Annotated in this window: 55 protein-coding genes, 1 tRNA gene and 1 riboswitch (1 of these 57 cut by a window edge); of the genes, 38 read left to right on the top strand and 18 right to left on the bottom strand. The window is 72.3% G+C overall.

Translation table 11 applies throughout. The annotated features are described in order from the left end of the window. The 5 genes from AC1DZA_RS17910 to AC1DZA_RS17890 all read left to right on the top strand — a co-directional run. A protein-coding gene (locus AC1DZA_RS17910) for an RBBP9/YdeN family alpha/beta hydrolase (RefSeq protein WP_476773765.1) crosses the window boundary here: on the top strand, window positions 1-67 show its final stretch. It extends 518 nt beyond the left edge of the window; 67 of the gene's 585 nt are visible here — the last part of the coding sequence; the start codon falls outside the window, past its left edge; its stop codon occupies window positions 65-67. Between the two features lie 44 nt (window positions 68-111). After that, window positions 112-1788 carry a DUF7059 domain-containing protein gene (locus AC1DZA_RS17905; protein ID WP_476773764.1) on the top strand — a complete coding sequence of 559 codons (1677 nt, stop codon included), beginning with the start codon at window positions 112-114 and terminating at the stop codon, window positions 1786-1788. Between the two features lie 86 nt (window positions 1789-1874). Continuing rightward, a complete protein-coding gene (locus AC1DZA_RS17900) occupies window positions 1875-2807 on the top strand; it encodes a nuclease-related domain-containing protein (protein ID WP_476773763.1) in 933 nt (310 codons plus the stop codon). Window positions 2808-2850: 43 nt separating this feature from the next. Further along, entirely contained in the window at window positions 2851-4131 is a 1281-nt protein-coding gene (locus tag AC1DZA_RS17895; protein WP_476773772.1) for a M18 family aminopeptidase, read from the top strand. 85 nt (window positions 4132-4216) lie between these two features. Beyond that, the gene (locus tag AC1DZA_RS17890; RefSeq protein ID WP_476773762.1) at window positions 4217-4726 is read left to right on the top strand and encodes a rhodanese-like domain-containing protein; all 510 of its coding nucleotides are present in this window, start codon (window positions 4217-4219) and stop codon (window positions 4724-4726) included. Between the two features lie 39 nt (window positions 4727-4765). Here the strand turns inward: AC1DZA_RS17890 and AC1DZA_RS17885 are convergent, their stop codons facing one another. The 3 genes from AC1DZA_RS17885 to AC1DZA_RS17875 all read right to left on the bottom strand — a co-directional run bounded on the left by AC1DZA_RS17885 (window position 4766) and on the right by AC1DZA_RS17875 (window position 7375). Next, entirely contained in the window at window positions 4766-5647 is an 882-nt protein-coding gene (locus AC1DZA_RS17885; protein WP_476773761.1) for a sulfurtransferase, read from the bottom strand. Between the two features lie 70 nt (window positions 5648-5717). Further along, window positions 5718-5915: a hypothetical protein gene (locus AC1DZA_RS17880; protein WP_476773760.1), complete on the bottom strand. Its 198-nt coding sequence runs from the start codon at window positions 5913-5915 to the stop codon at window positions 5718-5720. 83 nt (window positions 5916-5998) lie between these two features. Further along, window positions 5999-7375 (bottom strand): L-serine ammonia-lyase, encoded by a 1377-nt coding sequence (locus tag AC1DZA_RS17875; protein ID WP_476773759.1) that lies wholly within the window; start codon window positions 7373-7375, stop codon window positions 5999-6001. A 127-nt stretch (window positions 7376-7502) separates the two neighbouring features. Between AC1DZA_RS17875 and AC1DZA_RS17870 the strand changes: the two genes are divergently transcribed. The 3 genes from AC1DZA_RS17870 to AC1DZA_RS17860 all read left to right on the top strand — a co-directional run bounded on the left by AC1DZA_RS17870 (window position 7503) and on the right by AC1DZA_RS17860 (window position 10478). Further along, window positions 7503-8549, top strand: a complete 1047-nt coding sequence (locus AC1DZA_RS17870; protein ID WP_476773758.1) for a GNAT family N-acetyltransferase — start codon at window positions 7503-7505, stop codon at window positions 8547-8549. Window positions 8550-8640: 91 nt separating this feature from the next. Then, on the top strand, window positions 8641-9657 hold the full coding sequence (locus tag AC1DZA_RS17865; RefSeq protein WP_476763400.1) for an ATP-binding cassette domain-containing protein: 1017 nt from the start codon (window positions 8641-8643) through the stop codon (window positions 9655-9657). Then, entirely contained in the window at window positions 9654-10478 is an 825-nt protein-coding gene (locus tag AC1DZA_RS17860) for an ABC transporter permease (RefSeq protein ID WP_476763401.1), read from the top strand. The genes AC1DZA_RS17865 and AC1DZA_RS17860 overlap by 4 nt, the downstream gene beginning before the upstream one ends. A 13-nt stretch (window positions 10479-10491) precedes the next feature. Here AC1DZA_RS17860 and AC1DZA_RS17855 read toward each other — a convergent pair whose 3' ends face one another. Continuing rightward, window positions 10492-13803 (bottom strand): ATP-binding protein, encoded by a 3312-nt coding sequence (locus AC1DZA_RS17855; protein ID WP_476773757.1) that lies wholly within the window; start codon window positions 13801-13803, stop codon window positions 10492-10494. A 38-nt stretch (window positions 13804-13841) separates the two neighbouring features. On the opposite strand from AC1DZA_RS17855, the gene AC1DZA_RS17850 reads away from it, so the two are divergent. Together AC1DZA_RS17850 and AC1DZA_RS17845 are read left to right on the top strand one after the other, a co-directional pair. Then, window positions 13842-14078: a helix-turn-helix domain-containing protein gene (locus AC1DZA_RS17850; protein WP_309980098.1), complete on the top strand. Its 237-nt coding sequence runs from the start codon at window positions 13842-13844 to the stop codon at window positions 14076-14078. Then, complete coding sequence (locus AC1DZA_RS17845) at window positions 14071-14574, top strand: hypothetical protein (RefSeq protein ID WP_476773756.1); 504 nt, start codon at window positions 14071-14073, stop codon at window positions 14572-14574. Before AC1DZA_RS17850 ends, AC1DZA_RS17845 begins: the two co-directional genes overlap by 8 nt. Window positions 14575-14581: 7 nt before the next feature. Here AC1DZA_RS17845 and AC1DZA_RS17840 read toward each other — a convergent pair whose 3' ends face one another. From AC1DZA_RS17840 to AC1DZA_RS17825, 4 genes are all read right to left on the bottom strand, one after another. Further along, window positions 14582-15010 carry a GNAT family N-acetyltransferase gene (locus tag AC1DZA_RS17840; protein ID WP_476773755.1) on the bottom strand — a complete coding sequence of 143 codons (429 nt, stop codon included), beginning with the start codon at window positions 15008-15010 and terminating at the stop codon, window positions 14582-14584. A gap of 72 nt (window positions 15011-15082) precedes the next feature. Beyond that, a complete protein-coding gene (locus tag AC1DZA_RS17835; protein WP_476762940.1) occupies window positions 15083-15709 on the bottom strand; it encodes a CoA-binding protein in 627 nt (208 codons plus the stop codon). Beyond that, window positions 15706-17001 (bottom strand): O-acetylhomoserine aminocarboxypropyltransferase/cysteine synthase family protein, encoded by a 1296-nt coding sequence (locus tag AC1DZA_RS17830; RefSeq protein WP_476773754.1) that lies wholly within the window; start codon window positions 16999-17001, stop codon window positions 15706-15708. The genes AC1DZA_RS17835 and AC1DZA_RS17830 overlap by 4 nt, the downstream gene beginning before the upstream one ends. 98 nt (window positions 17002-17099) lie before the next feature. Beyond that, window positions 17100-17657, bottom strand: a complete 558-nt coding sequence (locus AC1DZA_RS17825) for a cysteine hydrolase family protein (protein WP_476773753.1) — start codon at window positions 17655-17657, stop codon at window positions 17100-17102. Between the two features lie 111 nt (window positions 17658-17768). On the opposite strand from AC1DZA_RS17825, the gene AC1DZA_RS17820 reads away from it, so the two are divergent. From AC1DZA_RS17820 to AC1DZA_RS17795, 6 genes are all read left to right on the top strand, one after another. Further along, the gene (locus tag AC1DZA_RS17820) at window positions 17769-18068 is read left to right on the top strand and encodes an antibiotic biosynthesis monooxygenase family protein (protein ID WP_476773752.1); all 300 of its coding nucleotides are present in this window, start codon (window positions 17769-17771) and stop codon (window positions 18066-18068) included. An 89-nt stretch (window positions 18069-18157) separates the two neighbouring features. After that, window positions 18158-18224: riboswitch (guanidine-III (ykkC-III) riboswitch) on the top strand. Between the two features lie 13 nt (window positions 18225-18237). Next, window positions 18238-18561, top strand: a complete 324-nt coding sequence (locus AC1DZA_RS17815; RefSeq protein ID WP_476773751.1) for a DMT family transporter — start codon at window positions 18238-18240, stop codon at window positions 18559-18561. Between the two features lie 180 nt (window positions 18562-18741). Next, window positions 18742-19209, top strand: coding sequence for a hypothetical protein (locus AC1DZA_RS17810; protein ID WP_476773750.1), 468 nt, complete (start codon window positions 18742-18744; stop codon window positions 19207-19209). After that, window positions 19203-19436, top strand: a complete 234-nt coding sequence (locus AC1DZA_RS17805; RefSeq protein WP_309980084.1) for a helix-turn-helix transcriptional regulator — start codon at window positions 19203-19205, stop codon at window positions 19434-19436. Before AC1DZA_RS17810 ends, AC1DZA_RS17805 begins: the two co-directional genes overlap by 7 nt. Next, window positions 19433-20428 (top strand): NAD(P)-dependent alcohol dehydrogenase, encoded by a 996-nt coding sequence (locus AC1DZA_RS17800; protein WP_476773749.1) that lies wholly within the window; start codon window positions 19433-19435, stop codon window positions 20426-20428. The genes AC1DZA_RS17805 and AC1DZA_RS17800 overlap by 4 nt, the downstream gene beginning before the upstream one ends. After that, window positions 20425-21390, top strand: a complete 966-nt coding sequence (locus AC1DZA_RS17795) for an NAD(P)-dependent alcohol dehydrogenase (RefSeq protein ID WP_476773748.1) — start codon at window positions 20425-20427, stop codon at window positions 21388-21390. Before AC1DZA_RS17800 ends, AC1DZA_RS17795 begins: the two co-directional genes overlap by 4 nt. A gap of 22 nt (window positions 21391-21412) precedes the next feature. Here AC1DZA_RS17795 and AC1DZA_RS17790 read toward each other — a convergent pair whose 3' ends face one another. Next, the gene (locus tag AC1DZA_RS17790) at window positions 21413-22393 is read right to left on the bottom strand and encodes a YeiH family protein (protein WP_476773771.1); all 981 of its coding nucleotides are present in this window, start codon (window positions 22391-22393) and stop codon (window positions 21413-21415) included. A 29-nt stretch (window positions 22394-22422) separates the two neighbouring features. Then, window positions 22423-24114 (bottom strand): dolichyl-phosphate-mannose--protein mannosyltransferase, encoded by a 1692-nt coding sequence (locus AC1DZA_RS17785; RefSeq protein ID WP_476773747.1) that lies wholly within the window; start codon window positions 24112-24114, stop codon window positions 22423-22425. Between the two features lie 90 nt (window positions 24115-24204). Between AC1DZA_RS17785 and AC1DZA_RS17780 the strand changes: the two genes are divergently transcribed. The 13 genes from AC1DZA_RS17780 to AC1DZA_RS17720 all read left to right on the top strand — a co-directional run bounded on the left by AC1DZA_RS17780 (window position 24205) and on the right by AC1DZA_RS17720 (window position 37813). Further along, entirely contained in the window at window positions 24205-24534 is a 330-nt protein-coding gene (locus AC1DZA_RS17780; RefSeq protein ID WP_476773746.1) for a hypothetical protein, read from the top strand. 46 nt (window positions 24535-24580) lie between these two features. Next, window positions 24581-25405, top strand: a complete 825-nt coding sequence (gene rsmI / locus AC1DZA_RS17775) for a 16S rRNA (cytidine(1402)-2'-O)-methyltransferase (protein ID WP_476763318.1) — start codon at window positions 24581-24583, stop codon at window positions 25403-25405. Between the two features lie 88 nt (window positions 25406-25493). Further along, window positions 25494-26573, top strand: a complete 1080-nt coding sequence (locus AC1DZA_RS17770) for an NADP-dependent oxidoreductase (protein ID WP_476773745.1) — start codon at window positions 25494-25496, stop codon at window positions 26571-26573. 75 nt (window positions 26574-26648) lie between these two features. Further along, entirely contained in the window at window positions 26649-28208 is a 1560-nt protein-coding gene (gene metG / locus AC1DZA_RS17765) for a methionine--tRNA ligase (protein ID WP_476773744.1), read from the top strand. Window positions 28209-28281: 73 nt separating this feature from the next. Continuing rightward, window positions 28282-29166: a TatD family hydrolase gene (locus AC1DZA_RS17760; RefSeq protein WP_476773770.1), complete on the top strand. Its 885-nt coding sequence runs from the start codon at window positions 28282-28284 to the stop codon at window positions 29164-29166. Further along, window positions 29163-30056, top strand: a complete 894-nt coding sequence (gene rsmA, locus AC1DZA_RS17755) for a 16S rRNA (adenine(1518)-N(6)/adenine(1519)-N(6))-dimethyltransferase RsmA (RefSeq protein ID WP_476773743.1) — start codon at window positions 29163-29165, stop codon at window positions 30054-30056. The genes AC1DZA_RS17760 and rsmA overlap by 4 nt, the downstream gene beginning before the upstream one ends. Before the next feature lie 105 nt (window positions 30057-30161). After that, entirely contained in the window at window positions 30162-30701 is a 540-nt protein-coding gene (locus AC1DZA_RS17750) for a hypothetical protein (RefSeq protein WP_476773742.1), read from the top strand. Between the two features lie 37 nt (window positions 30702-30738). Further along, window positions 30739-31671 carry a 4-(cytidine 5'-diphospho)-2-C-methyl-D-erythritol kinase gene (locus tag AC1DZA_RS17745; protein WP_309980062.1) on the top strand — a complete coding sequence of 311 codons (933 nt, stop codon included), beginning with the start codon at window positions 30739-30741 and terminating at the stop codon, window positions 31669-31671. 390 nt (window positions 31672-32061) lie between these two features. Further along, a complete protein-coding gene (locus tag AC1DZA_RS17740) occupies window positions 32062-32814 on the top strand; it encodes an endonuclease domain-containing protein (RefSeq protein ID WP_476773741.1) in 753 nt (250 codons plus the stop codon). A 213-nt stretch (window positions 32815-33027) separates the two neighbouring features. Next, entirely contained in the window at window positions 33028-34917 is a 1890-nt protein-coding gene (locus AC1DZA_RS17735; RefSeq protein ID WP_476773740.1) for an ABC-F family ATP-binding cassette domain-containing protein, read from the top strand. Window positions 34918-35137: 220 nt separating this feature from the next. Next, a complete protein-coding gene (locus tag AC1DZA_RS17730; RefSeq protein WP_476761010.1) occupies window positions 35138-36031 on the top strand; it encodes a MetQ/NlpA family ABC transporter substrate-binding protein in 894 nt (297 codons plus the stop codon). 94 nt (window positions 36032-36125) lie between these two features. Continuing rightward, on the top strand, window positions 36126-37154 hold the full coding sequence (locus AC1DZA_RS17725; protein WP_476761009.1) for a methionine ABC transporter ATP-binding protein: 1029 nt from the start codon (window positions 36126-36128) through the stop codon (window positions 37152-37154). Further along, on the top strand, window positions 37154-37813 hold the full coding sequence (locus AC1DZA_RS17720; RefSeq protein WP_476761008.1) for a methionine ABC transporter permease: 660 nt from the start codon (window positions 37154-37156) through the stop codon (window positions 37811-37813). The genes AC1DZA_RS17725 and AC1DZA_RS17720 overlap by 1 nt, the downstream gene beginning before the upstream one ends. A gap of 54 nt (window positions 37814-37867) precedes the next feature. Here the strand turns inward: AC1DZA_RS17720 and AC1DZA_RS17715 are convergent, their stop codons facing one another. The 3 genes from AC1DZA_RS17715 to AC1DZA_RS17705 form a co-directional block, all read right to left on the bottom strand. After that, window positions 37868-38359, bottom strand: coding sequence for a MarR family winged helix-turn-helix transcriptional regulator (locus tag AC1DZA_RS17715; RefSeq protein ID WP_309980052.1), 492 nt, complete (start codon window positions 38357-38359; stop codon window positions 37868-37870). A 71-nt stretch (window positions 38360-38430) separates the two neighbouring features. Beyond that, window positions 38431-38868: an SRPBCC domain-containing protein gene (locus tag AC1DZA_RS17710; RefSeq protein ID WP_476761007.1), complete on the bottom strand. Its 438-nt coding sequence runs from the start codon at window positions 38866-38868 to the stop codon at window positions 38431-38433. Continuing rightward, window positions 38865-39185, bottom strand: coding sequence for an ArsR/SmtB family transcription factor (locus AC1DZA_RS17705; RefSeq protein ID WP_476761006.1), 321 nt, complete (start codon window positions 39183-39185; stop codon window positions 38865-38867). The genes AC1DZA_RS17710 and AC1DZA_RS17705 overlap by 4 nt, the downstream gene beginning before the upstream one ends. 109 nt (window positions 39186-39294) lie before the next feature. Here AC1DZA_RS17705 and AC1DZA_RS17700 point away from each other — a divergent pair. From AC1DZA_RS17700 to AC1DZA_RS17680, 5 genes are all read left to right on the top strand, one after another. After that, a tRNA-Gln gene (locus AC1DZA_RS17700) sits at window positions 39295-39366 on the top strand. Between the two features lies 1 nt (window position 39367). After that, window positions 39368-40810, top strand: coding sequence for a bifunctional UDP-N-acetylglucosamine diphosphorylase/glucosamine-1-phosphate N-acetyltransferase GlmU (gene glmU, locus AC1DZA_RS17695; RefSeq protein ID WP_476761005.1), 1443 nt, complete (start codon window positions 39368-39370; stop codon window positions 40808-40810). Between the two features lie 37 nt (window positions 40811-40847). Continuing rightward, window positions 40848-41825, top strand: coding sequence for a ribose-phosphate diphosphokinase (locus AC1DZA_RS17690; RefSeq protein WP_476761004.1), 978 nt, complete (start codon window positions 40848-40850; stop codon window positions 41823-41825). Between the two features lie 9 nt (window positions 41826-41834). After that, complete coding sequence (locus AC1DZA_RS17685; RefSeq protein ID WP_476761003.1) at window positions 41835-43535, top strand: long-chain-fatty-acid--CoA ligase; 1701 nt, start codon at window positions 41835-41837, stop codon at window positions 43533-43535. A gap of 7 nt (window positions 43536-43542) precedes the next feature. Further along, entirely contained in the window at window positions 43543-44070 is a 528-nt protein-coding gene (locus AC1DZA_RS17680) for a hypothetical protein (RefSeq protein WP_476761002.1), read from the top strand. Between the two features lie 11 nt (window positions 44071-44081). On the opposite strand, the gene AC1DZA_RS17675 is transcribed toward AC1DZA_RS17680, so the two are convergent. From AC1DZA_RS17675 to gndA, 4 genes are read right to left on the bottom strand one after another with little or no spacing between them, the layout of a single operon-like run. Further along, a complete protein-coding gene (locus AC1DZA_RS17675; protein ID WP_476773739.1) occupies window positions 44082-44459 on the bottom strand; it encodes a hypothetical protein in 378 nt (125 codons plus the stop codon). After that, entirely contained in the window at window positions 44456-44794 is a 339-nt protein-coding gene (locus tag AC1DZA_RS17670; protein WP_476761000.1) for a DUF202 domain-containing protein, read from the bottom strand. The genes AC1DZA_RS17675 and AC1DZA_RS17670 overlap by 4 nt, the downstream gene beginning before the upstream one ends. A 34-nt stretch (window positions 44795-44828) precedes the next feature. After that, the gene (locus AC1DZA_RS17665; RefSeq protein ID WP_476760999.1) at window positions 44829-45182 is read right to left on the bottom strand and encodes a YidH family protein; all 354 of its coding nucleotides are present in this window, start codon (window positions 45180-45182) and stop codon (window positions 44829-44831) included. A gap of 37 nt (window positions 45183-45219) precedes the next feature. Next, window positions 45220-46635, bottom strand: a complete 1416-nt coding sequence (gene gndA / locus AC1DZA_RS17660; protein ID WP_476773769.1) for an NADP-dependent phosphogluconate dehydrogenase — start codon at window positions 46633-46635, stop codon at window positions 45220-45222. 183 nt (window positions 46636-46818) lie between these two features. Between gndA and AC1DZA_RS17655 the strand changes: the two genes are divergently transcribed. The 3 genes from AC1DZA_RS17655 (at window position 46819) to pth (ending at window position 48953) form a co-directional block, all read left to right on the top strand. Continuing rightward, the gene (locus AC1DZA_RS17655; protein ID WP_476760998.1) at window positions 46819-47346 is read left to right on the top strand and encodes a gluconokinase; all 528 of its coding nucleotides are present in this window, start codon (window positions 46819-46821) and stop codon (window positions 47344-47346) included. Window positions 47347-47569: 223 nt separating this feature from the next. Continuing rightward, window positions 47570-48205 carry a 50S ribosomal protein L25/general stress protein Ctc gene (locus AC1DZA_RS17650; RefSeq protein ID WP_476760997.1) on the top strand — a complete coding sequence of 212 codons (636 nt, stop codon included), beginning with the start codon at window positions 47570-47572 and terminating at the stop codon, window positions 48203-48205. A 118-nt stretch (window positions 48206-48323) separates the two neighbouring features. Continuing rightward, entirely contained in the window at window positions 48324-48953 is a 630-nt protein-coding gene (pth, locus tag AC1DZA_RS17645) for an aminoacyl-tRNA hydrolase (protein ID WP_476760996.1), read from the top strand. A 43-nt stretch (window positions 48954-48996) separates the two neighbouring features. On the opposite strand, the gene AC1DZA_RS17640 is transcribed toward pth, so the two are convergent. After that, entirely contained in the window at window positions 48997-49728 is a 732-nt protein-coding gene (locus tag AC1DZA_RS17640) for an RNase H family protein (protein WP_476760995.1), read from the bottom strand. Between the two features lie 150 nt (window positions 49729-49878). On the opposite strand from AC1DZA_RS17640, the gene mfd reads away from it, so the two are divergent. Beyond that, window positions 49879-53577: a transcription-repair coupling factor gene (gene mfd, locus AC1DZA_RS17635; protein WP_476773738.1), complete on the top strand. Its 3699-nt coding sequence runs from the start codon at window positions 49879-49881 to the stop codon at window positions 53575-53577. Window positions 53578-53704: the final 127 nt, after the last annotated feature.

Here is a 53704-nt window from a genome sequence, read left to right as displayed (position 1 = left end):
CGGCCACCTCACGATGGACGACGGCTACGGCCCGTTCCCGCTCGTGCTCGAGCTCCTCACCCGCTGACTGTCCCCGCGCTGCCGCGCGGGGCCGTGCGGTTGAATGGTGCGGTGAGTACTGACAGCGACCCGGCGCGGGTGGACGCCCTCCGGCGCGAGGCGGTCGGGCGGCTGCGCGACGACCTCGTTGCGGCTCGGTTCACGGTCGGCGCCCTGGAGGCGCTCTGGGGACCGGATGCCGCGGCCGCCCAGCACCGCGGCGAACGCGTTCCGGCGCGCCGGGTGCTCGAGGCGAAGCGCGCCGCGCACGGGGCATCCGCAGATCTCGCGACGCTCGCGGAGCTCTTCGTGCTCGGCGACGGCGTGCCGGAGTCGGATGCCGTCCATGCGCTGCCGACGCTCGGGGTCGAGGGGGCCGTAGAACTCGGGCTGCTCGCCCGGATGCCCGGTGCGGGCGGCGGGGGGCTCGGTGCGCGCGGCGGGGACGGCGGGCGCGGGGCATCCGTCCGCCCGCTGCTCGACCTGCGGCCGTACGCGTTCGCCGACGCGTTGGGCGAGGGGCACTGGTGGATCGTCTCCGACCTCGGCGAGATGGCGCTCGGGCATGCCCTCGGCGAGCAGCACGTGCTCGGCGTCGGCGGTGCGTCGATGACCCTCTCGGGGCTCATGATCCCGCGGCAGGCGCGAACCGTGCTCGACCTCGGAACGGGGTGCGGCATCCAGGCCATGCACGCGTCGCGGTTCGCCGACCGGGTCGTCGCCACCGACATCTCGGAGCGTGCGCTGGCCCTCGCACGGCTCAACGTCGCGCTCAACGGCATCGAGGGCGTCGAGTTCCGACTCGGCAGCCTCTACGAGCCGGTCGCCGGGGAGCGGTTCGACCGGATCGTGTCGAACCCGCCCTTCGTGATCACCCCGAGGGTGGTCGGCGTGCCCGAGTACGAGTACCGCGACGGCGGCATGGTCGGCGACGGCATCGTCGAGGCGGTGCTGCGTGGCGCGGCCGACCACCTCGAGCCGGGCGGGATCGCGCAGCTGCTCGGCAACTGGGAGTACCGGGAGGGCGCCGGTGGCGACGGCGACGGCGAGGGCGGCAGGGCCGACGGGCTGGAGCGCGTGCGCGGCTGGGCCGGCCCGCTCGACCACTGGATCGTCGAGCGCGAGCTGCAGCAGGTGACCGAGTACGCGGAGACGTGGATCCGCGACGGCGGCACCCGCCCCGGCACGCCGGAGTTCGACCGGCTCTACGACGCCTGGCTCGACGACTTCGAGCGGAGGGGCGTGCGGGAGATCGGGTTCGGGTACGTGCTGCTGCGGCATCCGGGATCGTCGGCGGATGCTGCCGCCGAGGCTGCGCCTGCTGCCCCGCGACTCGCGCGGTTCGAGCGCCGCTACGGGCCGCTCGGCAGCGATCACGGCGGACTCAGCACGCACCTCGCGGACTGCCTCGACGCGCACGACCGCCAGGCGGTCCTCGATGACACCGCACTCGCCGCCCTGCGGCTGACGGTCGCCGGCGACGTGACCGAGGAGCGGCACTACTGGCCGGGCGACGACGACCCCACGGCGATGCTGCTGCGCCAGGGCGGCGGCTTCGGACGCACGATCACCCTCGACACCGGCCTCGCCGCGCTCGTGGGCGCGTGCGACGGCGAGCTCTCCGTCGGCGCGATCGTCGCGGCACTGGCGCAGCTCCTCGACGTGGAGGGAACGGCGCTCGCGACCGACCTGCTGCCCGCCGTACGCGCCCTGATCGACGACGGGATCCTGCTGCTGCCGGCGGAGTGACCGGCTCGCCGACGCGCGACCCGGGCACTCGGCGAACACCGGGTGCTGCGGGGGTATTCTCATGGACGCATACCGAAAGCGAGCCCATGGCCGACAGTCCGCTCTCCGACTCCCCGTACGAGGTGCTCGGCGTCTCCGCCGACGCGGATGCCGCAGCCCTGCGCCTCGCCTACCGTCGCGCCCTGCGCCGCGCCCATCCCGACACGGGCGGCGACACGGCGCGGTTCGACGCGGTGCAGCGGGCGTGGGTCCTCGTCGGCACGCCCGAGGCCAGGGCCGCCTTCGACCGCGGGATGCCGGGAGCGAACGCCGCACCGACCCGCGAGGCGTGGGCGCCGACCGCGCCGCGCCGGCCCCGCGACTCGCGTCCACTGGCCCGGTCGTACGGCCACCCCGGCGGGCTCACCCGGGAGCGCTACCTCGACCGCATCCGGGAGTGGGTGGGTCGCGGCGTCGAGGTGCCCGACCCGTACGACCCGGCGCTCGTGCGGGGTGCGCCACGCGACATCCGGCACATCCTCGCCGACGCCCTCGTCGAGGAGGCGACGGCACGGGCCCTGTCGACGCTCGGCATCGCGTACACGATCTGGCATGACGTGGCGACGGATGCCGCGGGGCCGGGCCTGCCGCCGAAGCTCGACCACCTCGTGCTCGGGCCGACCGGGCTCTTCGCCATCCAGTCCGAGGACTGGGGCGGCCCGGTCGCGATAAAGCGCGGCGAGCTCATCGGCGAGGCGCTCGCCGGGGAACGGCCAATTCGCGCCCTCGCGGCACGGGCGAAGGCGATCGGTCGCGCCGCCCGGGTCAAGCCCACGGCGCTCGTCATCGTGGTGCCCGACGAGTACGCCGCCGAGCCACTGCAGCTCGGCGGGTCGGTGCGCGGGGCCGTCGTCGCACTCGTCCGCAGCTCCCGGCTGGCCAGCGCGGTGCGCGAAGGCGTCCCGGGGTCGGCGCACCTCGGCGGCACCGAGGTGATGGAGGTGCGGTCGAGGCTGCAGGCCGTGGTGCGCTTCGCGTAACGCGCTCGACTCGACCGCGACCGCTCCCGCGGTGTTGGATGGGATGGTGCCCGAGCTCGATACCGACGCCCACCTGTCCGACTTCGCCGACTTCATCCGCGACTCGCCCTCGTCGTACCACGCCGCCGTGTCGGTCGCCGATCGGCTGGAGGCGGCGGGGTTCGAGCGACTCGATGAGCGCGACGAGTGGCCGACCGGCCCCGGACGCCGCGTCGTCGTGCGCGACGGAGCGGTCATCGCGTGGGTGCAGCCTCGTGGGGCGACGCCGACGACGCCGTTCCGCGTCCTCGGAGCGCACACCGACTCGCCGTCGTTCAAGCTGAAGCCCGGCGCGTCGACCAGCTCGGAGGGGCTGCTGCAGGCCGGGGTGGAGGTGTACGGCGGGCCGCTCCTGAACTCCTGGCTCGACCGCGAGCTCGAGTTCGCCGGGCGGCTCGTGACGACCGACGGCACCCAGCACCTGGTGCGCACCGGACCGATGCTGCGCATCCCGCAGCTCGCCATCCACCTCGACCGTGACGTGAACAAGGGCCTGACCCTCGACCGCCAGCGGCATCTGCAGCCGATCTGGGGATCGGTGCCCGGTCCCGACCTGCTCGTGCACCTCGCGGGCGTCGCCGGCGTCGAGGCCGACGATGTCGCCGGACACGACGTGCTCATGGCCGACACGGCCGCGCCCGCCCGCTTCGGCCGCGAGGGCGAGCTCTTCGCCGCTGGCCGCATGGACAACCTCAGTTCCGTCCACGCCGGCCTCGTGGCGCTGCTCGCGGCGCCCGACGACACGGCGCACGTCAGCGTGCTCGCGGCCTTCGATCACGAGGAGCTCGGGTCCGAGTCGCGATCGGGCGCGAGCGGGCCCTTCCTCGAGGACGTGCTCGCCCGCGTGGCAGCCGGGCTCGGCGCCACCGACGGCGACCGGCGTCGCGCCTTCGCGGACTCGTGGCTGCTCTCCTCCGACGCGGGCCACGCCGTGCACCCGAACTACCCCGAGAAGCACGACCCGAACAACCGTCCGGTGCTCGGCGGCGGCCCCCTGCTGAAGCTCAACGCCAACCAGCGCTACGCGACCGACGGTGTCGGCGCCGCCATGTGGGCACGCGCCTGCCGGCAGGCCGGCGTGACGGCGCAACCGTTCGTGTCGAACAACACCATCCCGTGCGGCAGCACCATCGGCCCGCTCAGCGCGACCCGGCTCGGCATCCGCACGGTCGACGTGGGCACGCCGCTGCTCTCGATGCACTCCGCCCGTGAGCTCGCGCACGTCGACGACCTCGTGGCACTCGCCGCGGGGATCACCGCGTTCTTCGCGCCCGCCGGCGACTGACGCGCCGCCGACGCTGGCCGGATGTCGCGGCACGACGGCGCGATTTCACGCGCCGGCGTGCGGGCGGCGGTGCGAGGGTGAAGGCATGACCGACACCACCATCACCGCATCAGCACTCTTCGAGCACGTCGCCCCGCAGGCCGACGCGATCGCGCACTTCCGGGGTCGGCTGGGCTTCGAGTCCGATGTGTCGGATGTCGCGGCGGCACTCCGTGCGGGCGACCCCGGGTTCGTGCTGGTCGACACCCGGAGCGACGAGTCGTGGGCCCAGGGTCACGTGCCCGGCGCGATCCACCTGCCGGGGCGCCGGATCGCGGCGGAGGCCGCCGACCGCATCCCCGCCGGCACCCCGGTCGTCGTCTACTGCTGGGGTCCCGGGTGCAACGGCGCGACGCGTGCGGCGCTCGAGTTCGCGCTGCTCGGGCATCCCGTCAAGGAGATGCTCGGCGGGTTCGAGTACTGGGTGCGTGAGGGCTTCGCCTTCGACACCGCCGACGGCCTCGCGCAGCGGCAGGCCGACGCCCTCACGAACGTCGCCGCCACCGGCCTCCCGGCCGGTGCGGTGATCGACCACGGCATCACCTGCGCCTGCTGACCGTCTGCAGACCGCCTGGCGCCGGTGCCGGCAGGCGGCTCAGACCAGGCTGACGAGCGGCGCCTCGGGGTCGGCGGCCCATTCGTCGAGCGAGCCGTCGTAGACGGCGACATCCGCCTCGCCCGCCTGGCGGAGCGCGAACGCCGTGGCCGCCGCCGCGATGCCGGCACCGCAGTAGACGACGATGCGGCCGCCGTCGCCCGAGGGCGGGACGACACGGGCCCGAGCCGTGAAGTGGGCACCGCGTCGCAGCGTGCCGCGATCGCGGTCGACGATCGCGGCGAGGGGCACGCTCACGCTGCCGGGGATGTGCCCACGTCGCGGACGGCGTCCGGTCTCACCTCGGAAGTCGCTCTCGGGCGACGCGCAGACGAGGGCCGCCGGGGTTCGGCCCTCGACCACGTCCTGCACCTCCGCACGGTCGGCCCAGAACGTCGCGTCCGGCGACAGCGTCAGCGGCCCGGCCGAGCGCGGTGGTTCGTATCCCGTCTCGAGGTCGCGTTCCTCGGCCCTCCACCGCCGCAGCCCGCCGTCGAGCAGGGCGACCCGCGTGACCCCGGCCGAGCGGAGCAGCCACCACAGCCGGGCCGCCCACTGGCCGAGCGAGGTGTCGTAGACCACGACGGCGACCTCGTCGTCGATGCCGAGCTCGTGTGCGACACGCTCCAGCCGCGTGGCATCCGGCCTGGTGAACGAGAAGGGCCCGTCGGGGTCGGAGAACTCCTCGAGCAGGTCGGCGAAGACCGCCCCTGGCACATGCCCGTCGATGAGGTACTCGTCGAGGCCGCTGAGCCAGTGGAAGCCGGCCGCGGACTCGACGCCGAGCACGCTCGCGTCGACGACCACGAGACGGGGATCGCCGAGGTGATCGGCGAGCCAGTCGGTGGTGACGAGTTCGGCTGGGAGGTCGAGGACCGGCATGCCGACACGCTAGTCGCGGGGGGCTGCGCAGCGAGCGGATGCCGCAACAGGCCGTAACCGTCGAAGCGCGTCAGCGCAGCGGACCCCTGCGGCTCTCGAGCCACAGCGTGTGCTCCCGGAGCCCGTTGCGCACGGCCGCCTTGATGATGAGGTAGCCGATCCACAGCATGAGCGCGAGGACGGCGAGGTAGACGACGAGGCCGATGATGAGTCCGATGAGGCCGAGGCCCGCGAACAGTTCGGGTGTGACGGGGCTGGGGGTGTCCATCACGTCAGATTGTCAGAGCAGCGCGCGTCGCGCGAGAGTCCCGATCGGGGGCCATGGCCGCGCCCCGGCGAACGGTCGTGAGTTCAGCACTCGATGACGTTCACCGCGAGGCCGCCCTCGCTGGTCTCCTTGTACTTCGTCATCATGTCGAGGCCGGTCTGGCGCATGGTCTCGATCACCGTGTCGAGGGACACGAGGTGCGTGCCGTCGCCGTGCAGCGCGAGCCGCGCCGCGGAGACGGCGGTCGACGACGCGATGGCGTTCCGCTCGATGCACGGCACCTGCACGAGTCCGGCGACCGGGTCGCAGGTGAGGCCGAGGTGGTGCTCCATCGCGATCTCGGCGGCGTTCTCGATCTGGCGGGGAGTGCCGCCGAGCACCGCGCAGAGCGCTCCGGCGGCCATCGCGCAGGCCGAGCCGACTTCGGCCTGGCAGCCGCCCTCGGCGCCCGAGATGGAGGCGTTCTTCTTCACGAGGCTCGCGATCGCCGCCGCGGTGAGCAGGTAGCGGCGGATGCCCGCGGCATCCGCACCTGGAACGAAGCGCAGGTAGTAGTGGCCGACCGCGGGGATGATGCCCGCGGCGCCGTTCGTCGGCGCGGTCACGACGCGCCCGCCCGAGGCGTTCTCCTCGTTGACCGCGAGCGCGAAGGCGTGCAGCCACTCGGTGGACGTGTCGCGCAGGTGCTCGTCGCGGTCGTACTCCTCGAGGCGGCGGCGCACCTCGGGTGCGCGACGCTTCACGCCGAGCCCGCCCGGCAGCGTGCCCTCCGCGGCGAGCCCGTGCTCGACGCACTCGGCCATCGCCGCCCAGATCGCGTCGAGCCCGGCGTCGATGCCCTGCTCGCCGTGCACCGAGACCTCGTTGTACCGGGCGACATCGCAGAACGAGACGCCGTGCTCCTCGCAGAGCGCGAGCAGCTGGTCGGCGTTGTCGTAGGGCAGCGGATGCCGCAGCGCCTCGGACTCCTCGGGCGCGTCGCCGTCGCGCCGGATGAAGCCGCCGCCGACGGAGTAGTACGTCTCCTCGAGGAGCGGGAGCGGCTCGTCCTCGTCCCAGGCCTGCAGCGTCATCGCGTTCGGATGGCCGGGAAGCCGGGTGCGCGGCTCGAGGCTCACGTCGCCGCGCGTCATCGTGATCGGCTGCCGCCCGGCGAGCAGCACGTCGCCGCCTTCGTCGCCGAGGCGGGTCCACGCGCCGCGGACGTCGTCGGGGTCGCAGTCGTCGGGCTTCCGGCCCGCGAGGCCCGCCACCACCGCGTCGGGCGTGCCGTGGCCGAGGCCGGTGGCGCCGAGCGAGCCGTAGAGCGAGCAGGTGACGCGACTGACGCGGTCGAGGATGCCCTCGTCGGCGAGTCGCTCGGCGAACGCACGAGCCGCCCGCATCGGGCCGACGGTGTGCGAACTCGAGGGGCCGATCCCGATCGAGAAGAGATCGAGGGCTGAGACGAACGCTGTCACGGTTCAAGGCTACGCCGCCGATCGCGCACGCATCCGGCGTGCGGTCGCAGGATCCTGCGTCGGACGCCCGCGGGACGCACGCGCGGCGCAGGGCGTGCGACCGCCGCGTAGGCTGGATCGGATCCCCATGACTGATAACACCGCCACCATGCTGTCCGCGCTCGGGCCAGTCCTCCCGCAGGAGTTCGCCGCGGAGGCCGACGTCATCGAACGCGCGTTCGCCGCCGGGCCGTACGGCCACCTGCCCAAGCACCCCGAGCGGCGCGCGTTCGAACGCGACACCGCGGGGCGCGCGGCATCCGGTGCCGTGCTCGTCGCGCGTCGCGACGGGGGCATCGTGGGCAGCGCGAGCGTGCTGCGGGCCGCGACGCCGTACTCGCGGGTCGCGGTGCCGGGCGAGGCCGAGATCCGGTTGCTCGCCGTCGACCCCGACGCGCAGGGCGGCCGGCTCGGCGAGGCGCTCATGCGCGCGAGCCTCGAGACCGCCCTCGAGTGGGGTGCCGACGCCCTCGTGCTCGACACGGGAGCGCTGAACGTGCGCGCGCAGGCGCTGTACGAACGCCTCGGTTTCGACCGCGTGCCCGAGCGCGACGCGGCCGTCTCGACCGGTGAGGTCGGGGCCCTCGTCTTCCGGTATGCGCTGCAGCAGCGCGACGACGTGCGCGTGCGGCTCATGCGCCCCGACGAGGCCGACGAGGTCTCGGCGCTCACCGAAGCGGCCTACGCGGTCGACTTCGCATTGAGCGACGCCTACCGCGCCGACATCGCCGCGGTGGCCGGACGAAGCCGTGAGCACCAGGTCTGGGTGGCGACGGATGCCGCGAGCGGCATGCTGCTCGGCACCGCCTCGACGCCGCGCGCCGGCCGGGCCATCTCACCGCTGGCCCGCGAGGGGGAGCTCGACTTCCGATTCCTCGGCGTCTCGGCCACTGCGCGCCGCCGGGGGATCGGCGCGCTGCTCGTGCGGCACGTGCTGCAGCTCGCGCGCATCCGGGCGACGCCGCGCGTGGTGCTGAACACTGGCCCCGAGATGGTGGCGGCGCAGCGCCTCTACGACGGGCTCGGCTTCGAGCGGCTGCACGAACGCGAGTTCGTGTTCGAGCGGCCCGACGGGTCGAGCTTCCTCATGCTGGCCTACGGGCGGGACGTCGACGCGGAGGCCGCTGCGGCCTGATCGCCGCGCGCTCACAGCGCTCGTACGACACCCCGCGGCGGTGTGAGCGGCACGTGAGCCGCGTGTGAGCGCCGGTGGGGAGCATGGCCACATGCACACCACCACACAGAACGGCGACTGGGCCGTGGAGGCCGACGGCCTCGTCAAGGTGTTCGGTTCCAACCGCGCGGTCGACGGCGTCGACCTTCGCGTGGCGACCGGCACCGTCTACGGCGTCCTCGGACCGAACGGCGCCGGCAAGACCACCACCATCTCGATGCTCGCCACCCTCCTCCGGCCCGACGCCGGACGAGCGCGCATCTTCGGCCACGACGTGCAGCGCGAGTCGCAGGTCGTGCGCCAGCTCATCGGCGTCACCGGACAGTACGCGTCGGTCGACGAGAACCTCTCCGCCACCGAGAACCTCGTGATCTTCTCGCGGCTGCTCGGCCACTCGCACGCCGCCTCGAAGGCCAAGGCCGCCGAGCTCCTCGACGAGTTCGGGCTGACGGATGCCGCGAAGCGACCGTTGAAGAGCTTCTCGGGCGGCATGCGCCGCCGGCTCGACCTCGCGGCCAGCCTCATCGCGCAGCCGCCGCTGATCTTCCTCGACGAGCCGACCACCGGTCTCGACCCGCGGACGCGCGCCCAGATGTGGGGCACCATCCGCCGCCTGGTCGCCACCGGGTCGACCGTGCTGCTCACCACGCAGTACCTCGACGAGGCGGACCAGCTCGCCGACCGCATCGCGGTCATCGACCGCGGCCGCGTCGTCGCCGAGGGCACGGCCGACGAGCTCAAGGCATCGGTCGGCGAATCGAGCCTCGAGCTGCGCCTCGCCGACTCCCGCGACGTCGACGACGTGCGCGTCGCCATCGAGCGGGTGCTCGGCGTCTCGCCGACGATCTCGCCCGAGGCCGGACGCATCACCGCCCCCATGAACAACCCCGACCGCGTCACGGAACTGCTCGTCACCCTCCGCGACGAGGGCATCCACCTCGCCGAGCTCAGCGTGGCCAAGCCCACCCTCGACGAGGTGTTCCTGACACTGACGGGCCACGGCGTCGAGGACGAGGCATCCGCCGACGTCGCGGCATCCGGCACCGAGCTCGAAGGGAGCCGCGCATGAGCGCGATCGCCACCACCACCATCACCCCCGGCCACGAGCGCAAGCTCAAGAACCGCGTCAGCCTGCAGGAGTCGCTCTCGCACACCCTCACGATGGCGTACCGCGGGATCCTCAAGATCAAGCGCACGCCCGAGCAGCTCTTCGACGTCACCCTGCAGCCGATCATCTTCACGGTGATGTTCACGTACATCTTCGGCGGCGCGATCGCGGGCGACGTGCAGAACTACCTGCCGATCATCATCCCGGGAATCCTCGTGCAGACCGTCATCTCGACGTCGATCGTCACCGGCGTGCAGCTGCGCGAGGACATGGACAAGGGCGTGTTCGACCGGTTCCGGTCGCTGCCGATCGCCCGCATCGCGCCGCTCTCGGGGGCGCTGCTGGCCGACACCGTGCGGTACCTCATCGCCACGACCCTCACGTTCGCCATGGGCTACCTCATGGGCCTGCGCCCCGGCGGCGGACTGGCCGGCGTCATCGCCGCGTCGGTGCTCGTGATCGTGTGCGCCTGGTCGCTGTCGTGGATCTTCGCGTTCTTCGGCGTCGTCGCGCGCAGCGCCTCGAGCGTGCAGGGCATCTCGATGATGATCCTCTTCCCGCTCACGTTCCTGTCGAACGCGTTCGTGCCGGTCGACACCATGCCCGAGTGGCTGCAGTGGTTCGTGAACATCAATCCGGTCTCGCACATCGTGACCGCCGTGCGCGACCTCGTGAACGAGGGCATGGTCGGGCCCGAGGTCGGTTGGGCGCTGCTCGGTTCGGCCGTGGTCGTCGCGGTGTTCGCGCCGATGACCGTGAAGGCCTACATGCGGAAGGCGTGAGGACCGACGGTCCTCAGGATGACGGAACGGGCGCTGCGATGAGTTCGCGCGCCCGTTCCGCGCATTCGTCGGTCGTGCGTGACGCCGCCGCGGCGCGGGCGGCAGCGAGGCGCTCGGGGGCGACGCGGGCCTCGACGGCGCCGATGACGCGGGTGCGGCTCGGACCGGGGGCGTCCTGGCGGCCCGACAGGCGCTCGCCGAGGGCGATGAGCTCGACTCCCCGCTCCTCCCCGCCCGGCTGATGGAGCATCCAGGTTCCGAGGCCGACGGCGATCGTGCCCAGCACCGGCTTGTCGGTGTAGCCGCCGCGCGCGCGGTACGACGCGATCGTGCGGAAGCGCAGCCGGTCGGCCCAGCCCCGCACCTCGTCGGCCGGCCAGCCGTCGAGGGCGCCGCGCGCCGCGAAGCCGGCGAGCACGATGAAGTACCACGGCGAGCCACGGCGTCGCCCGTCGTGGAACGCGTCGATCGCGCGGCGGGCGAGCCGCAGCGACTCGGCCTCGCGCCCCTCGAGGTGGGCGATCTCCGAGAGCCCCACGTCGGCAATGGTGGACACCGCCATGCCGTCGGCCATCACCCGGTCGTCGTCGGCCATCGCCTCGAAGAGCGGACGCGCCTCGTCGATCCGTCCGGCGGCGAGCAGGGCACCCGCGATCATCCAGTCCAGCTGGATCAGGTCCTGCTCAGCGCCCAGCGACTCGAGCCCGGTGCGGGCGCGACGCGCACGCCGGAGGGTCTCGAGCGGCCGGTTCGACTGGCTCGCGAGCTCCGCGAGCATCATCGACGAGATCGCCTCGATCCAGACGTCGCCCGTGCGGCGTGCGAGTTCGGACGCTCGCAGCGCGTGGCGTTCCGCCGCCACCGGATCGCCCTCGTTCTCGGTGAGCTGGCTCAGCATGATGGAGCCGAGCGCCGCGCTGTCGGGGTCGTCCGACGCGGCCATCGCCTCGAGCCGCGCGAGGGACTCGGCCTGGTCGGGCATCCCGAGCAGGAAGCCGCCGGCAGCCTCCAGCCACGGCGGCATCGGATGCCGCTCCTCAGCGAGTCGCTTCATGCGCGCCGCGCCACGCGCGCCGGTCATGCTGCCCGTGGCGAGGTGCGTGGCGGTGATCAGGGAGAGGGCGAGCATGGTCGCCGGGGCGAGTTCGGGAGCCGGGTGCCCGTCGCTCGTGCTGTCGAGCACGGCTGCGCCGAAGGCGAGGATCTCGGAGTGCGCGCTGCGGACCGTCCACCGGTACGCGAGCGCCGCGAACACGGGGAGGACGACCTCGCCACGACGTGCCGCGATCGCCCGGCGCAGCACCCCCACGAGGTTGTCCTGCTCGAGGTCGAGCTCGCGGAACGCCGTGATCTGGTCGGGTCCTCGCACCTCGTCGAGTGCGCGGAGCGAGAGGCGCACCGCCCAGGTGTCCATCGCCGCGAGGGCATCGGCCTCAGCGCCGGCCTCGGCGAGCTTCAGCTGTCCGAACTCGCGCACCGTCTCGAGCATCCGGTAGCGCGGCGCGGCCGCGCCCGGGGCGTGCGAGACGGCGAGCAGCGACTGGGTGATGAGCCCGTCCAGGAGCCAGACGGCGTCGGCAGCACCGGTGAGCGCGCCCGCGGCATCGAGCCCGAACCCGTCGGGGAACCAGGAGAGCCGGCACATCGCCCGGCGTTCGTCGGCGCTCAGCAGCGCCCAGCTCCAGTCGATCACGGCCCGGAGCGTGCGCTGGCGCTCGGGCGACGTGCGGTCGCCTCCGGCGAGCAATGCGAAGCGGTTCTCGAGGCGCGACTCGATCTGCTCGACGGTCATCGACCGCACGCGGGCTGCCGCGAGCTCGATGGCGAGCGGCAGCCCGTCGAGGCGCGTGCACAGTCGGGCGATGACCTCGAGGGGGAGGTCGACGCCGGGGCGCGCGGCCGTGGCCCGCTCGACGAAGAGCTCGACGGCCGGGCCGGCGGCATCCGACGCGAGGGGCTCGAGCGGATAGACCTGTTCCGCGCCGATCGTGAGCGGGCTGCGACTCGTCGCGATGATCCGAAGGCTCGGGAGCGACGCGAGCAGGTCGGCGGCCCACCGCGCCGCGCCGTCGATGACGTGCTCGCAGTTGTCGAGCACGAGGAGTGCCGGGCCCTCCTCGAGGCGGGCGAGGATGCGATCGCGCACGTCGAGCGCGCCCTCGGCGATGCGGCGATTGCTGGACGCCTCGCGGACGCCGAGCGTCGACGCCAGGGCGAGCACCACGTCGTCGTCGGTGCGCACGCTCGCGAGTTCGACGACCACGACGAGCGGCACCCTCGCCCGGCCGGCGACCTCCTGTGCGAGTCGGGTCTTGCCGAGTCCTCCGGCGCCGAGCACGGTCACCAGCCGGTGTCGTTGCAGGAGTCGCTCGATCGCCGCGACGTCGTCGTCTCGCCCGAGGAGGGGGTTCGACCCGGCCCGGACGCCGATGCGGGTCGTCGATCGCCGAGGCGCGTCGCCGTCGTCACGCAGCAGGAGCGCGTTGAGCTCGACGAGCTCGGCCGATGGCGAGACGCCGAGCTCGTCGGCGAGCCGCTCGCGGAACGCGCCGTACTCCGCGATCGCGTCGACGCGGTGACCGGATGCCGCGAGCGCGCGGAGCCGGGCCGCGACGAGGGTCTCGTCGGCCGGCGATGCGGCGACGAGCACCGCCAGGTCGTCGGCCGAGCCCGCGAGGTCGCCGGCGGCCGCGCGCGCCGCGGCGCGCGATCCCAACAGTCGGAGGCGAAGGGCGGAGGCGCGCTCGGCGAGCGTCTCGGCGATGGGGGAGTCGCCGAGGTCGAGGGCGGGTTCGCCGCGCCAGAGGGCGAGCGCCTCGTCGAGGCGAGCGGTGGCAGCAGTCGGATCCTCGTTCGCGTCGGAGACGCCTCCTGCCGGACTGGTCGGGTCGGATGCGGATGCGGATGCCGCGCCGAGGTCGAGCTCGTCGGCATCGACGCCGAGCGCGTATCCGCCCGGGTGCGAGAGGACGAGTCCCTCGGCGGCGACGGCACGCAGCCGGCTCACGAGGGTCTGCAGTGCGGCCTTGGCGTTGCGGGGCGGGGACTCGCCCCACAACTCGTCGACGATCGTGTCGACCCCGACGATGCCGCCGATCTCACGCGGCGCCACGGCGAGGGCGGCGACGAGCGCCTTCGCCAGCGTGCCGGGAGGTTCGACGAGTGCCCCGGAGCGGTCCTCGACCACGACCGGACCGAGCACGCCGACGCGCGGTCGGCGGGATCGGTCAGGCTGCACGCGCACGAGCCTACCCGCGCCCAGGTGGCCGATGCGCGGTTCGGGACCGTCGGAGGTGCCGTCGACCACGGAGGAGATACGCAACATGGGTTGACAATACCAGCTGAGCAACCTAGGTTGCTCATATGACCCCTCGAACTCCGGAACCGATCGGCGCCGAAGCCGACGACCTCGCCGCCGTCGTGGCGCTGCGCGAGCTCGCCGACCGGCTCGAGGACGCCGCCGTCGAGCGGGCCATGCGCTCGGGCTGGAGCTGGACGCAGGTCGCCGAGGCGCTCGGCGTCACCCGGCAGGCCGTGCACAAGAAGCATCACCGGCGACTCGATGCCGCCGGCATCGAACTGAGGAGACGCAATGCGTGACGTACCCGGCCCGGTCGACGGCGCGATGGACGTGGGCCTCAAGCAGGTGGTCCTGCGCACGATCGACGAAGCCGCCCGGCGCGGCGCGGCGAACGTCGAGGCGGAGCACCTGCTGCTCGTGATCTCGGCCGGCGACGACGTCGCGGCCAGGACGCTCGCCGAGTTCGGCCTCGATCATGCCGCCGTGGAGGCTGCACTCGACGCCGAGCGTTCCCGCGCCCTCGAGGTCGCGGGCGTCGCCCCCATCGCCGAGGATCGACTGCGCTCCACGCGGCGGACCCGACCGGGCTGGGGTGCTTCCCTGCGCGATGCCCTGCGTCGTGCCGACTTCCGCACGAATCGCGCACGCGGCCGCACGCGCGAGGAGCGCGAGCAGCTCGCGATCGCCGCGGCCCTGCGGGGCGTGCTCCTGGCCGATCTCGGGACCGTGCCGCGGGCGCTCGCCTACGCCGGCGTCGACCGGCGCGCGCTCATCGCACGCCTCGAGCGCGGATGAGCGTCGGTCATCGCATCGCCGCGCCCATGCGAGCCATCCACTGGTCGGGATTGGGCACCGGCCCGAAGCCGTACCGCTCGTAGAGGCCGTGCGCGTCCGCCGTCGTGAGGGCGATGCGCTTCAGGTCGAGCGGTGCGAGTTCCGCCATGACGCCGTCGATGAGCGCGATCCCGATCCCGCGCCCACGAGCCTCCACGGCGACGAACACGTCGCAGAGCCAGGCGAACGTCACGCCGTCGGTGATCACGCGCGCGTACGCGAGCTGCGACCCGGTGCGGGTGTCGTAGATGCCGTAGTTCCGGGAGGCCGCCATCGCGGCGTCGTGCGCCTCGCGGCTGCGTCCGGCGGCCCAGTACGACTCCTCCGCGAGCCACGCGTGCACCCGATCGCGGTCGAGGCGAGCGGGATCCGACGAGAATTCGATGTCCAGCGGCATCCCTCGATCGAATCGCCGTGACCGAAGCCGGTCAAGAGGCCGATCCGGCATCGGTGGACTGGTCGGTCGGGGTCAGCGCACCGTCTTGCGGGCCGTGATCTGCCCGGTGTCGAAGCCGAGCAGGTGCAGGCCGCCGTGGAAGCGGGCGTGCTCCACCTTGATGCAGCGGTCCATGACGACGGTGAGCCCCTGCTCCTCGCCGTAGTACGCCGCATCCTGGTTCCAGATGCCGAGCTGCACCCAGATCGTCTTCGCGCCGGCGGCGACGACCTCGTCGACGACCTGCGGGATGTCGCTGCCACGGCGGAACACCACGACGATGTCGGGCACCTCGGGCAGGTCGGTCAGGCTCGCGTACGCAGGCTCGCCGAGGATCTCGGTGGCGTTCGGGTTCACGAAGTACAGGCGGAAGTCGCTCGACTGCTGCAGGTAGGTGCCGACGAAGTAGCTCGATCGCGCCGGGTTCGGCGACGCGCCCACGATCGCGACCGACTTGGCCGCGTTGAGGATCTTCAGGCGCTGCTTCGCGTCGGGCCCGATCCACGTGCGCTGCGACTTGAGCAGCTTCGCGAGCGGCGAGCCGGCCGGCAGGTCGCATGAGAGGCCGTTGACGAGGCGCACGGTCTCGAGGTCGGCGGATGCCGCGGCATCCGCGTCGGACGGAAGGGTCGTGGTCGTGGCATCCGTCGCCGTGCTCATCGTGCTCCTCCTGTCGCGGCCGTCAGGGCCTGGTCGAGATCGTCGATGATGTCTTCAACGTCTTCGATGCCCACGCTAATCCTCACGACCCCCGGCAGCACCCCCGCGTCGACGAGCTGCTGCTCGGTGAGCTGGGCGTGCGTGGTCGACGCCGGGTGGATGATGAGCGTCTTCGCATCGCCGATGTTCGCGAGGTGGGAGGCGAGGTTCACCGACTCGATGAGCTGCTGGCCGACGGCGCGGCCGCCCTTCACCTCGAAGCTGAACACGGAGCCCGGGCCCTTGGGCAGGTACTTCTGCGCGCGGTCGTGGTGTGGGTGGTTCGGCAGGCCCGCCCACCAGACGCGCTCGATGCGCGGGTCGGCCTCGAGCCACTCGGCGACGGCGCGGGCGTTGTCGACGTGCGCCTGGATGCGGTACGGCAGCGTCTCCACGCCCTGGGCGAGGAGGAACGCCGAGTGCGGTGCGAGCGCCGGGCCGATGTCGCGCAGCTGCTCGGCGCGCAGGCGCGTGAGGAACGCGTACTCACCGAAGTTGCCCGACCACTGCAGGCCCCCGTAGCTCGGCACCGGCTGCCCGAAGAGCGGGAACTTCTCGGAGTGCCAGTCGAACCGGCCCGACTCGACGACCACGCCGCCGAGCGTCGTGCCGTGCCCGCCGAGGAACTTCGTCGCCGAGTGCGTGACGATGTCGGCGCCCCACTCGATGGGGCGGTTGAGGTAGGGCGTCGGGATCGTCGAGTCGACGATGAACGGGATGCCGTGCGCGTGGGCGACGTCGGCCAGGCCCTCGAGGTCGGCGATCTCGCCCGAGGGGTTCGCGATCGTCTCGACGAAGAGCGCTTTCGTCTGCTCGGTGATCGCCGCGGCGTAGTCGGCGGGGTCGGCGGAGCGCACGAACGTGGTCTCGACCCCGAACCGGCGCAGCGTGACGTCCAGCTGCGTGATCGAGCCGCCGTAGAGGTTCGCCGACGCGACGATGTGGTCGCCGGCGCCCGCGAGGCTCGCGAACACGATGTACTGGGCGCTCAGGCCCGACGCGGTGGCGACGGCGCCGAGGCCGCCCTCGAGGCTGGCGACGCGCTCCTCGAAGCTCGCCACGGTGGGGTTCGCGAGCCGCGAGTAGATGTTGCCGTACTTCTGCAGGGCGAACCGGGCGGCGGCATCCGCGGTGTCGTCGAAGACGAAGGCGCTCGACTGGTAGATCGGCAGCGCGCGGGCTCCCGTCACCTGGTCGGGGATGTTGCCCGCATGGATGGCGCGGGTCTTGAAGCCGAATTCGCGGTCTGCCATGCGTTCACGCTACTGCGGGCCGCCGCGGCATCCGCTCGCTGCCGTAATGCGGGGCAACGGATGCCGCGGGGTCCCGCCGGCGCCGAGGTCGATGCTGCTCAGCCGAGCACCTCGTCGGTGGTCACGACCCGGGCGAAGCCGCCGCCGGCGAGGTTCACCACCGTCGCGCGCGCGAGCTCGGACGCCGTGAGGCGCACGCCGCCCGGCCCCTCGAGGTCGAACGTGTGCGTCGCATCGATCGGCAGCACCACGTCATAACCGAGGTTGCCGCCCATGCGCGCCGTGGTCTCGACGCACATGTTCGTCTGGATCCCGGTGATCACGAGCTGGCGGATGCCGCGGTCCTGCAGCCACGCGTGCAGGTCGGGATCGCCGTAGAACGCCGAGTTCACCTGCTTGGTCACGAACAGGTCGTGCGGGGCATCCGCCACGACGTCCTTCAGCGCGTTGCCGGGCGTGCCGCGGCCGAGCGGCGAGCCGGGCGAGGCCGAGTCGTGCCGCACGAGCACGATCGGCCGCGAGGCGTCCGCCCACGCGGCGACCAGGCGCCCGATGTTCGCCTCGGCGCCGGGGTTGTCGCGCTCGCCCCAGGAGGGGTCGTCGAACCCCTGCTGCACGTCGATCACGATGAGGGCGGCGGTGTCGTCGAAGTCCATGCCCTCATGATGCCTCGCCGGCGGTCCGCGGTTCGGGCTGGGGGCTGCCAATCCCCAGCCGACGCCTGCCAGCCGGTCGGATGCCGCGGCGGGGCCGCTAGCGTGGAGCCGGTGATCCTCGAACACGCCATCCTGCCCGTGACGCCCGGCCGCGAGGCCGACTTCGAAGCCGCGCTCGCCGCGGCGACCCCGATCATCGCCGGGATGCCCGGCTTCGTCGACCTGCGGGTGTCGCGCTCGATCGAGACGCCGAACGAGTACCTGCTGCTCGTGCACTGGCAGAGCGTCGAGGCGCACGCCGTCGGGTTCCGCGGCTCGCCCGAGTACACGCGCTGGCGCGAGCTGCTGCACGGGTTCTACGACCCGTTCCCGGTGGTCGAGCACTTCGCCGAGGTGCTCGCGCTGCCGTGAGTGCGGGCTGAGCCGATCGGAAGCCGCGGGCGCGCCGCCGCGGCATCCGCTGCCCATGCACTGCACAGGGGCGGTTGCTAGCCTGTCTGCCAGGTCGCCCGACGGTGGCCCCGGACGAGGGAATCCAGTACCCGGAACGCGACAAGACTGGCCATGGGAGTGAACCGTCATGGCGTGGGTCGTGCTGATCGTGTCCGGAATCCTCGAGGCCGTCTGGGCTACCGCACTCGGGAAGTCCGAGGGCTTCACGAAGCTCTGGCCGTCGCTCGTGTTCTTCGGCGCGCTCGCCCTCTCGATGGGCGGCCTGGCGTGGGCGATGCGCGACATCTCGACGGGCACGGCGTATGCGGTGTGGGTCGGCATCGGTGCGGCGCTCACCGTCGCCTGGGCGATGATCACGGGCGACACGGATGTCTCGTGGGCGAAGCTCGCGCTCATGGCGGGCCTCGTCGGCTGCGTGGTGGGGCTGAAGCTCGTCGACGGCGCGCATTAGCCGCCGCGCCGCGCCCGCACGATCGAGTGGATGCCGAACCTGCGTTCTGTCGTCAGTACGTGCGGGTTTGGCATCCGCTCCTCACGCTTGTGGGACTGAGTGTCAAGAATTGTTGACATCGTGTCGTCAGAGCTTTACATTGGGCGCGTAAAGAATTCTTGACATTGGAGCGTGAGCCGTATGGAGCGACGAAGTCGGCGCGAGCACGAGTCGTCGGTGTCGTACGAGGAGAAGGGCACCTGGGTCTACCTCGTCGTCGCCGTCGTCGGCAGCACGGTGTACCTCTCGCTGGTGCTGCCCGCGCTCCGGAGCGGAACCCCCGTCGACGAGATCGACTACGTGCCGGCGATGCTGTGGGTGATCGGCGGCGCGATCGTGGCGTCGATCGTCGGGCGGGTCCTCGTCGAGGTCTTCTCGCCGAGCGAGAGCACTCGGGGCGACATCCGCGACAAGGAGATCGACCGCCTCGGCGAGCGCGTCGGCAGCTCGTTCGTCATCATCGGCGCCCTCGGTGCGCTCGTGCTCGCGATGCTCGACGCCGACGGGTTCTGGATCGCGAACACCGTCTACTTCTGCTTCGTGCTCTCGGCGATCCTCTCGAGCATCACCAAGATCGTCGCCTACCGCCGGGGCGTGCCGACGTGGTGAAGCCCACGAGGGTCACGAACGACATCCGTGCGCTGCGGTTCCGCGCCGACGAGATGACGCAGGCCGAGCTCGCACGGCGACTCGGCGTGACCCGCCAGACCGTCATCGCCATCGAGCAGGGCCGGTACTCGCCGTCGCTCGAGATGGCGTTCCAGATCGCCGGGGTGTTCGGGGTCCCGCTCGACGACGTCTTCCAGTACCCCGACGAGCAGGGAGCAGGATCATGAGGGTCGCCGAATATACGCAGTACGGACCGCCGGAGGTCGTGGGCATCGCCGAGCGGCCCGAGCCACACGCAGTAGGCGGCGAGGTTCGCGTGCGGGTGCACGCGGCCTGCGTGGGCGCGGCCGACGCCGCGGCACGGTCGGGCTCGCCCTGGTTCGCCCGACTGGCCTTCGGGCTTCGCGCACCGCGGCGGTCCGTGCTCGGCTCGGACTTCGCCGGCATCGTCGACGAGGTCGGGCCGGGCGTCGCGCGCTTCGCCGTCGGCGACCGGGTGTTCGGTGCCACCGGTGCGAGCGTGGGCGCGCACGGCGAGCTCGTCGTCATCGCCGCATCGGGTGCGATCGCGCCGCTGCCCGCAGCGGTCTCGATGACGGATGCCGCGGCGGCCTGTGACGGCGCCCTCACCGCCCTGCCGTTCCTCCGTGACGGCGCACACCTCCGGCCCGGGCAGCGCGTGCTCGTGATCGGGGCGTCGGGGAGCGTGGGGGCCGCGGCCGTGCAGCTCGCGAAGCACCTCGGAGCCCACGTCACCGCGGTCTGCGGGCCGGCGCACGTCGACCTCGTCGCGTCCCTCGGCGCGGATCGCGTCGTCGATCGCAGCAGGGAGGACGCGCTCACCGGGCCGGAGACGTACGACGTCGTGTTCGACGCCGTGGCCGCCTCGACGTTCCGGCGCGCACGACGTGCGCTGCGGCCCGGAGCAAGCTACCTCACCACGGTGCCCTCCTTCGCGATCCTGGTCCAGCAGCTCACCTCCCGGCTCGGCCGGCGGCGTGCCGTCATCCTCTTCACCGGCCTCCGGAAGGACGCCGACAAGGCGCCCGACCTCGGGCAGCTCGCGGCCCTGCTGGCGGCCGGAGCGCTCCGCCCGCCGATCGAGCGCGAGGTGGCCCTCGAGCAGGTCGCCGAGGGGTACCGACTCGTCGACTCCGGCCACAAGGGCGGCAGCGTGGTGCTCCGGCTCGTGCCGGCCGGCGCCGAGGCGCGCGCATGAGGGCCGTCGTGCGCTCCCGGTACGGCGGGCCCGAGGTGCTCGCGCTCGCCGAGGTCGACGCCCCGAGCCCGGAAGCGGACGAGGTGCTCATCCGCGTCGAGGCGGTCGCCGTGAGCATGGGCGACGTGCTCGTGCTGCACGGCGAGCCGCGCGTGGGCCGCCTCGCGTTCGGGCTCGGGCGCCCGAAGCATCCGGTGATCGGGCGGGATGTCGCGGGCGTCGTCGAGGCCGTCGGCCCGGGGGTCACCCGGGTCCGGGTCGGCGACGCGGTGTTCGCCGAGGCCGACCAGGGCGGTTTCGCCGAGCTCGTGGCGGTGCCCGAGCGGTTCGTGGCGCGGCGCCCGGCCTCGGTCGACGCCGTGCACGCCGCCGCCATGGTGGTGTCGGGCACCACCGCGCTGCAGGCGATGCGGCTCGCGGGCGTCACGCCGGGACAGCACGTGCTCGTGAACGGCGCGTCGGGCGGCGTCGGCGGCTTCGCGGTGCAGCTCGCGAAGGCGATGGGCGCCGAGGTCACCGGGGTCTGCCGGGGGTCAAAGGCCGAGCACGTGCTCGCCCTCGGCGCCGACCGGGTCGTCGACTACGAGTCCGACGACTTCACGGCGAGCGAGGGCCGCTACGACGTGATCCTCGACCTCGTCGCCGACCACCCGCTCGGACGCACGCGACGGGCGCTGCGACGCGGCGGCACGCTCGTGCTCTCGTCGGGGCGGGGCGGCCGAGTACTCGGTCCGATCGGGCGCATCGCCGCGGCATCCGTCACCTCGCCGTTCGTGCCCCAGCGGCTGCGCACGCTCGCCGCACGCCGCAGCGGCGACGACCTCGCCGAGCTCGCCCGCCGGGTCGACGCGGGCGAGGTGCGACCGGTCGTCGATGCGGTGTTCCCGCTCGACCGCGCCGCCGAGGCCGTCGCCCGGTTGGAGTCGGGGCAGGTGCGGGGCAAGGTCGTGATCGCGATCTGAGCCCTGCGGTGCCGCCGCGCAGTCAGCCGAGCAGGACCGCGCCGTAGGCGAGCGCCGCCACGAGCACCCACGACGTGAGGCCCACGACGAGTGCGCGCCATCCGGTGTGCACGAGCTCGGCGAGTCGGATGGAGGCGCCGAGCGCGAACAGGGCCGTCGCCAGCAGGGCGGTCTGCACCACGTCGGCGCTCGCGAGCAGCCAGTCGGGGAGGGGAACGAAGGAGTTCACCAGCACCGCCGCGAGGAAGCCGGCGATGAAGAGGGGAACGATCGCCGGTGGCCGGCCCAGGGGCTGGATCGCCCGCCGGCGCTCGACCGCCGCGGTGATCGCGACCATGGGGGCGAGCATGAGCACGCGGGTGAGCTTCACCACCACGGCCACCGCGAGCGCCGCGGGTCCGGCGAGCTGCGCGGTCGCGACGACCTGGCCGACGTCGTGCACGCCGGCACCCACCCAGTGCCCGAACCCTGTGGTCGAGAGGCCGAGCGGATGCCACAGCGCAGGCAGCACGGCGATGGCGAGCGTGCCGCACAGCGTGACGAGGGCGACCGGCACGGCCTGCTCCTCGTCCTTCGCGCGCATCGTGGCGGCCATGGCGCCGATGGCGGACGCCCCGCAGATCGAGAACCCGCTCGCGACGAGCACGGGCTGGTGCCCGGGCAGGCCCAGTGCGCGCCCGAGGCCGATCGTGCCGACGAAGGTCACCAGCACGACGCCCACGGTCGTGGCGATGGTGATCCAGCCGAGGCCGGCGATGTCGACGAGGCTGAGCTTCAGTCCGAGCAGCACGATGCCGAGGCGCAGCAGCCGGCGCGCGGCGACGCGGAGGCCGGGTGCGAGCGTGCCGCCGAGGGCCGGCTGCAGCCCGGGCACCTGGCCGACGATGATGCCGAGCGCGACGGCGACCGTGAGGATCGGCACCGCGGGCACGGCCAGGTGCACGAGCCACGCCACGAGGGCCGCGGATGCCGCGACGGCGAGTCCCGGCATCCGCTCGCGCATCGCCCCGCCGGCCGTCGGCCCCGCGGGGCTCACGTGGCCCAGCTCGGCGCCCAGAAGTGCAGCTGCCGGAACTCGGGCGTGACCGGGACCGCGGTCCAGATCGGGTAGTAGAACGCCGAGACGAGCACGACGAACCCGAGGAAGATCGCCACCGTGGCGATGCCGCGTTCCCGTCGCCATCGCACGTCGTCGCGGCGGCCCAGGATGAGGGCGATCACCGCCGTCAGGGCCAGCATCGTGTAGGGCTGGAAGGCGATCGAGTAGAACTGGAACACCGTGCGGTCGAGGTACATGAGCCAGGGGAGGTACCCTGCGGCCAGGCCGAGCAGGATCGCCCCCACCTGCCACTCGCGGTACCGCACGAGCCGGTACACGAGGTAGAAGCACGCGAGCGCCGCGGCCCACCAGATGAGCGGGTTGCCGATCCCGATGATCGACGACCAGCAGGTGTCGGCGCCGCATCCGCCCGAGCCGTCCTTCGTGTCGGCGAAGTACATGTTCGTGGGCTTGAACATGAACAGCCACGTGAGCGGGCTCGACTGCGAGGGATGGTCGGCGTGGACGCCGAGGTGGTAGGTGTACGCGGACTGGTGGTAGTGCCACAGGCTCTGGAACACCGGCGGCACCCACGAGAAGAAGCCGGTCGCGCGGTTCTGGAGGTCGTCGGCCCAGTGCCGGTAGTAGCCGCCGTCGGTGACGAGCCAGCCCGTCCAGGAGGCGAGGTAGACGATCGCCGCGACGGGCACGTAGAGGAGGAACGTCACCGGTCCCTGCTTGAGCACGGCGCCGGTCAGCCAGAACGGCACCCCTGCGCGCCGTCGGGCGAGCGCGTCGACGATGACGAGGTAGACGCCGAACGCGGCGAGGAACCAGAGGCCCGACCACTTCACGGCGCAGGTCGCACCGAACGCGGCACCCGCGGCGAACACCCACGGTCGTGCCCAGATCGCCGGACCGTAGTGCGGATCACGGCCGTCGGCCCGCGCGAGCTCGAGCCGGCGCTCCAGCTCCTGCTTCGACCGGTCGCGATCGATGAGCACGAACCAGAAGCCGAGGAGTGCGAAGAGCATCACCCAGTTGTCGAGCAGGGCCACCCGGGACATCACGATGGCGTTGCCGTCGACCGCGAAGAGGAACGCCGCGATCACGGCGACGATCGTCGACGGCCACAGCCGCCGCGCGACGAGCGCGAGCACGAACACCGCGACGGTGCCGGCGAGCGCGGTGCTCGCGCGCCACCAGAACGCGCTGTCGGCGCCGAACGCGGCCATGCCGAGCGCGATCATCCACTTGCCGAGCGGCGGGTGCACGACGTAGTTGGGCTCGTCGAGGAAGATGTCGGTGTCGCCGCGCGCGAAGTCCTCGTCGGCCCCCTCGGGCCACGTCGACTCGTACCCGTGGTGCAGCAGCGTCCACGCGTCCTTCACGTAGTACGTCTCGTCGAAGATGATCGCCTGCGGATGGCCGAGGTTCCAGAATCGCAGCACCGCGGCGAGGAGGGTCACCACCAGCGGGCCGCCCCAGTACCAGAGCTGCTGCCGCCGCGGCGTGGAGAGCATGCGTCCCCACCAGGCGTCGAGCCGGGTGCCGCGCGCCTCGACGAACGGCTCGTCGTCGGGGTGTTCGGGTTCGTCGGCCGTCACGGCGTCGTCGGATGCCGCGTCGCCGGGCTCGCGCGCCTGTGAAGCGCGCGCGTCCGCGGCGCCGGTCTCAACACCCATGCGCCCCAGAGTAATCGCGCGCGACCGCCGGCGATGACGGTGGCGGGCGGTAGCGTCGGCAGCGCCGAACGCCGAGGAGGAATCGACGAGATGACCACGATCGAGCTCACGCGGTTCCGGGTGCGTCCCGACCGCGAATCCGCGCTCCTCGCCGCGCGGCCGGGCATGCTCGCCGACTTCGCCGCCGACCGTGAGGGCTTCCTCGAGGCGCGCCTCGTCCGCCTGCCCGGCGACGAGTGGCTCGACGTCGTCACCTGGCGGGCGCCCGAGCACCTCGCCGCGTCGCGGGCGAAGGGAGCGAACCTCCCGGGCGTCGCCGCCTTCTTCGCGGCGATCGACGCCCTCGTCGCCGCCGAGGAGGGTACGCTCGCCGACGAGGGCACGCTCGCCGACGAGGGCACGCTCGCCGACGAGGCGTGAGCGCATCGCGCCGCCCGCGCACGTCGCCGTGCGAGACACTGGGGGCATGATCATCCTCGCGGCGACGCCCATCGGCAACCTCGGCGACGCCTCGGCGCGGCTCAAGGACGCCCTCGAGCGGGCCACGGTCGTGGCGTCCGAGGACACGCGGGTCACCCAGCGCCTGCTCGCGGGGCTCGCCATCGCCAACCGGCCCCGCCTCATCGCGCTGCACGAGCACAACGAGCGGCAGAAGGCGGCCGAGCTGGTCGAGCTCGCCCGCGACGCCGACCTGCTCGTGCTGAGCGACGCGGGCATGCCGACCGTGTCCGACCCGGGATTCCCGCTCGTGGCCGCCGCCGCGGCCGCGGGCGTCGAGGTCACGGCGATCCCGGGCCCGTCGGCGGTGGTGACCGCGCTCGCCGTGTCGGGCCTGCCCACCGACCGGTTCGCGTTCGAGGGCTTCCTGCCGCGCAAGGCCGGCGATCGGTCGCGACGTCTCGCCGAGCTGGCGGGCGACCGGCGCACGCTCGTCTTCTTCGAGGGGCCGTCGCGGCTCGCCGCGAGCCTCGAGGCGCTCGCCGAGGCGTTCGGCGCCGGCCGGCCGGCCGCGGTCTGCCGGGAGCTCACCAAGCTCCACGAGGAGGTCCGCCGCGGCGGCCTCGCGGAGCTCGCCGAGTGGGCGGCGCAGGGCGTCCGGGGCGAGATCTGCATCGTGGTCGGGGGAGCGGCCGAGCAGCAGGCGGATGCCGCGACGGCCCTCGACCGGGTGCTCGGGCTCGCGGCATCCGGAACCCGACTGAAGGACGCGGTCGCGCTCGTCGCCGCCGAGAGCGGCCTCGGCAAGCGCGACCTGTACGAGGCCGCGCTCGCGGCGCGCAGCACTCGCTGAGCGGGCGGCGGGCGGCGGCGGAACATTTCCACCGCTGCCCCCCGAAGTGGGGGAGAATAGGGCCACCGCACAACGGTGGAGGTGCGACATGGCGCACGAGGTCAGGTTCTCCGATCACGGCGGCCCCGAGGTGCTCGAGGTCGTCGAGGTGCCCGTTCCCGAGCCGGGCGAGGGCGAGGTGCTCGTCGAGGTGTTCGCGGCCGGGCTGAACCCCGTCGAGAGCGCGATCCGGCGCGGCGACCATCCCGAGCGATGGCCCGTGCGACTGCCCGCGCGACAGGGCCGCGACCTCGCCGGCGTCGTCATCGCGACCGGCCCCGACGCGTCACGTTTCACGCGCGGCGACGAGGTCATGGGGTTCGTCGACCACGGCGCCCAGGCCTCGCACGTGGTCGTTCCCGAGGCGAACCTGCTGCCGCGTCCGCCGGCGCTCTCGTGGGAGGTCGCCGGTTCGCTCTACACGGCGGGCACGACCGCGTGGACCGCCGTCGAGGGCCTCGGCCTGACGCCGAACGACACCGTCGTCGTGACCGCCGCGGCCGGGGGCGTCGGATGCCTCGCGGCGCAGTTCGCGCGCATGCGCGGCGCAACCGTGATCGGCACGAGCATCGAGACCCGCTTCGACTTCCTGCGCCAGTTCGGCGTGCTGCCGACCGGCTACGGGCCGGGCCTCGCCGAACGCGTTCGCGCACTCACCACGCATCCCGTCACGGCCTTCCTCGACTTCCTCGGCGGCGAGGCCGCCGCCGCGCGCGCGCTCGGCGTCCCGCCGTCGCGCGTGCTGACGGTGCTCGACTGGGACGCCGTCGACGACCACAGCGCGGTGCGCGCCTCAGCCGGCGACGTGGTGGCGCTCGGCCGGGTCGCGGCGCTGGCGGCCGCCCGACGCATCCGGCTGCCCATCGCCGACGTGTTCCCGCTCGACGCCGTCGCCGACGCCTACCGTGCGCTCGACAAGCGGGAGGCGCCCGGCAAGATCGTGCTCGGCCTGCGCGTCGTCGCCTATCCCGGCCAGCACGTGAAGGAGCCCGACCTCAAGGAGCAGGACGTCACCCTCGGTGTCGCGACGCCGCATCGGCACATGGAGGTGGAGGAGGCCGTGCCGCCCGCCATCGGCGATGGCAGCGTGCGTCGACGGCACCGGGAGGAGCGCACCGGCAGGCGATGACGCGGCGGCGCTGACGCGTGCGCCCGGCGCGTAACCCGGCGGCAGCGGCATCCGCTCGCCCATAGGATTGAGCGCATGGCCGACGCCTCCTCGTTCTATATCACCACGCCCATTTTCTACGTGAACGACGTGCCCCACATCGGGCACGCCTACACGGAGGTGGCCGCCGACGTGCTCGCGCGCTGGCACCGCCAGGCGGGTGAGGACACCTGGTCGCTGACCGGCACCGACGAGCACGGCCAGAAGATCCTGCGCACCGCGACCGCCAACGGCGTGACGCCGCAGGAGTGGGCCGACAAGCTCGTCGCCGACGCGTGGAAGCCGCTGCTCGAGACCATCGACATCGCCAACGACGACTTCATCCGCACCACCGAGGAGCGGCACGAGGTCAACGTGCAGAAGTTCCTGCAGAAGCTCTACGACGACGGCCACATCTACACCGGCGAGTACGAGGGCTACTACTGCGTCGGCTGCGAGGAGTACAAGCAGCAGTCGGAGCTGGTGGCGGGCACGGGAGAGTACGAGGGCCAGCTGGTCTGCGCCATCCACTCGAAGCCCGTCGAACTGCTGCACGAGAAGAACTACTTCTTCCGCATGTCCGCGTTCGCCGACCGGCTCCTCGCCCTCTATGACGAGCGTCCCGACTTCGTCCAGCCCGAGTCGGCGCGCAACGAGGTCGTCTCGTTCGTGAAGCAGGGGCTCGCCGACCTGTCGATCTCACGGTCGACGTTCGACTGGGGCGTCAAGGTGCCGTGGGACGAGTCGCACGTGGTCTATGTGTGGTTCGACGCCCTGCTCAACTACATCACCGCGGTCGGCTACGGCCAGGACGACGCCGAGTTCTCGCGCCGCTGGCCCGCGCAGCACATCGTCGGCAAGGACATCCTCCGGTTCCACGCGGTGATCTGGCCTGCGATGCTCATGGCTGCCGGGCTCGACGTGCCGCGCGGCGTCTTCGGCCACGGGTGGCTGCTCGTCGGCGGCGAGAAGATGTCGAAGTCCAAGCTCACCGGCATCGCCCCCGAGCAGATCACCGAGACGTTCGGCTCCGACGCGTTCCGGTTCTACTTCCTCTCGGCCATCTCGTTCGGCCAGGACGGATCGTTCTCGTGGGAGGACCTCGCGGCGCGTTACCAGGCCGAGCTCGCCAACGGCTTCGGCAACCTCGCGTCGCGCGTCATCGCGATGATCAACCGGTACTGCGACGGCGTCGTGCCGCAGGCGTCCGAGCTCTCGGCCGCCGACCACGAGATCGCCGCGATCGAGCAGCGGGCGACGGATGCCGCGTGGTCGGCCATCGAGCGCCTCGCGATCCACGACTCGATCTCGGCCACGTGGGAGCTCGTCGACGCCCTGAACGGCTACCTCACGGTGGAGGAGCCCTGGACCCTCGCGAAGGACCCGCACCAGCGCGCGCGCCTCGAGACGGTGCTCGCCACGGCCTATCACGGCCTCGGCACGCTCGCCGTCCTGCTCTCGCCGGTGCTGCCCGAGGCGACCGCGAAGCTGTGGACGGCGCTCGGCGCCCCCGGCACCGTCCAGCAGCAGCGCGTCGACCGCGCCCACGAGTGGGCCGTCGGCGAGAAGGTGGCGCCGCTCGAGGCGCTGTTCCCGCGCATCGAGGTCTCGGAGTGAGGGCGGGAGCCGCCGCGTGACGGACGCCTCGCCTTCGGGCGCGTCGCCGTCGCCGTCGCCCTCGCCCGAGCACCTGCGCACGCGGTCCGACGGCGGGCGCGCCGTGGAGTACCCGCCGCCGCCCGAGCCTCTGGCCGTGGGCGTGTACGACAACCACACGCACCTCGAGATCGCCGACGGCGCGCTGCCGCTCGAGGTGCACGAGCACCTCGAGCGCGCGGCATCCGTCGGCGTCGTCGGCGCCGTGCAGGTGGGCACGGATGTCGCGACCTCCCGCTGGTCGGCCGACGTGGCCGAGCGCGAGCCGCGGCTCCTCGCCGCGGTGGCCCTTCACCCGAACGAGGCGCCCGAGCTCGAGGCATCCGGAACCCTCGACGACGCCCTCGCCGTCATCGACGAGCTCGCCGCCCGCCCGCGCGTGCGCGCGATCGGCGAGACCGGGCTCGACTTCTTCCGCACCGGCGACGACGGCAGGGGCGCCCAGTTCCGCTCGTTCGAGGCGCACATCGACATCGCGAAGCGGCACGGGCTCGCCCTCCAGATCCACGACCGCGACGCGCACGACGACGTGGTCGAGACGCTCCGCCGCGTGGGCGCCCCCGAGCGCACGGTGTTCCACTGCTTCTCCGGGGGCGAGGAGCTCGCCCGGCTCGCGGCATCCGAGGGCTGGTACCTGTCATTCGCCGGCAACGTGACGTTCAAGAACGCCGAGAACCTGCGCGAGGCGCTGCGCGTCGCCCCGCGCGACCGCATCCTCGTCGAGACGGATGCCCCGTACCTCACGCCCGTGCCGCTGCGCGGACGCCCGAACGCGCCCTACCTCGTGCCGCACACCGTGCGGTTCGTGGCCGAGGTGCTCGGCGACGACCTCGACGAGTTGTGCGCGCGGATCGCGTCGAACACGGTGGCCGTGTACGGCCCGTGGCATGATGAGGCCGTGCGGGAGTCGACGGCGTGAACGCGCACCGGCATGAGGCCGATGGCGGTGGCGACCCCACGCCGCGCCTGCTGGGCCCCTCCGAGATCCGCGATCTCGCCGAACTGCTCGACGTCACCCCGACGAAGAAGCTCGGGCAGAACTTCGTGCACGACGCCAACACGGTGCGGCGGATCGTGCTGACGGCCGGCGTGCAACGCGGCGAGACCGTGCTCGAGATCGGCCCCGGACTCGGATCGCTGACGCTCGGGCTGCTCGAGGCCGGGGCATCCGTGATCGCCGTCGAGATCGACGGCCGCCTCGCCGAGCAGCTGCCGCACACGGTGCGGATCATGCAGCCGGGCACGTCGCTCACCGTGGTGCACGCCGACGCGCTGCGTGTCACCGAGCTGCCCGGCGACCCCGTGCGGCTCGTCGCCAACCTGCCCTACAACGTGTCGGTGCCCGTGCTGCTGCACCTGCTCGAGCACATCCCGTCGCTGCAGTCGGGCATCGTCATGGTGCAGGCTGAGGTCGGACACCGGCTCGCCGCCGAGCCCGGCTCGAAGGTCTACGGATCGCCGAGCGCCAAGGCCGCCTGGTGGGGGCGCTGGCGGCTCGCCGGCCAGGTGTCGCGCATGGTGTTCTGGCCCGTGCCCAACGTCGACTCGGTGCTCGTCGGCTTCGCCCGCGGCGAGCAGCCCGGCACCGGGGAGGAACGCAAGGCGACGTTCGCGCTCGTCGACGCGGCGTTCCAGCAGCGCCGCAAGATGCTGCGCCAGTCCCTGTCGAGCGTGCTCGGCGGCTCCTCGTCGTCGGCCAGCGAGACGCTCGAACGCGCCGGCGTCGATCCACAGTCGCGCGGCGAGCAGCTGCGGGTCGAGGACTTCCTGGCGATCGCACGGGCCGCGGCCGCGCCGGTCGAAGCCTAGGCGGCCGATCCCGCCGCCCGCCGCGCGCGTCGCGCCGCTCGCGGTCACGCCACTGCCGCGCGCGGCGCCTTCCGCGGCCCCGTCGGTGCGCACTACCGTTGAGGCATGGGCACGCCCGTGGGGAGCAACGTCGAGGGGGTCGGCGACGACGCGGTGCGTCGAGCGACGGGCAGGGATCGCGACGAGTGGTTCGCCCTCCTCGACGAGGCCGGCGCCGTGGCGTGGGGCCACCGGGAGATCGCGGAGTGGCTCGTCGGCGAGCAGAACGTCGACCCGTGGTGGGCGCAGAGCCTCACGGTCGCGTACGAACAGGCCCGCGGCATCCGGCGCCCCGGCCAGCGGCAGGACGGCACCTTCGAGGCGAGCGTGACCCGCACCGTCGACCTCGGCACCGAGGCGGCGCTGCGCGCGCTCGCGGCGATCGTCACGCTGCAGCTCGACGTCGACCCGCTCGCGCTCAACCTCACCGCGAAGCATCCGACGGCCCGGTTCCCGCTCGGCGGCGGCGAGTTCGTGCTCGCCTCGGCGAGCCCGGTCGACGACGGTCGCTCGTCGATCGGCCTCACCTGGGGCCGCATGCCCGACGGGTCGCGACTGGCCGAGGTGAAGGCGCGCATGCGCGAGTGGCTGCAGGCGGTCGGATGACCCGGGCCGCCGCCGAGCCGTGGGCTAGCGTGGAAACATGACGATCGCGGCGACCGACGAGGCAGTGCACGTGCGGGCGCCCGGCAAGATCAACCTCTTCATGCGCGTCGGCGAGGTGCAGCCCGACGGCTACCACGACGTCGCCACCGCCTACCAGGCGGTGTCGCTCTACGAGGACGTGCGGGCGTGGCCCGACGACGAGTTCAGCGTCGAGTTCGGCGGCTCGATCGATACCTCGGGGCTGCCGGCCGACGCCTCGAACCTCGCGATCAAGGCCGCGAAGCTGCTCGCCCGCACCGCCGGCGTGCCCGGCGGCGTGCACCTCGAGATCGACAAGCACGTGCCCATCGCGGGCGGCATGGGCGGCGGGTCCGCGGATGCCGCAGCAACCCTCGTGGCCTGCGACGCCATGTGGGGCACCGCGCTCAGCAAGGAGGAGTTGCACGCCCTCGCGGCGAAGCTCGGCGCGGACGTGCCGTTCGCGCTCACGGGCGGCACGGCGATCGGCACCGGACGCGGGGACCGGCTCAGCCCGGCGCTCGCCACCGGATCGTTCCACTGGGTGCTGGCGGTGGCCGAGTTCGGGCTCTCGACCCCCGGTGTGTACCGCGAGCTCGACCGGCGCCGCGAGGCGGACCCGGCGCTCGGGCCGGTGTCGTCGACGCCGCGAGTGGATGCCGCCGTGCTGCAGGCGCTGCGCGCCGGGGACGCGCGACTCCTCGCCGACGCGCTGCACAACGACCTGCAACCCGCCGCGCTCGGCCTCGCGCCCGGGCTGGGCGGGATCCTCGAGCTCGGCGAGACGCACGGCGCGCTCGCCGGCATCGTGTCGGGCTCCGGGCCGACCGTCGCGTTCCTCGCCGAGGACGCCGACTCGGCGCTCGAGCTGCAGATCGCCCTCTCCGCGTCGCGCCTGAATGCGGTGCACGTGCACGGCGCCGTCCACGGCGCCCGGGTCATGCACGCCTGACCCGCCCCACCCTCGCCCTCCCTACCCCACCCTCGCCCTCGCCCTCGCGCCGCGCCCGCCTCGCCCCCCCCCGTGCGTTGAAACCTTGTGTTCGGTGCGGCATCCGTCAGAGGGCGCACAGAACACAAGGTCTCAACGCGTCATAGACGCTGTGGAGAGTGGATCGAGTGCCTCCGCCGAGACGGGCAGGCTGAGCCGATGCGTCGACAACGAGACCTTCCTCCACGGCTGACGGCTGCGGAGGCGTTCACTTGGGCAGAGGCGAGACGCGCCGGGGTCGGCGCACGACGGCTCGCCGGCGCCGAGGTCGACCGACCGTTTCGGGGCATCTACCTTCCAGCCGTCGACCCGCGGGATCAGGTCGCACTGGCCAAGGCGTACGCCAGACGGATGCCCCCCACGCAGTTCTTCAGCCATTCGACGGCTGCGGCGATCCTCGGAGTGCCGCTGCCGGCATCCATCGCGGGGTCCGCGCGCGTCCACGTGTCGGTTCGACTCGGCGGGCAGCCGCCCCGTGCGCGCGGTGTCGTCGGGCACACCCTCGCGCCCGACCGGATCGACGTCACGAGCCTCGGCGGGCTCGCGCTGACGAGTGCAGAGACGACCTTCGCGCTCCTCGGCGGGATGCTCGAACTCGACGACATGATCGTCGCCGGCGACTACCTGGTGACTGGCGAAGCTCCGCGGGGCGGCGCACCCGCCCTCGCCACCGTGCAGTCACTCCGCGAAAGCGCCGTTCGACAGGGCCGGGGCCGCGGGGTGAGGACGCTGCGAGCCGCGCTGGGCGAGATCCGAGTCGGATCGCTCTCCCCGCGTGAGACGCTCACCCGACTCCTCATCGTGCGCTCCGGGCTTCCCGAACCCGAGCTGAATCATCCCGTCTTCGACGAGATGGGGACGTTGCTCGCGTTGGTCGACATGGCGTACCCGAAGCACCGCGTCGGCGTCGAGTACGAAGGAGACGGTCATCGGGAGAAGGGGCGATTCCGAGCCGACATCCTGCGCCGGGAACGCCTCGAGGACCTGGGCTGGACGATCGTTCGACTGACCTCCGACGACATCTCGCCGGATCGTCCGCGCCGCGTCGCCGAGACGCTGGCGCGAATCGAGTCTCGTCTCCGAATGCGCGGCTGGACGCCCTGATTCGGCGCCCGCGCGTGCGCATCGCGTCCGACCCGCGCGTGCCCATCGGGTCCGCCCCGCGCGTCGAAACCTTGTGTTCCGTGCAGCAACGACCGTCAGGTGCACCGAACACAAGGTTTCGACGAGGTGGGGGGCGGGCAGGAGGGTGGCACGGGGAGGGAGGGCGGCAGCGGGGAGGGCGCCGCGGGGCGGGCAAGTAGGGTGGAGCCAGACATGGCACACCTCCTCGGCGCCGAGCGCCTGCACCTCGAGTTCCCCACGCGCACCGTCTTCGACGAGGTCACCCTCGGCATCGACGAGGGCGACCGCATCGGCGTCGTGGGCCGCAACGGCGACGGCAAGTCCACGCTGCTCAAGCTGCTCGCGGGGCGGATCGAGCCCGACGCCGGACGGGTGACGCGCCGCCGCGGCATCCGGATCGGCATGCTCGACCAGGCCGACGTCGTCGACCCGGGGCACACGGTCGCCGAGGCGGTCGTCGGCGGCATCGACGAGCACGTCTGGGCGGGCGACCCCAAGGTGCGCGATGTCATCGGCGGCCTGCTGGCGGATGTCCCGTGGCACGCGCAGGTCGGCAGCCTCTCGGGCGGCCAGCGGCGGCGCGTGGGCCTCGCGGCGCTGCTCGTGGGCGACTGGGACGTGGTGTTCCTCGACGAGCCCACCAACCACCTCGACGTCGAGGGCATCGCCTGGCTCGCCGGGCACCTGAAGCGCCGCTGGTCGACGGATGCCGGTGCGCTCGTCGTCGTGACGCACGACCGGTGGTTCCTCGACGAGGTGTGCACCGACACGTGGGAGGTGCACGACGGGATCGTCGAGCCGTTCGAGGGCGGATACGCGGCGTACGTGCTCCAGCGCGTGGAGCGCGACCGCATGGCCGCGGCATCCGAGGCGAAGCGGCAGAACCTCATGCGCAAGGAGCTCGCGTGGCTGCGCCGGGGCGCGCCGGCGCGCACGTCGAAGCCGAAGTTCCGCATCGACGCGGCGAACGAGCTCATCGAGAACGAGCCGCCCGTGCGCAACCCGGTCGAGCTGAACCGCCTCGCGGTGTCGAGGCTCGGCAAGGACGTCGTCGACCTGCTCGACGTGTCGGTCGTGTATCCAGTTCCGGATGCCGCGCCGGGCGCGCCCACGACGAAGACCGTGCTGCACGAGCTCGAGTGGCGCATCGCCCCGGGCGAGCGCACCGGCATCCTGGGCGTGAACGGCGCCGGCAAGTCGACGCTGCTCGGACTCGTGACGGGGGCGGTGCAGCCCACCACCGGACGGGTGAAGCGCGGCACGACCGTGCGCATCGCCACCCTCAGCCAGGAGCTGTCGGAGCTCACCGAGTGGGCCGACCAGCGGGTCAGCGCGGTGGTCGCCGAACAGCGCACGGCGTACAGGATCGGCGAGGGCTCGAAGGCCGTCGAGCTCACGCCCGGGCAGCTGCTCGAACGGCTCGGCTTCTCGAACGCCCAGCTCTCGACTCCCGTGAAGAACCTTTCGGGCGGCCAGAAGCGGCGGCTGCAGCTGCTGCTCATCCTCCTCAGCGAGCCGAACGTGCTCATCCTCGACGAGCCGACGAACGACCTCGACACCGACATGCTCGCCGCCATCGAGGACCTCCTCGACTCGTGGCCCGGCACGCTCCTCGTCGTGAGCCACGACCGCTACCTCATCGAGCGCGTCACCGACCGGCAGTTCGCGATCCTCGACGGGCACCTGCGCGACCTGCCGCGCGGCGTCGACCAGTACCTCGAGCTGCGCCGGGCGACGGATGCCGCGGGCGGCACGGGTGCGGCGTCCGACACGACGCGTCCCGTCGCCGCGGGTGGTGCCGGCGAGTCGGATGCCGCTCGTGACGTACGGCCTGCCGTGGCGGCATCCGCAGCCCTAACCGGAGCGGAGCGACGCACCGCCGAGAAGGAGCGCTCGTCGATCGACCGGCGGCTCGAGAAGCTGCAGGCGCAGATCGCCGCGCTGCACGAGAGGCTGGCGCAGCACGACCAGGGCGACTACGTGGGGCTCGGCGTGCTCGGCGACGAGCTGGGCGCGCTCGAGTCGACGGTGTCCGAGCTCGAGACGCGGTGGCTCGAGGTCTCGGAGGCGCTCGAGGCCTGACGGGCTCGAAGCATCCGTCGACTTCTCGGGTCGGTGTCGCAGGGACTGTGACGGATCATGACCACGTGGTCATACGCTCGAAGATACTTCGCCTAACGTGGAGATGCGCCCGCGTTCGCGGCATCGACGCCCCCACCGACACGAACCGTGGCGGAGCCATGCCAGCTCCATGCCATCAGCACCTGATCGCGGCGCGCCCACGCGAAAGGGAATCACCGGAATGTCACGCACCACAACCAAGCTCCTCGCCGCCCTGGCGACCCTGCCGCTCGTGGCCGCGCTCGCCGCCTGCGCCACGCCCGCCGCCGGCGAGAACGGCGACGACGTCGTGAAGATCGGCGTCGTCGGCAAGGCCGACCCGCAGTGGGCGGCCTTCGAGGATGCCGCGGCCGAGGCCGGCATCGACATCGAACTCGTCGACTTCGCCGACTACGCCCAGCCCAACCCGGCGCTGACCGAGGGCGAGCTCGACCTCAACCAGTTCCAGCACATCGTCTACCTCGCCGACTACAACGTGTCGGCCGACGAGGACCTCACGCCGATCGGTGCGACCGCGATCTACCCGCTGGGCCTCTACTCGACGAAGTACGACTCGGTGAAGGACATCCCCGCGGGCGAGACCGTGGCGGTGCCGAACGACGCCTCGAACCAGGCCCGCGCGCTGCTCGTGCTGCAGTCGGCCGGGCTCGTCGAGCTCAAGAGCGGTGGCTCGATCTTCTCCGACCTCGCCGACATCGACGAGGCGAAGTCGAAGGTGAAGGTGACGGCCCTCGAGGCGTCGCTGACCCCGACGTCCCTGCCCGACGTCGCGGCCGCCGTCATCAACAACGACTTCGTCGCCGATGCCGGCCTCAGCTTCGAGGACGCGATCGCGCAGGACGACCCGAGCGACCCGAACGCGCTGCCCTACGTGAACATCTTCGCGGCGCGGGCCGACGACGCCGACAACGAGACCTACCTGAAGCTCGTCGACATCTTCCAGACCGACCCCGACGTGCAGGCCGGCCTCCTGGAGTCCTCGGGTGGCACGGCGGTGCCCGTCACCACGCCCGTGTCCGACCTGAAGGACTCCCTCGCCAAGGTCGAGGCCGACACCAAGGCCGCGAAGGGCTGACGCCCGCGACCGATTCGACGGATCGATCGCGACGCGAGCGGGCGGTGGGCGCCGAGAGCCCACCGCCCGTCTCGGCGTTCCGGAAGGAGCATCCATGGCTCTCGTGAGCCTCACCAACGTCAGCAAGTCGTACCCGCCGGCCGAGCGCGGCGGTGCGCAGGTCGTGGCCGTCGACGACGTGACCCTCGACATCGAGGCGGGTGACGTCTTCGGCATCATCGGCTACTCGGGCGCGGGCAAGTCCACGCTCGTGCGCCTCGTCAACGCGCTCGAGCCCGCGACGTCGGGCCGCATCACGGTGGACGGCCGCGACCTCACGGTCATGCCCGAACGCGAGCTCCGCGGCATCCGGCTCGGCATCGGCATGATCTTCCAGCAGTTCAACCTGTTCGGCGCGAAGACGGTATGGCAGAACATCGCCTATCCGCTCAAGGTCGCGGGCGCCTCGAAGGCCGAGATCGCGGCGCGCGTCGCCGAGCTGCTCGACTTCGTCGGCCTGGCCGACAAGGCGCGGAACTACCCCGACCAGCTCTCGGGCGGGCAGAAGCAGCGCGTGGGCATCGCCCGGGCGCTCGCCACCTCGCCTCGCCTGCTGCTCGCCGACGAGGCCACGAGCGCGCTCGACCCCGAGACGACGCAGGAGGTGCTCGCCCTGCTCAAGCGCGTGAACCGGGAGTTCGGCGTGACGATCATCGTGATCACCCACGAGATGGACGTCATCCAGTCGATCGCCACGAAGGTCGCCGTGATGGACGGGGGTCGCGTGATCGAGCACGGCGACGTGTTCGACGTCTTCTCGGACCCGCAGAACCCGTCGTCGCGGCGCTTCGTGTCCACGGTGGTAAAGGGCGTGCCGTCGCCGGCCGAGCTCGACGTGCTGCGCGAGCGCCACGAGGGCCGCATCGTCACGATCTCGTTCCGGGACGGCGACGTCTCGCAGGCCTCGGTGTTCCTCGAGCTCGCGGCGGCGGGCCTCGAGTTCGAGCTCGTCTACGGCGGCATCAACGACATCCAGGGCCGCGCGTTCGGCCACCTCACCCTCGCCATCAGGGGGGCGGATGCCGCGATCGACGCGGTGCTCGCGCGGATCGCCGAGCGCGTCGACGTGACGGAGGTGCCGTGATGGACCGGTTGTTCGAACTCCAGGGCGAGTTCTGGGCCGCGGCGGTCGAGACGCTCTACATGGTGGGGCTCACGCTGCTGATCGGCGGCACGGCCGGCCTCCTGCTCGGCATCGTGCTCTACACGACGCGTCCGGGGAGCCTGCTCTCCAACGGCGCGGTGTACAACGTCGTGAACGTCGTCATCAACTTCTTCCGCCCGATCCCGTTCATCATCTTCATCGCGGCCGTGCAGCCGCTCTCACGACTCGTGATCGGCACGGGCATCGGCAACAACGCGCTGATCTTCGCGCTGTCGCTCGCGGCGTCGTTCGCGATCGCCCGCATCGTGGAGCAGAACCTCCTCACCGTGTCGCCCGGCGTCATCGAGGCCGCGCGGTCGATGGGCGCAAGTCCGCTGCGGATCCTCGGCACCGTCGTCGTGCCCGAGGCGCTCGGGCCGCTCATCCTCGGGTACACGTTCGTGCTCGTCGCCATCGTGGACATGACGGCGGTCGCCGGCCTCATCGGCGGCGGCGGCCTCGGCACGTTCGCCCAGGTCTACGGCTACCGGCAGTTCGAGCCGGTCATCACGTGGGCGGCGGTGCTGCTCATCGTCGTGTTCGTGCAGGGCGTGCAGTTCCTCGGCAACTGGCTCGCCCGCAAGGTGCTGCGGCGGTAGCTCGGCGCCGCACGATCCGCGCCATCGGGCTCGCGCCGGGCCACTCCGGGCCGCTCAGTCGAAGCCGAGGCTGAGCTTGCGCAGCAGCCCGGCGAGCCGCTTCTGCTCGGCGGCGGGCAGGCTGTCGAGCAGCTCGGCCTCGGCGTCGACGAGGCGGGTGATCGCGGCATCCACCCGGGTGAGGCCGGCGGGGCTCATCTCGACGAGGATGCCGCGGCCGTCGTTGGGGTCGGTCTGGCGGCTGACGAGCCCGCGCTCGACGAGCCGGTCGATGCGGTTGGTCATGGTGCCGCTCGAGACGAGCGTCTGCTGCAGCAGCTGCTTGGGGGAGAGCCGGTAGGGCGAGCCGGCGCGGCGCAGTGCCGAGAGCACGTCGAACTCGGATGCCTCGAGCTCGGACCTCGCGAACGCCTGCCGCCGCGCGCGGTCGAGGTGCTTCGAGAGCCGAGCGACGCGAGAGAGCACCTGCAGCGGCGCGAAGTCGAGGTCGGGTCGCTCGCGCTCCCAGTCGCCCACGATCCGGTCGACCTCGTCAGCATCCGTCATGCCGCCATTATCCCGCCGCGCCGGGGGCGGCCGGCGCGCCGGAGCATCCTGCGGACTCGGCTGTGTGCAGGTCAGCCCGTGGGCGGAAGCGCCTCGCCGGTCTCGAGCAGCGACTTCATCGAGCTCAGGACGAACATCCACCCGGCGCCCGACACGCCCTCCGCCGTCTTCGGCGAGCCCTCGAGACGATCGTGGGTGAGCGTGACGAGGCACGTGCCGCCGTCCTGCGGCTCGATCTCCCAGGTGACCCGGCTGACCGGCTCGGCGGCCATCTCGGCCTCGTAGTGTGACCGCCACTCGTGCACGAGCCGACGCGGCGGGTCGAACTCGAGCACGGCGTCGGGCTCCCAGTCCTCCCCGCGCGGCCCGATGTGCGAGCGGCGCTCGGGCGTGATCTCGATCGTCACGCGGTGGAAGTACTGCACGGTCAGCTCGGGCCGGGTGATCGCGGCCCAGATCTCCTCGGCGGTCGCGCGGATGTAGACGTGGTAGACCTGCGTCGTCGTCATGGTCGTTGCTCCAGTTCTCGTTTGAGGTCGACGAGCGCCGACGCCGGGCCGACCCGGTACTTGTCGATCCAGCGGTCGTGGATGAGTCGGATGGGCGCGACGTTCAGGAAGTGCAGCTTCTCGCGGCCGGAACGCCGGGCGGTGACCAGGCCCACGTCCTCGAGCACGCGCAGGTGCTTCATCACGCCGAAGCGCGTCATGTCGGCGAGCGCCTCGAGGTCGGCGAGGCGGGCGCCGTCGTGCTCGAACAGGTGGTCGAGCAGTCGTCGCCTCGTGGGATCCGCGAGGGCCTTGAACACCGCGTCGTCGTCGTCCATCACGATCAGGATACGTGACCAATAGGTCACATGACAAGACCAGACGCGACGCCTCGCGGCGCCGCGTCTGGCAGACTGTAGGGCGCTCGGAATCGTCGATTCCGAGCGGTCCGCCATGGTGTAACGGCAGCACGACAGCCTTTGGAGCTGTGAGGACCAGGTTCGAATCCTGGTGGCGGAGCATGGACCAGAATCTCGCCATCATCGTGCTCGCCGCCGGCCAGGGCACCCGCATGAAGTCCGCCACCCCGAAGCTCCTGCACCCGCTCGCCGGATCGCCGATCGTGGCCCACGTGCTGCGCACCGCGAACGCGCTCGACGCGGCGCACGTCGTCGCGGTCGTGCGCCACGAGCGCGACCAGGTGGCCGCAGAGGTCGAGGCCGTCATGCCGGGCGTCGTCGTCGTCGACCAGGACGAGATCCCCGGCACCGGGCGCGCCGTCGAGCAGGCCATCGCCGCGCTGCCCGACGACTTCGCGGGCGAGGTGCTCGTGCTGAACGGCGACGTGCCGCTCCTCGACGCCGACACGCTCGCCGCCTTCCTCGAGCAGCACCGCGGCCATGCCGCGCAGGCATCCGTGCTCTCGGCCGTCTACGACGACCCCACGGGCTACGGCCGCGTCGTGCGCGGCGCCGACGGCGCGTTCGACCGCATCGTCGAGCAGAAGGACGCCACCGCCGAGGAGCGCGCGATCGGCGAGATCAACGCGGGCATCTACGCGTTCGGCGCCGCCGCGCTGCGCGACCAGCTCGCGAACCTCACCACCGACAACGCACAGGGCGAGAAGTACCTCACCGACGTGATCCAGCTGCTCCGCGAGGCGGGCTCCGAGGTCGAGGCGGTGCCGGTGTCCGAGCCGTGGCTCGTCGCCGGCATCAACGACCGGGCCCAGCTCTCCGAGACCGCCGCCCGCCTCAACGCGCTGATCGTGCGCGGCTGGCAGCTGAACGGCGTGACCATCGACGACCCGGCGACCACGTGGATCGACCTCGACGTGAAGATCGAGCCCGACGTCACGATCCGACCCGGCACCCAGCTCAAGGGCGCCACGGTGATCGCCACCGGCGCCGTCGTCGGCCCCGACACGACGCTCGTGGACTGCGAGATCGGCGCGGGCGCCGAGGTGAAGCGCACGGATGCCACCCTGTCGGTCATCGGCGCCGGGGCATCCGTCGGCCCGTTCTCGTTCCTGCGGCCCGGCACGGTGCTCGGCGCCGACGGCAAGATCGGCACGTTCGTCGAGACGAAGAACGCGACCATCGGCCAGGGCAGCAAGGTGCCGCACCTCTCGTACGTCGGCGACGCCACGATCGGCGAGCACTCGAACATCGGCGCCGGCTCGATCTTCGCCAACTACGACGGCGTGCGGAAGCACCACTCCGATGTCGGCTCGCACGTGCGCACCGGGTCGCACGGGGTCTTCGTCGCGCCCGTTAGGATTGCCGATGGGGCGTACACCGGCGCCGGCACCGTGGTCCGCAAGGACGTTCCCGCGGGCGCACTCGCCGTGAACGTGGCCCCGCAGCGCAACATCGAGGGATGGGTCCAGAAGCATCGACCCGGCACCGCGGCAGCCCAGGCGGCCGAGGCCGCCGCAGAGGCATCCGGCTCCGACGAAGACTGAACGCACCGGCTCAGCGCGGGTGGAGAGGACAGACCACATGTCGGGAATCGAGACCACCGGATCGAAGCGCCTCGTGCTCGTCTCCGGACGAGCGCACCCAGAGCTCGCCGAGCACATCGCCGAGGAGCTGGGATCCGAGCTCGTGCCGACCGACGCCCGCACCTTCGCGAACGGCGAGATCTACGCGCGCTACGACGAGAGCGTGCGCGGCTCCGACGCGTTCGTGATCCAGTCGCACACGTCGCCCATCAACGAGTGGCTCATGGAGCAGCTCATCATGATCGACGCGCTGAAGCGCGCGTCGGCCAAGCGCATCACCGTGGTCTCCCCGTTCTACCCCTACGCCCGCCAGGACAAGAAGGGCCGGGGCCGCGAGCCGATCTCGGCGCGCCTCGTCGCCGACCTCTACAAGGCCGCCGGCGCCGACCGCATCATGTCGATCGACCTGCACGCCGCGCAGATCCAGGGCTTCTTCGACGGCCCCGTCGACCACCTCTTCGCCATGCCCGTGCTGCTCGAGCACTTCAAGGCCAAGCTCGACCCCTCGACGCTCACGGTCGTGTCGCCCGACATGGGCCGCGTGCGCGTCGCCGACATCTGGAGCGACAAGCTCGGGGTGCCGCTCGCGATCATCCACAAGCGCCGCGACCCGCTCGTGCCGAACCAGGTCTCGGTGCACGAGATCGTCGGCGACGTGAACGGACGCGTGTGCCTGCTCGTCGACGACCTCATCGACACCGGCCGCACCATCGCCAAGGCCGCCGAGGCGCTGAAGGCCAACGGCGCGATCGGCGTCGTCGTCGCGGCCACCCACGCGGTGTTCTCCAACCCGGCCGTCGACATCCTGCAGAGCGAATCCATCGACAGCGTCGTGGTGACCGACACGCTGCCCGTCCCGCCCGAGAAGCGCTGGGACCGCCTGACCGTGCTGCCGATCGCCCCGCTGCTCGCCCGCGCCATCCACGAGGTCTTCGAGGACGGCTCGGTGACGAGCATGTTCGACGGCGCGGCGTAGGCCGGCCCGATGGCGATCACGACCCCGCGTCCCTGGCTGTCGAGCTACGCCGAGGGCGTGCCGCACGACGTCGCCGACGAGCGGGGGTCGCTGTTCGACCTCGTGCACGAGTCGGTCGAGCAGTACGGCGACCATGTCGCGCTCGAGTTCTTCGGTGCGACCACGACCTACGCCGAGCTCGGCGAGCAGATCGACCGCGCCGCGGAGGGCCTGCGCGCGCTCGGCGTGCAGCACGGTGACCCGGTCGCCCTCGTGCTGCCGAACTGCCCCCAGCACATCGTCGCCTTCTACGCGGTGCTCCGCCTCGGCGCGATCGTGGTCGAGCACAACCCGCTCTACACGCCGCGCGAGCTGCGGCACCAGTTCGAGGACCACGGCGCCCGCGTCGTGATCGCGTGGGACAAGGTCGTCGAGACCATCCAGGCGTTCCCGGCGGATGTCGCGGTGCAGTCGATCGTCTCGGTCGACGTGACCCGGGCCATGCCGTTCCTGACCCGGTTCGCCCTGCGGCTGCCCGTCGCGAAGGCGCGCGAGTCGCGGGCCGCGCTCACCACGAAGGTGCGCGGCACGGTGCCGTGGCGCGAGCTCGTGGCATCCGACCGCATCGATGCCGCCGTCGCTGCGCCCGCGGCATCCGACGTCGCCCTCATCCAGTACACGAGCGGCACGACGGGAAGCCCCAAGGGCGCCACGCTCACGCACGCGAACCTCGGTGCGAACGCCGCACAGGCGCGCGCGTGGGTGCCCGAGATCGAGCGCGGCACGTCGGTGGTGTACGCGGTGCTGCCGATGTTCCACGCCTACGGGCTCACGCTGTGCCTCACGTTCGCGATGAGCATGGGCGCCCGGCTCGTGCTGTTCCCGAAGTTCGATCCCGAGCTCGTGCTCAAGGTCGTGAAGCAGCGTCCGCCCACGTTCCTCCCGGCGGTGCCGCCGATCTACGACCGGCTCACGAAGGCCGCCGCCGATGCGGGCGTGTCGCTCGACGGCATCCGCATCGCGATCTCGGGCGCCATGCCGCTGTCGGCCGACGTCGTCGAGCCCTGGGAGGCCGCGAGCGGCGGGTACCTCGTCGAGGGCTACGGCCTCTCGGAGTGCTCGCCGGTGCTCATGGCCAACCCCGTCGCGCCCAACCGCAAGGCCGGCACCGTCGGACTGCCGCTGCCCTCGACCGAGGTGCGCGTCGTCGACCCCGACCAGCCGACCGTCGACCGCGAGGCGGGTGCCGAGGGCGAGCTCATCGTGCGCGGTCCGCAGGTGTTCTCGGGCTACTGGAAGAAGCCCGACGAGACCGCCGCGGTGTTCGTACCGGCCGACGACGGCGGCGCCGACTGGTTCCGCACGGGCGACATCGTCGCGATCGACGACGAGGGCTTCGTGCGCATCGTCGACCGCATCAAGGAGCTCATCATCACGGGCGGCTTCAACGTGGCGCCGAGCGAGGTCGAGGAGGCCATCCGGGCCCACGCCGACGTCGAGGACTGCGCCGTCGTGGGCCTGCCCGACGAGCACTCGGGCGAGCAGGTCGTCGCGGTGGTCGTGCTGAAGCCGGGCGCGACGTTCGACGAGGCGGCCATCCGTGCCTTCGCCCGCGACGGGCTCACCGCCTACAAGGTGCCCCGGCGCATCGTGGTGGCCGACGACCTGCCCCGCTCGCTCATCGGCAAGGTGCTGCGCCGCGAGGTGCGCAACGGCCTCCTGGAGGGCTGAGGACCCCGTGCCGTTCCTCTCCGCCGACACCGCCGCAGCCCTCGCGCGCCTGGCGCGGCTCGAGGCCCCTGAGGCGGGGGAGTCGGAGCAGGCGGGCGACTCGGATGCCTCGCCGCTCGAGCGGCTCCGGGGCATCCGCTCGCTCGCGGTCGCCCTCGAGGCCGAGCCCGCCATGCTCGTCGCCGTGCGCGAGGCACTGGCCGCCGGGGCCACGTGGGAGGAGGTCGCGGATGCCGCGAGCCTCAGCCCCTCGGCCGCGAAGTACCGCTGGGCGGGCGGCGACGACGCCATCGCCGAACGCCAGGAGGCGAGCCGCAGGCGCAAGCGCGAACGACCCTCGAGCTCGCCCACCGACCTGCCTGGCCTGTCGGTCGCCGAGGCGGCGAAGCGGCTCGGCGTCACCCCCCAGGCGATCTACCAGCGCGTCACGCGCGGGCAGCTCGAGGCGCGCACGGTCGAGCTGGCCGACGGGCGCACCTACAAGCGGGTGTTCCCCGACGAGGCGGCGACGGCCGCTCCTGACCCGGCCACCTGAGGCGAGCGACCTCAGGCGTCGCGCTGGTCGGGCCCGACCTGCTGCGGCTGCGGCAGGGTCGGCATCGGCCCGAGGTTGCCGAGCAGGCGCTCGCTGCCGTGCTCGGAGATCGCGAAGCACTCCCAGCCGGGCCCGCCCGGCGCGAACAGGTCGAACGACGACCGGAATCCCGCCGCATCCGTGTCGTACGCCGCCACGTAGACCGAGCACGCCCGATCGGCCGCCGACCTCGCCACGCCGTACGCCGAGAGCACGAGGGGCAGCAGCAGCGCGCCGAGGGCGATCAGCACCACGACGCGCAGCACGCGGCGCCGGCGGTGGCCCGGCATGGGCCGTCCGTCGTCGTCGTCCCAAGGGTCGGGTTCGAGTTCGGGATGCCGCTCGCTCATGCCGCACCCTCCACGAAGACGCTGGCGACACCGCCGACGCTCGCGAGCAGGGTCGCCGCCGCGACGCCCACGAGCGCCCCGGCGGGCGGGGTGATCACCAGGCGCGCACCCGACAGCTGACGTTGGCGCACGGTGCCGATGACCACGGCGGCGCCGGATGCCGCGAAGAGCAGCACCCCCACGGCCACGAGCCCCGGCTCGCCGGCGACCAGGCCGGCACGCATCGACAGCAGGGCGTTCACCGCGAGGGCGAGCGCCGTGCGCGTCCACGAGAGCGCGGTGCGCTCGGGCTGCAGGCCCGGATCGCCGGTGGCATCCACGACGTAGGGGTTCATTCCGGTACCGATCCGCTCACGAGACGACCACGGCTCACGTGATGACGAGCAGCACGACGAGCACCGCGCTGGTCAGGAGGCAGGCCCCCGCGAGCGCCGGCAGCACCCAGCTGAACGGCAGTGGACGGCCCAGGCGAATGGCGATCTCGTTGCCGCGCCAGCGCGTGTAGGACACCACGCTGAGCGCCGCCGCGATGACACCGAGCCCGACGGACAGCACGACGACGGCGGGGCGGGGCCCGAGCTCGGTCGCGAACTGGTGCAGCAGCACCCCGCCCGCGAGGAGCGCGAGCGCCGTGCGGATCCAGGCGAGGAACGTGCGCTCGTTGGCCAGCGTGAAGCGGTAGTCGGGCTCGGTGCCCTCACTCCGCCACGCCGGTTCCGGCATCCGCTCGCCCCTCGTCTGGTCCGTCCAGACTACGTGACTAGTGCGATGACGGCGTGGTCTCGATCTCGGACCGGTCGCCCGACCACAGCGTGTGGAACACGCCCGGCTTGTCGACGCGCTGGTAGGTGTGCGCGCCAAAGAAGTCGCGCTGGCCCTGGATGAGGGCGGCGGGCAGGCGCTCGGCGCGGAGGCTGTCGTAGTACGCGAGCGACGACGAGAACGCCGGCGTCGGGATGCCGGCCTGCGCGGCGATGCCGATGATGCGGCGCCAGCTCTCCTGCGTGCCGGCGACGGCGTCGCGGAAGTAGGGTGCGACGACGAGCGCCACGAGGCCCGGGTCCTCGGCGTAGGCCTCGGCGATGCGGTTCAGGAAGCGGGCGCGGATGATGCAGCCGGCGCGCCAGATCTTCGCGATGTCGCCCTTGTGGATGTCCCAGCCGAACTGCTCGGCGCCGGCGACGATCTCGTCGAAGCCCTGTGAGTAGGCGATGATCTTCGACGCGTAGAGCGCGCGGCGCACGTCCTCGATGAAGGCGTCGACGTCGGCCTCGGCGACCTTCCACTCGCCCGAGGGGCCGGGCAGGTCGGATGCCGCCTCGCGCTGCGCGCGCTTCGACGAGAGGCTGCGCGCGAACACGGCCTCGGCGATGCCCGAGGTGGGAACGCCCAGGTCGAGGGCGTTCTGCACGGTCCACGCGCCGGTGCCCTTGGCGCCCGCCTCGTCGAGGATGACGTCGACGAGCGGACGGCCGGTCGCGGCATCCGTCTGGCGCAGGACCTCGGCCGTGATCTCGATGAGGTAGCTCTCGAGCTCGCCGTCGTTCCACTCGGCGAAGATGTCGGCGATCTCGGCGGGCGACTTGCCGGTGCCCTGGCGGATGAGGTCGTAGGCCTCGGCGATGAGCTGCATGTCGGCGTACTCGATGCCGTTGTGCACCATCTTCACGAAGTGGCCGGCGCCGTCGGTGCCGACGTGCGTGACGCACGGCTCGCCGTCGGGGGCGACCGCGGCGATCGACGCCAGGATCGGGCCGAGCGTCTCGTAGGCCTCCGCCGAGCCGCCGGGCATGATCGACGGGCCCTTGAGCGCGCCCTCCTCGCCGCCCGAGATCCCGGCGCCGACGAAGTGGATGCCCGTGGGTGCGATCTCGGCCTCACGGCGGATCGTGTCGTGGAAGTTCGCGTTGCCGCCGTCGACGATGATGTCGCCCGGCTCGAAGCGCTTGACGAGCTCGGAGATGACCGCGTCGGTGCCCTTGCCGGCCTGCACCATGATGATCGCCGTGCGCGGCTTCGCGAGGGAGGCGACGAAGTCGTCGTAGCTCTCGCCGGCCACGAAGCCGGCCTCGGGGTGCTCGCTGGTCAGCGTCTGCGTGCGCTCGGGGGAGCGGTTGAACACGGCGACGGTGTTGCCCTCGCGGCTCGCCAGGTTGCGGGCGAGGTTCGACCCCATCACCGCGAGTCCGACGACGCCGATGTTTGCTGATCCGGTTTCAGGCACGAAAGTTCTCCTCGTGGGTTCGGGGTCGCCTCCAGCGTACTGTGAGCGGCGCTCACCGTTGCGCGCTGTTGCGGTGAGGCTGCGCCGCTGCGGTGGGGCGGATGCCGCGTCCGCCGTTCGGCTAGCCTGCAACCCATGAGCGCCTCAGCCCACCCGCCCAGGGTCGTCGTCATGGGGCCGAGCGGTTCCGGCAAGTCGGTCGTCGGAGCGGCGCTCGCGCAGCGGCTCGTCGCCCGGTTCCCGGGAACGGCGTTCGTGGACTCCGACGACCTGCACCCCGCGGCGAACGTCGAGAAGATGCGCAGCGGCGTACCCCTCGACGACGACGACCGGTGGCCCTGGCTGCGGCTCGTGGGGGAGGCGCTCGCCGCGGGCGATGCCGGCGTGGTGGTCGCCTGCTCCGCGTTGCGCCGCGCCTACCGCGACGCGATCCGCGCGGCGTGCCCGGCCGCGGTGTTCGTGGAGCTGGTGGTGCCGGCCGAGCATCTCGGCGAGCGGGTGCGCGATCGTGCCGGCCACTTCATGCCCCCCGCCCTCCTGGCCTCGCAGCTCGAGGCGCTCGAGCCGCTCGCGGAGGACGAGGCGGGCGTCCGCATCGAGAACGTCGGACCCGTCGACGCGGTCGTGGAACGCGCGATCGCGGCACTCGAGTCGGACTGGTAGACTCTCCCCTTGGTCTTCCGCGTTCACGCGCGGCAGGCCTGACAACTTCGGCGAGGGAGGCCCGGTTCGTCCGCGAGAGCGGCGGGCGGGGCATCCGTGATCGACGCGGTGGAACCAGGCTTCACGGCTGTTTCCTCACGCACCAGCGCATGTCAGATGCTGCGCGTTCGAGTCGAAACGACAGACATACGATCTGGGCCGCGAGCCCGCAAGGAGAACCACCATGGAGCAGGACAACAAGGTCGTCGCCGACGCGCGCGAGACGTTCGGCAAGGGCGCGGCCCGCAAGATCCGCGCCGCCGGCAAGATCCCCGCCGTGCTGTACGGCCACGGCACCGAGCCGCAGCACCTCACCCTCCCGGGCCACCAGGTCGCGCTGCTCATCCGCAAGGCGAACGCCGTGCTCGACCTGCAGATCTCGGGCAAGAGCCAGATCGCACTCGTGAAGGACGTGCAGAAGGACCCGGTGCACCAGGTCATCGAGCACATCGACCTCATCGTCATCAAGCGCGGCGAGAAGGTCCAGGTCGAGGTCCCCGTGCACACCGAGGGCGAGTCGTACCCCGGCACGATCGCCGACCTCGACGCCAAGACGCTGCTGCTCGAGGTCGAGGCCACGCACATCCCCGAGAACATCGTCCTCTCCATCGAGGGCCTCGAGGAGGGCACGCAGATCCACGCGAAGGACGTCGAGCTCCCCACGGGCGCGACCCTCGTGAGCGACCCCGACGCCCTCGTCGTGCTCGTGCACGTGCCCCAGAAGGTCGACCTGGGCGAGGAGGCCGCCGAGGCCGCCGCCGCCGAGGCGCCCGAGGCCGAGGCGCCCGCCGAGGAGACCGCGGCCGAGTCGGCCGAGTAACCTCAGCGGACCACGCGCACGGGGCCCGCGGCGCCGCATCCGGGTACTCTCGGACTGCGGGCCGCGGGCCCCGTTCCATTTTCCTGTTCGTATCCGCGCCGTCCGGAAGGAGCCGCCCATGGGCCTCCTCGACCGATGGCGCGCCCGCCGGAAGGACGACGCCGTGGCCGAGAACACCTGGCTCGTGGTCGGGCTCGGCAACCCAGGCGCCCAGTACGCCGGCAACCGGCACAACGTCGGCCAGATGGTGGCCGACGAGGTCGCGGGGCGCCTCGGCGCGACCTTCAAGACGCACAAGACGCCGTCACGCGTGGCCGAGGGGTTCCTCCGCCCCGGTGGCCCCAAGCTCGTCATCGCGAAGCCGAACGGCTTCATGAACACGTCGGGCGGCCCGGTGTCGGCCCTGCTCAAGTACTACTCGCTGCCCGCCGACCGGCTCGTGCTGCTCCACGACGAGCTCGACATCCCGTTCGACACCGTGCGCCTGAAGCAGGGCGGCGGACACGGCGGCCACAACGGCGTGCGCGACGTGTCGAAGGCGACCGACGACGGCGACTTCATCCGCGTGCGCATCGGCGTCGGGCGCCCTCCCGGGAGGCAGGACGCCGCCGACTTCGTGCTGAAGGACTTCTCGGGCACCGAGCGGCAGTCGCTGCCGAGCCTGGTGTCGGATGCCGCGGACGCCGTCGAGGCGATCGTCGAGCACGGGCTCGTGGCGGCGCAGCAGCGGTTCCACTCGCCCGCCTGACCACGGATGCCGCGGCGACGCGGCCGCCCCGCTCCTGCCCGGCTCAGATGAGGCCGCGGAGGAAATCCTCGGGCGAGAGCCCCTCGCCGCGGGCTCGCTGCACGAGTCGGTCGTGCTCCTCGGTGGAGAGCTCGAGCGTGAGCGTGTGCCAGGCGTCGGGCGCGTCCTCCAGTGCGAAGAGCGCCGGCTCGTCGACCTCCGCCTCGGGTTCGCTCGCGTCTGCCGCCTGCCCGGACGCGCCCGCCTCGGTGGCCGCCGCGAGCTCGAGCTCGGCCTCCACGAGCCGGTGCGCCGCGACCTCGGGGGCGACGTCTGTGCCGGGCCACCCCGGGCCTCCTGGGACGGCGCCCTTGCGGCGATAGGCCTCGGCGACCGCGCGAGCCCGGGTGTCGGCGGCCTCGTTGAGTTCGTGGCCCACATGCCCGCGCACCCACTCGAAGCGGTACCGACGGCCGGCGAGTTCGTCGTCGAGCTCCTGCAGCAGGTCGACGTTCATGACCGGCTTGCCGTCGGCCTTGCGCCATCCCTTGCGCTTCCAGCCCGGCATCCACTTCGTGATGCAGTTGATGACGTACTGGCTGTCGCAGAGGACGAGCAGGTCGTCGTCGAGGTGCTTGGTCGCCCGGAAGAGCTCGAGCACGGCCTTCAGCTCCGCCTGGTTGTTGGTGGCGTGCGGCCAGCCGCCCGCCGCCCACGTGGTGTCGTCGACGTACCAGGCCCAGCCGGCGGGGCCGGGGTTTCCGAGAGCCGAACCATCGGCGGCGGCAGTGATCACGGTGTCCTTCCGGGGTCGGTCTGGTGCGGCGCCCATCGTATCGGGCGCCTGCGACGCGGCGTCGCCCGTCCGCGTCGAGGCGTTCGGCCGAGCCGTTCGCCGGCAGCGCACGGTGGCGGGCCTGTCGGAGGCCGCGCGTAGACTCGGACGGTGATCCTGCAGGGCTTGAACAGGGCGCTTTCGCGCGCCTCCACGATCGACGACGCGCTCGCCGAGGCCCTGCGGAACGCCGACTTCTCGGCTCCCGCCGGCATCGACGCGCCGCTCATCGCCGGCCTCCTCGAGCGCCGCATCGAGGCGGGCCTCCCGCCGGCGCTGCTCGTCGTCACGGCCACCAGCCGCGAGGGCGAGGCGCTGCGCGGCGCGCTGGCGCCGTACCTCGACGGTGGCGAGCTCCTCGAGTTCCCCGCGTGGGAGACGCTGCCCCACGAGCGGCTGAGCCCCTCCGCCGAGACGGTCGGGCGCCGGCTGCACGCGCTGCGGCGGCTCCACGAGTGGCAGGCGGCCGGTTCGCGGCATCCGCTCGTCGTGGTCGCCTCGGTGCGCGCCGCACTGCAGCCGCTCGCCGACAACCTCGCCGAGCTCGCGCCGATCGAGCTCGTCGCCGGCGGTCGCGGGTACGACCTGTCGCAGCTCGCGGTGCGGCTCGTCGACCTCGCGTACGCGCGCGTCGACATGGTCTCGCGCCGAGGCGAGTTCGCCGTGCGCGGCGGCATCCTCGACGTGTTCCCGCCCACCGCCGACCATCCCGTGCGCGTGGAGTTCTTCGGCGACGAAGTCGAGGAGCTGCGCGCGTTCTCGGTGGCCGACCAGCGTTCCCTGCCCGAGGTCGTCGAGCGCGTGCAGCTCGCCCCGAGCCGCGAGCTGCTGCTCACCCCGGCCGTGCGGCAGCGCGCCCGCGAGATGCTGCACGAGTTCCCGAGCCTCGCGGGCATGCTCGAGAAGATCTCGCAGGGCATCCCCGTCGAGGGCATGGAGTCGCTGGCTCCCGCGCTGCTCGAGCGGCTCGTGCCGCTCGCGCACTACCTGCCCGAGGGCGCCGCCATCGCGGTCGTGCAGCCCGAGCGCGTGGCGGGCCGTGCCGTGAGCCTCGCCGAGACGAACCGGGAGTTCCTCGGCGCCGCGTGGAGCGCCGCCACCGTCGGGGCCGAGGCGCCGATCGACCTCGCCGCCGGCGACTTCCTCACGATCCGCGAGTTCCGGCAGGCCGCGCTGTTCAGCGCGCCCGGCGAACCCGACACCCGCCGGGTGTGGTGGACCTTCTCCAGCTTCGACCTCGGCGATGCCGCCGAGGTGGTGGCCGCGTCATCCGATGCCGCGGCGGCCGAGGCGGCGGCCGGCGCCGCGTCCGAGTACGTGCGCATCGCCGCGAACGCCATGCCGAGCTTCGCGGGCAACGTCGCCGGAGCCGTCGACCACATCGGCGCGCGCCTGCGCGACGGGTGGCGCATCGTCGTGGCATCCGCCGGTCACGGCCTCGTCGAGCGCGCCCGCGACGTGCTGGCCGAAGCCGGCCTCGCGGCGCGCATCGTCGACCAGGTGCCGGCCGACCTCGAGCCCGGCGTCGCCTACCTCGTGCAGGCCGAGGCCGCGCGCGGGTTCGAGGTGCCCGAGGCCAAGCTCGCGCTCATCGCCGAGTCGGAGTTCTACGGTCGGGCGGCCGGCTACGACGCCCGCCAGAACACGAAGCTCGCCACCCGGCGGCGCAACGTCGTCGATCCGCTGCAGCTCAAGGCCGGCGACTACGTCGTGCACCAGACGCACGGCATCGGCCGCTTCGTCGAGATGGTGCAGCGCGAGGTGGCCACGGGCAGCCGGCCCACCGGCCCGAGCCGCACGGCCGGCATCCAGCAGCAGCCCACCGCCATGCGCGAGTACCTCGTGCTCGAGTACGCGCCGTCGAAGCGCGGGCAGGCGGGCGACCGCCTCTTCGTGCCCACCGACCAGCTCGACCTGCTCAGCCGCTACGTCGGCGGTGAGGCGCCCGCCCTCTCCAAGATGGGCGGCAGCGACTGGGCGCAGGCGAAGGGTCGCGCGCGCAAGGCCGTGCGGGAGATCGCCGTCGAGCTCGTCAAGCTCTACTCCGCCCGCATGGCCGCGAAGGGCCACGCATTCGGGCCCGACACGCCCTGGCAGCAGGAGCTCGAGGAGGCGTTCCCGTTCGCCGAGACGCCCGACCAGCTGCAGACCATCGACGAGGTCAAGGCCGACATGGAGCGGCCCATCCCCATGGACCGCCTCCTCGCCGGCGACGTCGGGTTCGGCAAGACCGAGGTGGCCGTGCGCGCCGCGTTCAAGGCCATCCAGGACGGCAAGCAGGTCGCGATGCTGGTGCCCACGACCCTGCTCGTCAAGCAGCACCTCGAGACGTTCAACGAGCGGTTCGCCGGGTTCCCCGTGCACGTGCGGGCGCTCTCGCGGTTCCAGACCGACAAGGAGGTGCGCGAGACCGTCACGGGCCTCGCCGACGGCACCATCGACATGGTCATCGGCACGCACCGGATCCTCACCGAGCAGGTGAAGTTCAAGGACGTGGGGCTCCTCATCATCGACGAGGAGCAGCGCTTCGGCGTCGAGCACAAGGACCAGCTCAAGAAGCTCAAGACCAACGTCGACATCCTCGCCATGAGCGCCACGCCGATCCCGCGCACGCTCGAGATGGCCGTCACCGGCATCCGCGAGATGTCGACGCTCGCCACGCCGCCCGAGGACCGGCATCCGATCCTCACCTTCGTCGGCCCCTACTCCGAGCAGCAGGTCGCCGCCGCGATCCGCCGCGAGATGCTCCGCGAGGGCCAGGTGTTCTTCGTGCACAACCGGGTCTCGTCGATCAATCGCGTCGCCGCGCAGCTCTCCGAGCTCGTGCCCGAGGCGCGCATCGCCGTCGCGCACGGCCAGCTCAACGAGCACGTGCTCGAGCAGATCGTGGTCGACTTCTGGGAGCGCAAGTTCGACGTGCTCGTCTCGACGACCATCATCGAGACCGGCCTCGACATCTCGAACGCCAACACGATCATCATCGACCGCGCCGACAAGTACGGCCTGTCGCAGCTGCACCAGCTGCGCGGCCGCGTCGGCCGCGGACGCGAGCGCGCCTACGCGTACTTCCTCTGGGACGCGCAGAAGCCCCTCTCCGAGACGGCGCACGACCGCCTCTCCACGATCGCCGCCAACAACGAGCTCGGCGGCGGCATGCAGATCGCGCTGAAGGACCTCGAGATCCGTGGCGCCGGCAACCTGCTCGGCGCCGAGCAGGCCGGCCACATCGCCGGCGTCGGGTTCGACCTGTACCTGCGCATGATCGGCGAGGCGGTGTCGGCCTTCCGAGGCGACGTCGCCGAGGGCCAGACCGAGCTGCGGCTGGAGCTGCCCGTCGACGCGCACATCCCCGAGGACTACGTCGACTCCGAGCGGCTGCGCCTCGAGATCTACCAGAAGCTGTCCGCAGCCAGCGGGCCGGCCGCCAAGGAAGGCCAGATCGACGCGGTCGTCGAGGAGCTCGTCGATCGCTACGGCACCCCGCCTGACGCGGTGACGCACCTCGTCGCGATCTCACGGCTCCGCCGCCAGGCGCAGCTCGCGGGGCTCTCCGACGTCATCGCCACCGGCTCCAAGCTCCGCATCGCGCCCGCCAACATCCCAGACTCGCGACGCGTGCGACTCGAGCGCCTCTACCCGGGCGCGAAGCACTTCGCGCAGAACGACGTCATCCTCGTGCCGTTCCCGACGCCCGGGGGCGAGCTGCCGGGAGACGCCGACCTCATCGAGTGGGTGTCGCGGCTCGTCACGGCGATCTTCCCGATCCCGGATGCCGCGGCGCCGGCGCCCGAGGCATCCGCCACCGCCTGACCGGGTCGCCGGCGCGGGGGGCCGGCGCGGGTCGCCGCCGCGGCCTCAGTGCGCGAAGGTGCCGCCGCCGCCCGCGCCCGACGCCGCGCCCCGGCGCCGGTACTGCCGCGAGCGGATCGTGACGAAC

The sequence above is a fragment of the Agromyces sp. P2_B3 genome (genome assembly GCF_056404815.1).
Note: the sequence above shows the minus strand (reverse complement) of the source record. Positions and strands in the feature narration are given on the sequence as shown.

What these genes read in the sequence shown, in the direction of transcription:
- AC1DZA_RS17690 (WP_476761004.1), top strand. Translation starts at nt 40,848, where the DNA reads ATGTCGGGAATCGAGACCACCGGATCGAAGCGCCTCGTGCTCGTCTCC.
- AC1DZA_RS17745 (WP_309980062.1), top strand. Translation starts at nt 30,739, where the DNA reads ATGACGATCGCGGCGACCGACGAGGCAGTGCACGTGCGGGCGCCCGGC.
- AC1DZA_RS17880 (WP_476773760.1), bottom strand. Translation starts at nt 5,915, where the DNA reads ATGGACACCCCCAGCCCCGTCACACCCGAACTGTTCGCGGGCCTCGGC.
- AC1DZA_RS17730 (WP_476761010.1), top strand. Translation starts at nt 35,138, where the DNA reads ATGTCACGCACCACAACCAAGCTCCTCGCCGCCCTGGCGACCCTGCCG.
- AC1DZA_RS17815 (WP_476773751.1), top strand. Translation starts at nt 18,238, where the DNA reads ATGGCGTGGGTCGTGCTGATCGTGTCCGGAATCCTCGAGGCCGTCTGG.
- rsmI (WP_476763318.1), top strand. Translation starts at nt 24,581, where the DNA reads ATGATCATCCTCGCGGCGACGCCCATCGGCAACCTCGGCGACGCCTCG.
- AC1DZA_RS17780 (WP_476773746.1), top strand. Translation starts at nt 24,205, where the DNA reads ATGACCACGATCGAGCTCACGCGGTTCCGGGTGCGTCCCGACCGCGAA.
- AC1DZA_RS17750 (WP_476773742.1), top strand. Translation starts at nt 30,162, where the DNA reads ATGGGCACGCCCGTGGGGAGCAACGTCGAGGGGGTCGGCGACGACGCG.
- AC1DZA_RS17710 (WP_476761007.1), bottom strand. Translation starts at nt 38,868, where the DNA reads ATGACGACGACGCAGGTCTACCACGTCTACATCCGCGCGACCGCCGAG.
- metG (WP_476773744.1), top strand. Translation starts at nt 26,649, where the DNA reads ATGGCCGACGCCTCCTCGTTCTATATCACCACGCCCATTTTCTACGTG.
- AC1DZA_RS17785 (WP_476773747.1), bottom strand. Translation starts at nt 24,114, where the DNA reads ATGGGTGTTGAGACCGGCGCCGCGGACGCGCGCGCTTCACAGGCGCGC.
- AC1DZA_RS17860 (WP_476763401.1), top strand. Translation starts at nt 9,654, where the DNA reads ATGAGCGCGATCGCCACCACCACCATCACCCCCGGCCACGAGCGCAAG.
- AC1DZA_RS17870 (WP_476773758.1), top strand. Translation starts at nt 7,503, where the DNA reads ATGACTGATAACACCGCCACCATGCTGTCCGCGCTCGGGCCAGTCCTC.
- AC1DZA_RS17830 (WP_476773754.1), bottom strand. Translation starts at nt 17,001, where the DNA reads ATGGCAGACCGCGAATTCGGCTTCAAGACCCGCGCCATCCATGCGGGC.
- AC1DZA_RS17800 (WP_476773749.1), top strand. Translation starts at nt 19,433, where the DNA reads ATGAGGGTCGCCGAATATACGCAGTACGGACCGCCGGAGGTCGTGGGC.
- AC1DZA_RS17840 (WP_476773755.1), bottom strand. Translation starts at nt 15,010, where the DNA reads ATGCCGCTGGACATCGAATTCTCGTCGGATCCCGCTCGCCTCGACCGC.
- AC1DZA_RS17725 (WP_476761009.1), top strand. Translation starts at nt 36,126, where the DNA reads ATGGCTCTCGTGAGCCTCACCAACGTCAGCAAGTCGTACCCGCCGGCC.
- AC1DZA_RS17835 (WP_476762940.1), bottom strand. Translation starts at nt 15,709, where the DNA reads ATGAGCACGGCGACGGATGCCACGACCACGACCCTTCCGTCCGACGCG.
- AC1DZA_RS17825 (WP_476773753.1), bottom strand. Translation starts at nt 17,657, where the DNA reads ATGGACTTCGACGACACCGCCGCCCTCATCGTGATCGACGTGCAGCAG.
- AC1DZA_RS17855 (WP_476773757.1), bottom strand. Translation starts at nt 13,803, where the DNA reads ATGTTGCGTATCTCCTCCGTGGTCGACGGCACCTCCGACGGTCCCGAA.
- AC1DZA_RS17740 (WP_476773741.1), top strand. Translation starts at nt 32,062, where the DNA reads ATGCCCCCCACGCAGTTCTTCAGCCATTCGACGGCTGCGGCGATCCTC.
- AC1DZA_RS17735 (WP_476773740.1), top strand. Translation starts at nt 33,028, where the DNA reads ATGGCACACCTCCTCGGCGCCGAGCGCCTGCACCTCGAGTTCCCCACG.
- AC1DZA_RS17895 (WP_476773772.1), top strand. Translation starts at nt 2,851, where the DNA reads ATGGTGCCCGAGCTCGATACCGACGCCCACCTGTCCGACTTCGCCGAC.
- pth (WP_476760996.1), top strand. Translation starts at nt 48,324, where the DNA reads ATGGGCCTCCTCGACCGATGGCGCGCCCGCCGGAAGGACGACGCCGTG.
- AC1DZA_RS17890 (WP_476773762.1), top strand. Translation starts at nt 4,217, where the DNA reads ATGACCGACACCACCATCACCGCATCAGCACTCTTCGAGCACGTCGCC.
- AC1DZA_RS17795 (WP_476773748.1), top strand. Translation starts at nt 20,425, where the DNA reads ATGAGGGCCGTCGTGCGCTCCCGGTACGGCGGGCCCGAGGTGCTCGCG.
- AC1DZA_RS17885 (WP_476773761.1), bottom strand. Translation starts at nt 5,647, where the DNA reads ATGCCGGTCCTCGACCTCCCAGCCGAACTCGTCACCACCGACTGGCTC.
- AC1DZA_RS17790 (WP_476773771.1), bottom strand. Translation starts at nt 22,393, where the DNA reads ATGCGCGAGCGGATGCCGGGACTCGCCGTCGCGGCATCCGCGGCCCTC.
- AC1DZA_RS17655 (WP_476760998.1), top strand. Translation starts at nt 46,819, where the DNA reads ATGAGCGCCTCAGCCCACCCGCCCAGGGTCGTCGTCATGGGGCCGAGC.
- AC1DZA_RS17810 (WP_476773750.1), top strand. Translation starts at nt 18,742, where the DNA reads ATGGAGCGACGAAGTCGGCGCGAGCACGAGTCGTCGGTGTCGTACGAG.
- AC1DZA_RS17665 (WP_476760999.1), bottom strand. Translation starts at nt 45,182, where the DNA reads ATGCCGGAACCGGCGTGGCGGAGTGAGGGCACCGAGCCCGACTACCGC.
- glmU (WP_476761005.1), top strand. Translation starts at nt 39,368, where the DNA reads ATGGACCAGAATCTCGCCATCATCGTGCTCGCCGCCGGCCAGGGCACC.
- gndA (WP_476773769.1), bottom strand. Translation starts at nt 46,635, where the DNA reads ATGGGGTCGAACCTCGCCCGCAACCTGGCGAGCCGCGAGGGCAACACC.
- AC1DZA_RS17675 (WP_476773739.1), bottom strand. Translation starts at nt 44,459, where the DNA reads ATGAGCGAGCGGCATCCCGAACTCGAACCCGACCCTTGGGACGACGAC.
- AC1DZA_RS17715 (WP_309980052.1), bottom strand. Translation starts at nt 38,359, where the DNA reads ATGACGGATGCTGACGAGGTCGACCGGATCGTGGGCGACTGGGAGCGC.
- AC1DZA_RS17770 (WP_476773745.1), top strand. Translation starts at nt 25,494, where the DNA reads ATGGCGCACGAGGTCAGGTTCTCCGATCACGGCGGCCCCGAGGTGCTC.
- AC1DZA_RS17850 (WP_309980098.1), top strand. Translation starts at nt 13,842, where the DNA reads ATGACCCCTCGAACTCCGGAACCGATCGGCGCCGAAGCCGACGACCTC.
- AC1DZA_RS17670 (WP_476761000.1), bottom strand. Translation starts at nt 44,794, where the DNA reads ATGAACCCCTACGTCGTGGATGCCACCGGCGATCCGGGCCTGCAGCCC.
- AC1DZA_RS17705 (WP_476761006.1), bottom strand. Translation starts at nt 39,185, where the DNA reads ATGGACGACGACGACGCGGTGTTCAAGGCCCTCGCGGATCCCACGAGG.
- AC1DZA_RS17720 (WP_476761008.1), top strand. Translation starts at nt 37,154, where the DNA reads ATGGACCGGTTGTTCGAACTCCAGGGCGAGTTCTGGGCCGCGGCGGTC.
- AC1DZA_RS17865 (WP_476763400.1), top strand. Translation starts at nt 8,641, where the DNA reads ATGCACACCACCACACAGAACGGCGACTGGGCCGTGGAGGCCGACGGC.
- AC1DZA_RS17685 (WP_476761003.1), top strand. Translation starts at nt 41,835, where the DNA reads ATGGCGATCACGACCCCGCGTCCCTGGCTGTCGAGCTACGCCGAGGGC.
- AC1DZA_RS17900 (WP_476773763.1), top strand. Translation starts at nt 1,875, where the DNA reads ATGGCCGACAGTCCGCTCTCCGACTCCCCGTACGAGGTGCTCGGCGTC.
- AC1DZA_RS17845 (WP_476773756.1), top strand. Translation starts at nt 14,071, where the DNA reads ATGCGTGACGTACCCGGCCCGGTCGACGGCGCGATGGACGTGGGCCTC.
- AC1DZA_RS17650 (WP_476760997.1), top strand. Translation starts at nt 47,570, where the DNA reads ATGGAGCAGGACAACAAGGTCGTCGCCGACGCGCGCGAGACGTTCGGC.